72 protein-coding genes, 4 tRNA genes and 1 pseudogene (1 of these 77 only partly in view) are annotated in these 55,362 nt (G+C 52.3%); 74 read left to right on the top strand and 3 right to left on the bottom strand.

Annotated elements, in window-relative coordinates; genetic code table 11:
* The 43 genes and pseudogenes from C7459_RS20735 to C7459_RS20540 all read left to right on the top strand — a co-directional run.
* On the top strand, positions 1–306 hold the 3' portion of the coding sequence (locus tag C7459_RS20735; RefSeq protein WP_109691191.1) for a hypothetical protein. It extends 207 nt beyond the left edge of the window; the window shows 306 of its 513 coding nt (coding positions 208–513); its start codon lies off the left edge, out of view; its stop codon occupies positions 304–306.
* 30 nt (positions 307–336) lie between these two features.
* Positions 337–789, top strand: coding sequence for a hypothetical protein (locus tag C7459_RS20730; protein WP_245884668.1), 453 nt, complete (start codon positions 337–339; stop codon positions 787–789).
* A gap of 19 nt (positions 790–808) precedes the next feature.
* Positions 809–1,168 (top strand): hypothetical protein, encoded by a 360-nt coding sequence (locus C7459_RS20725; RefSeq protein ID WP_109691190.1) that lies wholly within the window; start codon positions 809–811, stop codon positions 1,166–1,168.
* A gap of 78 nt (positions 1,169–1,246) precedes the next feature.
* Positions 1,247–1,912: a hypothetical protein gene (locus C7459_RS20720; RefSeq protein ID WP_109691189.1), complete on the top strand. Its 666-nt coding sequence runs from the start codon at positions 1,247–1,249 to the stop codon at positions 1,910–1,912.
* A gap of 179 nt (positions 1,913–2,091) precedes the next feature.
* Positions 2,092–2,166: transfer RNA gene (locus C7459_RS20715), tRNA-Gly, on the top strand.
* A gap of 1 nt (position 2,167) precedes the next feature.
* Positions 2,168–2,244 (top strand) — tRNA-Arg (locus tag C7459_RS20710).
* Positions 2,245–2,410: 166 nt separating this feature from the next.
* Positions 2,411–2,487, top strand: a tRNA-Ile gene (locus C7459_RS23540).
* A gap of 144 nt (positions 2,488–2,631) precedes the next feature.
* Entirely contained in the window at positions 2,632–3,159 is a 528-nt protein-coding gene (locus C7459_RS20705; RefSeq protein WP_109691188.1) for a hypothetical protein, read from the top strand.
* A gap of 135 nt (positions 3,160–3,294) precedes the next feature.
* Positions 3,295–3,525, top strand: a complete 231-nt coding sequence (locus C7459_RS20700) for a hypothetical protein (RefSeq protein WP_109691187.1) — start codon at positions 3,295–3,297, stop codon at positions 3,523–3,525.
* A 47-nt stretch (positions 3,526–3,572) separates the two neighbouring features.
* The gene (locus C7459_RS20695; protein WP_109691186.1) at positions 3,573–4,019 is read left to right on the top strand and encodes a hypothetical protein; all 447 of its coding nucleotides are present in this window, start codon (positions 3,573–3,575) and stop codon (positions 4,017–4,019) included.
* Between the two features lie 418 nt (positions 4,020–4,437).
* Positions 4,438–4,590, top strand: a complete 153-nt coding sequence (locus C7459_RS23535) for a hypothetical protein (protein ID WP_170119592.1) — start codon at positions 4,438–4,440, stop codon at positions 4,588–4,590.
* A 613-nt stretch (positions 4,591–5,203) separates the two neighbouring features.
* Complete coding sequence (locus tag C7459_RS20690) at positions 5,204–5,593, top strand: hypothetical protein (RefSeq protein ID WP_109691185.1); 390 nt, start codon at positions 5,204–5,206, stop codon at positions 5,591–5,593.
* Positions 5,590–5,952: a hypothetical protein gene (locus C7459_RS20685; protein WP_109691184.1), complete on the top strand. Its 363-nt coding sequence runs from the start codon at positions 5,590–5,592 to the stop codon at positions 5,950–5,952. The genes C7459_RS20690 and C7459_RS20685 overlap by 4 nt, the downstream gene beginning before the upstream one ends.
* Positions 5,936–6,319 carry an HNH endonuclease gene (locus C7459_RS20680; protein ID WP_109691183.1) on the top strand — a complete coding sequence of 128 codons (384 nt, stop codon included), beginning with the start codon at positions 5,936–5,938 and terminating at the stop codon, positions 6,317–6,319. Before C7459_RS20685 ends, C7459_RS20680 begins: the two co-directional genes overlap by 17 nt.
* A complete protein-coding gene (locus C7459_RS20675; protein WP_109691182.1) occupies positions 6,320–6,844 on the top strand; it encodes a Holliday junction resolvase RecU in 525 nt (174 codons plus the stop codon). It begins immediately after the preceding gene.
* 16 nt (positions 6,845–6,860) lie between these two features.
* Positions 6,861–7,400, top strand: coding sequence for a hypothetical protein (locus C7459_RS20670; RefSeq protein ID WP_109691181.1), 540 nt, complete (start codon positions 6,861–6,863; stop codon positions 7,398–7,400).
* A gap of 174 nt (positions 7,401–7,574) precedes the next feature.
* Complete coding sequence (locus C7459_RS23530; protein ID WP_170119591.1) at positions 7,575–7,739, top strand: hypothetical protein; 165 nt, start codon at positions 7,575–7,577, stop codon at positions 7,737–7,739.
* 377 nt (positions 7,740–8,116) lie between these two features.
* Positions 8,117–8,617, top strand: coding sequence for a phage terminase small subunit P27 family (locus C7459_RS20665; protein ID WP_109691180.1), 501 nt, complete (start codon positions 8,117–8,119; stop codon positions 8,615–8,617).
* Positions 8,614–10,290: a terminase large subunit gene (locus C7459_RS20660; protein ID WP_109691179.1), complete on the top strand. Its 1,677-nt coding sequence runs from the start codon at positions 8,614–8,616 to the stop codon at positions 10,288–10,290. The genes C7459_RS20665 and C7459_RS20660 overlap by 4 nt, the downstream gene beginning before the upstream one ends.
* 18 nt (positions 10,291–10,308) lie before the next feature.
* A complete protein-coding gene (locus tag C7459_RS20655; protein WP_109691178.1) occupies positions 10,309–11,538 on the top strand; it encodes a phage portal protein in 1,230 nt (409 codons plus the stop codon).
* Positions 11,510–12,163, top strand: coding sequence for an HK97 family phage prohead protease (locus C7459_RS20650; protein WP_109691177.1), 654 nt, complete (start codon positions 11,510–11,512; stop codon positions 12,161–12,163). Before C7459_RS20655 ends, C7459_RS20650 begins: the two co-directional genes overlap by 29 nt.
* Positions 12,164–12,166: 3 nt before the next feature.
* Positions 12,167–13,321 carry a phage major capsid protein gene (locus C7459_RS20645; protein ID WP_109691176.1) on the top strand — a complete coding sequence of 385 codons (1,155 nt, stop codon included), beginning with the start codon at positions 12,167–12,169 and terminating at the stop codon, positions 13,319–13,321.
* A 182-nt stretch (positions 13,322–13,503) separates the two neighbouring features.
* Positions 13,504–13,791 (top strand): head-tail connector protein, encoded by a 288-nt coding sequence (locus C7459_RS20640; protein WP_109691175.1) that lies wholly within the window; start codon positions 13,504–13,506, stop codon positions 13,789–13,791.
* Positions 13,788–14,354: a phage head closure protein gene (locus C7459_RS20635; RefSeq protein ID WP_109691174.1), complete on the top strand. Its 567-nt coding sequence runs from the start codon at positions 13,788–13,790 to the stop codon at positions 14,352–14,354. The genes C7459_RS20640 and C7459_RS20635 overlap by 4 nt, the downstream gene beginning before the upstream one ends.
* Complete coding sequence (locus tag C7459_RS20630; RefSeq protein ID WP_109691173.1) at positions 14,338–14,694, top strand: HK97 gp10 family phage protein; 357 nt, start codon at positions 14,338–14,340, stop codon at positions 14,692–14,694. The genes C7459_RS20635 and C7459_RS20630 overlap by 17 nt, the downstream gene beginning before the upstream one ends.
* On the top strand, positions 14,681–15,031 hold the full coding sequence (locus C7459_RS20625) for a minor capsid protein (protein WP_109691172.1): 351 nt from the start codon (positions 14,681–14,683) through the stop codon (positions 15,029–15,031). Before C7459_RS20630 ends, C7459_RS20625 begins: the two co-directional genes overlap by 14 nt.
* A gap of 12 nt (positions 15,032–15,043) precedes the next feature.
* Positions 15,044–15,328 (top strand): hypothetical protein, encoded by a 285-nt coding sequence (locus tag C7459_RS20620; RefSeq protein ID WP_109691171.1) that lies wholly within the window; start codon positions 15,044–15,046, stop codon positions 15,326–15,328.
* Between the two features lie 12 nt (positions 15,329–15,340).
* Complete coding sequence (locus C7459_RS20615) at positions 15,341–15,895, top strand: hypothetical protein (protein WP_109691170.1); 555 nt, start codon at positions 15,341–15,343, stop codon at positions 15,893–15,895.
* 54 nt (positions 15,896–15,949) lie between these two features.
* A complete protein-coding gene (locus tag C7459_RS20610; protein ID WP_109691169.1) occupies positions 15,950–16,426 on the top strand; it encodes a hypothetical protein in 477 nt (158 codons plus the stop codon).
* Between the two features lie 65 nt (positions 16,427–16,491).
* Complete coding sequence (locus tag C7459_RS23525; protein WP_211320433.1) at positions 16,492–16,683, top strand: hypothetical protein; 192 nt, start codon at positions 16,492–16,494, stop codon at positions 16,681–16,683.
* 14 nt (positions 16,684–16,697) lie between these two features.
* The gene (locus C7459_RS20600) at positions 16,698–21,266 is read left to right on the top strand and encodes a phage tail tape measure protein (RefSeq protein WP_109691167.1); all 4,569 of its coding nucleotides are present in this window, start codon (positions 16,698–16,700) and stop codon (positions 21,264–21,266) included.
* Between the two features lie 50 nt (positions 21,267–21,316).
* Positions 21,317–21,622 (top strand): hypothetical protein, encoded by a 306-nt coding sequence (locus tag C7459_RS20595; protein ID WP_109691166.1) that lies wholly within the window; start codon positions 21,317–21,319, stop codon positions 21,620–21,622.
* Between the two features lie 17 nt (positions 21,623–21,639).
* On the top strand, positions 21,640–25,155 hold the full coding sequence (locus C7459_RS20590; RefSeq protein WP_109691165.1) for a sialidase family protein: 3,516 nt from the start codon (positions 21,640–21,642) through the stop codon (positions 25,153–25,155).
* Positions 25,148–26,302, top strand: a complete 1,155-nt coding sequence (locus tag C7459_RS20585; protein WP_109691164.1) for a hypothetical protein — start codon at positions 25,148–25,150, stop codon at positions 26,300–26,302. Before C7459_RS20590 ends, C7459_RS20585 begins: the two co-directional genes overlap by 8 nt.
* A 1-nt stretch (position 26,303) precedes the next feature.
* Positions 26,304–26,591, top strand: a complete 288-nt coding sequence (locus tag C7459_RS20580; protein ID WP_109691163.1) for a hypothetical protein — start codon at positions 26,304–26,306, stop codon at positions 26,589–26,591.
* Between the two features lie 15 nt (positions 26,592–26,606).
* A complete protein-coding gene (locus C7459_RS20575) occupies positions 26,607–26,870 on the top strand; it encodes a hypothetical protein (RefSeq protein ID WP_109691162.1) in 264 nt (87 codons plus the stop codon).
* 44 nt (positions 26,871–26,914) lie between these two features.
* Entirely contained in the window at positions 26,915–27,094 is a 180-nt protein-coding gene (locus tag C7459_RS20570) for a hypothetical protein (protein WP_109691161.1), read from the top strand.
* Complete coding sequence (locus tag C7459_RS20565; RefSeq protein ID WP_109691160.1) at positions 27,094–27,954, top strand: N-acetylmuramoyl-L-alanine amidase family protein; 861 nt, start codon at positions 27,094–27,096, stop codon at positions 27,952–27,954. Before C7459_RS20570 ends, C7459_RS20565 begins: the two co-directional genes overlap by 1 nt.
* Positions 27,955–28,278: 324 nt before the next feature.
* Positions 28,279–29,193 (top strand): DUF4352 domain-containing protein, encoded by a 915-nt coding sequence (locus C7459_RS20560; RefSeq protein WP_170119589.1) that lies wholly within the window; start codon positions 28,279–28,281, stop codon positions 29,191–29,193.
* A gap of 463 nt (positions 29,194–29,656) precedes the next feature.
* Positions 29,657–31,288 (top strand): recombinase family protein, encoded by a 1,632-nt coding sequence (locus tag C7459_RS20555; protein WP_109691158.1) that lies wholly within the window; start codon positions 29,657–29,659, stop codon positions 31,286–31,288.
* 1 nt (position 31,289) lies between these two features.
* Positions 31,290–31,583, top strand: a pseudogene (locus C7459_RS20550) (sigma-70 family RNA polymerase sigma factor); the annotation flags it as partial.
* Between the two features lie 141 nt (positions 31,584–31,724).
* Positions 31,725–32,453, top strand: coding sequence for a thioesterase II family protein (locus C7459_RS20545; RefSeq protein ID WP_170119588.1), 729 nt, complete (start codon positions 31,725–31,727; stop codon positions 32,451–32,453).
* Between the two features lie 4 nt (positions 32,454–32,457).
* On the top strand, positions 32,458–33,222 hold the full coding sequence (locus C7459_RS20540; protein WP_109691155.1) for a 4'-phosphopantetheinyl transferase family protein: 765 nt from the start codon (positions 32,458–32,460) through the stop codon (positions 33,220–33,222).
* 53 nt (positions 33,223–33,275) lie between these two features.
* Here the strand turns inward: C7459_RS20540 and pdxR are convergent, their stop codons facing one another.
* On the bottom strand, positions 33,276–34,724 hold the full coding sequence (gene pdxR, locus C7459_RS20535; protein WP_109691154.1) for a MocR-like pyridoxine biosynthesis transcription factor PdxR: 1,449 nt from the start codon (positions 34,722–34,724) through the stop codon (positions 33,276–33,278).
* The gene (locus C7459_RS20530) at positions 34,717–36,255 is read right to left on the bottom strand and encodes a recombinase family protein (RefSeq protein ID WP_170119587.1); all 1,539 of its coding nucleotides are present in this window, start codon (positions 36,253–36,255) and stop codon (positions 34,717–34,719) included. The genes pdxR and C7459_RS20530 overlap by 8 nt, the downstream gene beginning before the upstream one ends.
* Positions 36,256–36,370: 115 nt before the next feature.
* Here C7459_RS20530 and C7459_RS20525 point away from each other — a divergent pair, with 115 nt between their 5' ends.
* Together C7459_RS20525 and C7459_RS23520 are read left to right on the top strand one after the other, a co-directional pair.
* Complete coding sequence (locus C7459_RS20525) at positions 36,371–37,582, top strand: helix-turn-helix domain-containing protein (protein WP_170119586.1); 1,212 nt, start codon at positions 36,371–36,373, stop codon at positions 37,580–37,582.
* Positions 37,583–37,957: 375 nt separating this feature from the next.
* Entirely contained in the window at positions 37,958–38,098 is a 141-nt protein-coding gene (locus tag C7459_RS23520) for a hypothetical protein (RefSeq protein ID WP_170119585.1), read from the top strand.
* Between the two features lie 43 nt (positions 38,099–38,141).
* Here C7459_RS23520 and C7459_RS20520 read toward each other — a convergent pair whose 3' ends face one another.
* Entirely contained in the window at positions 38,142–38,537 is a 396-nt protein-coding gene (locus C7459_RS20520) for a helix-turn-helix domain-containing protein (protein WP_109691151.1), read from the bottom strand.
* 151 nt (positions 38,538–38,688) lie between these two features.
* Between C7459_RS20520 and C7459_RS20515 the strand changes: the two genes are divergently transcribed.
* From C7459_RS20515 to C7459_RS20370, 29 genes are all read left to right on the top strand, one after another.
* Positions 38,689–38,892, top strand: a complete 204-nt coding sequence (locus C7459_RS20515) for a helix-turn-helix transcriptional regulator (RefSeq protein WP_109691150.1) — start codon at positions 38,689–38,691, stop codon at positions 38,890–38,892.
* 62 nt (positions 38,893–38,954) lie between these two features.
* A complete protein-coding gene (locus tag C7459_RS20510) occupies positions 38,955–39,155 on the top strand; it encodes a hypothetical protein (RefSeq protein WP_109691149.1) in 201 nt (66 codons plus the stop codon).
* A gap of 22 nt (positions 39,156–39,177) precedes the next feature.
* A complete protein-coding gene (locus C7459_RS20505; RefSeq protein WP_109691148.1) occupies positions 39,178–39,912 on the top strand; it encodes a helix-turn-helix domain-containing protein in 735 nt (244 codons plus the stop codon).
* Positions 39,913–40,151: 239 nt separating this feature from the next.
* Positions 40,152–40,469: a hypothetical protein gene (locus tag C7459_RS20500; RefSeq protein WP_109691147.1), complete on the top strand. Its 318-nt coding sequence runs from the start codon at positions 40,152–40,154 to the stop codon at positions 40,467–40,469.
* Between the two features lie 26 nt (positions 40,470–40,495).
* Positions 40,496–41,314: a conserved phage C-terminal domain-containing protein gene (locus C7459_RS20495; RefSeq protein ID WP_245884666.1), complete on the top strand. Its 819-nt coding sequence runs from the start codon at positions 40,496–40,498 to the stop codon at positions 41,312–41,314.
* Positions 41,307–41,663 (top strand): hypothetical protein, encoded by a 357-nt coding sequence (locus tag C7459_RS20490; RefSeq protein WP_109691146.1) that lies wholly within the window; start codon positions 41,307–41,309, stop codon positions 41,661–41,663. Before C7459_RS20495 ends, C7459_RS20490 begins: the two co-directional genes overlap by 8 nt.
* Entirely contained in the window at positions 41,641–43,014 is a 1,374-nt protein-coding gene (gene dnaB / locus C7459_RS20485) for a replicative DNA helicase (protein ID WP_109691145.1), read from the top strand. Before C7459_RS20490 ends, dnaB begins: the two co-directional genes overlap by 23 nt.
* A gap of 5 nt (positions 43,015–43,019) precedes the next feature.
* Positions 43,020–43,712 carry a hypothetical protein gene (locus C7459_RS20480; protein WP_109691144.1) on the top strand — a complete coding sequence of 231 codons (693 nt, stop codon included), beginning with the start codon at positions 43,020–43,022 and terminating at the stop codon, positions 43,710–43,712.
* A complete protein-coding gene (locus C7459_RS20475; RefSeq protein WP_109691143.1) occupies positions 43,709–44,197 on the top strand; it encodes a hypothetical protein in 489 nt (162 codons plus the stop codon). Before C7459_RS20480 ends, C7459_RS20475 begins: the two co-directional genes overlap by 4 nt.
* Positions 44,184–44,411, top strand: coding sequence for a hypothetical protein (locus C7459_RS20470; RefSeq protein ID WP_109691142.1), 228 nt, complete (start codon positions 44,184–44,186; stop codon positions 44,409–44,411). Before C7459_RS20475 ends, C7459_RS20470 begins: the two co-directional genes overlap by 14 nt.
* Positions 44,398–44,964 carry a Holliday junction resolvase RecU gene (locus C7459_RS20465; protein ID WP_109691141.1) on the top strand — a complete coding sequence of 189 codons (567 nt, stop codon included), beginning with the start codon at positions 44,398–44,400 and terminating at the stop codon, positions 44,962–44,964. The genes C7459_RS20470 and C7459_RS20465 overlap by 14 nt, the downstream gene beginning before the upstream one ends.
* 34 nt (positions 44,965–44,998) lie before the next feature.
* Entirely contained in the window at positions 44,999–45,454 is a 456-nt protein-coding gene (locus C7459_RS20460; protein WP_109691140.1) for a hypothetical protein, read from the top strand.
* 61 nt (positions 45,455–45,515) lie between these two features.
* Positions 45,516–45,770: a hypothetical protein gene (locus C7459_RS20455; RefSeq protein ID WP_109691139.1), complete on the top strand. Its 255-nt coding sequence runs from the start codon at positions 45,516–45,518 to the stop codon at positions 45,768–45,770.
* Between the two features lie 4 nt (positions 45,771–45,774).
* A complete protein-coding gene (locus tag C7459_RS20450; protein ID WP_109691138.1) occupies positions 45,775–46,047 on the top strand; it encodes a hypothetical protein in 273 nt (90 codons plus the stop codon).
* Entirely contained in the window at positions 46,044–46,424 is a 381-nt protein-coding gene (locus C7459_RS20445; RefSeq protein ID WP_109691137.1) for a hypothetical protein, read from the top strand. Before C7459_RS20450 ends, C7459_RS20445 begins: the two co-directional genes overlap by 4 nt.
* 6 nt (positions 46,425–46,430) lie before the next feature.
* Positions 46,431–46,694: a hypothetical protein gene (locus C7459_RS20440; RefSeq protein ID WP_109691136.1), complete on the top strand. Its 264-nt coding sequence runs from the start codon at positions 46,431–46,433 to the stop codon at positions 46,692–46,694.
* A 124-nt stretch (positions 46,695–46,818) separates the two neighbouring features.
* Positions 46,819–47,202 (top strand): hypothetical protein, encoded by a 384-nt coding sequence (locus C7459_RS20435; RefSeq protein WP_146201061.1) that lies wholly within the window; start codon positions 46,819–46,821, stop codon positions 47,200–47,202.
* Between the two features lie 20 nt (positions 47,203–47,222).
* Positions 47,223–48,008: an HNH endonuclease gene (locus C7459_RS20430; RefSeq protein WP_109691134.1), complete on the top strand. Its 786-nt coding sequence runs from the start codon at positions 47,223–47,225 to the stop codon at positions 48,006–48,008.
* 16 nt (positions 48,009–48,024) lie between these two features.
* On the top strand, positions 48,025–49,611 hold the full coding sequence (locus C7459_RS20425) for a PcfJ domain-containing protein (protein WP_109691133.1): 1,587 nt from the start codon (positions 48,025–48,027) through the stop codon (positions 49,609–49,611).
* Positions 49,608–50,618 (top strand): DUF3102 domain-containing protein, encoded by a 1,011-nt coding sequence (locus C7459_RS20420; RefSeq protein WP_109691132.1) that lies wholly within the window; start codon positions 49,608–49,610, stop codon positions 50,616–50,618. The genes C7459_RS20425 and C7459_RS20420 overlap by 4 nt, the downstream gene beginning before the upstream one ends.
* A 527-nt stretch (positions 50,619–51,145) precedes the next feature.
* Positions 51,146–51,622 (top strand): VUT family protein, encoded by a 477-nt coding sequence (locus tag C7459_RS20410; protein WP_109691130.1) that lies wholly within the window; start codon positions 51,146–51,148, stop codon positions 51,620–51,622.
* A 33-nt stretch (positions 51,623–51,655) separates the two neighbouring features.
* Positions 51,656–52,240 (top strand): MmcB family DNA repair protein, encoded by a 585-nt coding sequence (locus C7459_RS20405; protein WP_109691129.1) that lies wholly within the window; start codon positions 51,656–51,658, stop codon positions 52,238–52,240.
* A 28-nt stretch (positions 52,241–52,268) separates the two neighbouring features.
* Positions 52,269–52,535 carry a hypothetical protein gene (locus C7459_RS20400; protein ID WP_109691128.1) on the top strand — a complete coding sequence of 89 codons (267 nt, stop codon included), beginning with the start codon at positions 52,269–52,271 and terminating at the stop codon, positions 52,533–52,535.
* A gap of 10 nt (positions 52,536–52,545) precedes the next feature.
* On the top strand, positions 52,546–52,809 hold the full coding sequence (locus C7459_RS20395) for a hypothetical protein (protein WP_109691127.1): 264 nt from the start codon (positions 52,546–52,548) through the stop codon (positions 52,807–52,809).
* Positions 52,806–53,057: an ASCH/PUA domain-containing protein gene (locus tag C7459_RS20390; RefSeq protein WP_109691126.1), complete on the top strand. Its 252-nt coding sequence runs from the start codon at positions 52,806–52,808 to the stop codon at positions 53,055–53,057. Before C7459_RS20395 ends, C7459_RS20390 begins: the two co-directional genes overlap by 4 nt.
* A 17-nt stretch (positions 53,058–53,074) precedes the next feature.
* Entirely contained in the window at positions 53,075–53,689 is a 615-nt protein-coding gene (locus tag C7459_RS20385) for a hypothetical protein (protein WP_109691125.1), read from the top strand.
* Between the two features lie 108 nt (positions 53,690–53,797).
* Entirely contained in the window at positions 53,798–54,250 is a 453-nt protein-coding gene (locus C7459_RS20380; RefSeq protein WP_146201060.1) for a hypothetical protein, read from the top strand.
* 14 nt (positions 54,251–54,264) lie between these two features.
* The gene (locus C7459_RS20375) at positions 54,265–54,957 is read left to right on the top strand and encodes an ECF-type sigma factor (protein WP_170119584.1); all 693 of its coding nucleotides are present in this window, start codon (positions 54,265–54,267) and stop codon (positions 54,955–54,957) included.
* A gap of 157 nt (positions 54,958–55,114) precedes the next feature.
* Positions 55,115–55,191, top strand: a tRNA-Arg gene (locus tag C7459_RS20370).
* Positions 55,192–55,362 lie beyond the last annotated feature (171 nt).

The following is a 55,362-nucleotide window of genomic DNA, read 5'->3' as shown; positions in this document are numbered from 1 at the left end:
GAGAAAGGAGTCTACAAAGAAGTCCGAACCTACACTCCGATCATTAACGGATCTCTGGGACCGACTTGCATCAACCCTGCTGATGCCGCACGAGAGCTTATCGAAGACATCGCAATGGGATATCCGGAGTTCGTAGAGCCGGAGACATTAGTCGAGGATTGGGCGCAACGAGTAGCCGATGTTGACCTTGGATGGCTGCATATGAGAACTGTTAATTGGTCGCCGAAGGAGTACCCCAAGAACACGATCATCGTCAAAAACAGAAACCTGCTTGAGCTTGAGTGCATGCCAGAGTACAACGCATAAGCCCTCAAGCGGGCAGAGGAGGGGAAAAGTATGAAGGGCAAGTGCGAACACTGCGCACATTGGAGCAAGCGCAAGGGGTGCAAGAAGTCGGAGAAAGTCCAAGCGCAAGCGGGCTATAACTCCGACTGGGGCTGGTACGAAGAGTGCCCGTTGTGGAAGGGGATGACGTTGAAGGCGTACCTCGTAACCGAAGACGATGGAGACAACAGCGAAATCGTATTTGCTCACACAAACGGTCAAGCGAAGCTGATCGGACTAGGGCGGGATTGGAGCTACGGAGAGTTTACGGAAATGAGAGCTCTGCGTAGACCCGAATATGACCGTTACGCAGAGCAAGGTTGGGTACCGAAAGAGGAGCTGCTTAAAGACGGTTGGTGGTTCGATTGCCACTGCGGATACGCACGACGAGATTTCAACGCGATCGTGATCCGAGAAGACGTGTATTGCGAGAAGTGCCAGCACAAGGCGCAGGTTGGGGCATAGCCCAGAGGAGGGGAAGAGAGTGGCAAAGCAAACGAAAGTCTCCTGCGAGACGTGCAACAAATACAGAGGCGGTGGCTACTGCAGTCTCAAGGCTGACCAACTGGACGGCACGCGGAGAGAGTGCAGCACCTACACTCCGACCGCAAAGAGCATCAAACTGAGCCCCGCGCAGGACACGCTCATCAAGGCGCTCGCTGAACGCTGGGAGCAAGGTGGCTACCTCTACCAGTGGGGACATGAAGCCCGTACATGGGATGTGCTTCAGAAGCGTGGACTGATCGCCTACGATTCAAAGATTGAAGAACAGAGTCAGCGGCACTACATAACCAAACTGGGTTATGAGTACGTGAATCTCGCCAAGCAAGCCGAAACAGCATAGCACCAAGCCGAAATTTCGAGAGCCCATAGGCTCTCTTTCGGCGTTTCACCAGCACGAAATTCGAGGAGGACGATGAAGATGGCACAAACGGCAATCCAGTTCGCATTCGCAGGGATGGAGCAAACGAACGGCTACGAGGAGATCAAGAGGAGCGTGGTCGAAATGTTGAAGGCGTACCCGAAGCTCAACGCCAAGATCAACAGCGCCAAACGCCGATCCGAGGGCAAAGGTCTTGTGATCCGTCCGTTCCAACTCGACCCGGAAGTCTTCCAAGCGTTGAAGACCGTAGGGCGCGCCTATACCGCCGACAGCGCGGATCTCATGCATAGCGAGAAAGCGGAGCGCGTGTTCCAGAGCCTGTCTGAAAAATCGGGTATCGACAGCGCAGTACTCGACCAAATCGCGGGTTTGCTGGCGGGTACGACTCCGTTCGGTGGCGAGGGATACTCTTATGGGGGAAAGGTGTTCGCAACACGTGAGGCGGCACAGGAGCGGGCGCAGGGGGATGCATTGCAAGAGGTGGAGGACTTGACCGCGCAGAAGGGCTTGATCGAGGAAGCCCTGAACGACCTCAAGAGCTTCGCACCGCACCTAGAGAAACTGCTGCGCGTTCGGTACATCGATGGGGAGAAGATCACGGCCGCCTGCACGAAGTTGGGCATCCAACCGCGCACGCAAGATGACTGGCACCGCGAAGCCGTCGGGGAGATCGCACCGCTTCTGGGGATTGGACGCGGGTGGTAGAGTCGATGCGCATTTTCTGCGTACTTTCTGCGCATAGTCTGCGCGAATCTACGAATTTACCGTGCTACTATGATAGCGTGGAAGACAAAGCAACAAGGCGAGAAACACCAGACGATGGATAGACCACACGGATGAGTTGCGGGGGAGCCCGCCGTCCGTGTGGTCTTTCTATCCTATGTGCGGTCATAGCCAAGAGGTAAGGCGCCTGCCTTCCAAGCAGGTAAGCGCGGGTTCGATCCCCGCTGACCGCTCCACGTCGCCGTAGCTCAGAAGGATAGAGCACCCGCCTCCTAAGCGGAAGGTCGCAGGTTCGAAGCCTGCCGGCGACGCCACAAACCTCGACGAAAGGATGGTAACCATGACTTGGACCTAGATTCAGCTCGCGGGAGTAGTTGAGCCTGCGCCCGCGAGCGAACCGCAAGACCACAATCGATGCATAGCCACTTCACAGGCATAGGTGTTCACCCGCCGCGCTTAACAGGACGCGGCGGTTCCTACGGGCCTATAGCTCAGAAGAGTAGAGCCGCCAGCTCATAACCGGTTGGTCGCAGGTTCGAGTCCGGCTGGGCCCACCACTTGAAAAGACCACCTGCTACGCGATCGGCGTCGGGTGGTCTTTTCGTTACACAAAATCAGCAGGTCGACTCACAAACCGAGATGCTGAACCTGACACCACCGCCTGGTTAAAGGGTGGTACATATCCCGAAAGGACTGATCCCATGAGCACCACCGAAACCGTAACCATCCATCCGACAAAAGGTCGCAATGTCTACTTTAATTCGCCCGACGGCGAGTACGGCAATACCGAATGCGCATCGATCATCACAGCTGTAAAGAGTGAGGACGTTGTGAGTCTGGTTGTGTTCACAACCACTGGATTTTACCATGTGATCGATTGTGTTCGTGGCCAAGGAGCCAACCAATGGGACTGGATGCCGTACCAGAAGGAACAGGCAGCGCGGCAATTCGAGGCAGCACGACTCGTCGGCACCGTCGCGCATCAGACCGAACCGTTGCCGGCAGTCGGTGAGAACGTTCTCTATGTCGATGCGAGCGGCGTTGACTATGACGCGGTGGTTGATCACGTTTGGCCGTCCGTGGTGAACCTGACCTACTACATGCAATGTGGTGGCACCAACGGTGCAACGTCCGTACCGCCGTATTCTCCGGGCATGACCGGCAACTACTTCAAGCGCGTTGACAAAGCGGCCGAGCGCACCGACATCCCGGTAGAGCACATCTGCTAGTCGACCGATGACCACGCCCACCACCTTCTCCAAAATCCCAATCGCTTGGGAAAATCAGAGTCGGTGGTGGGCGTTGCTGATCCGTTGACCAATTTGTAAGCTAGCGCTTATGCTTGTAGTCGAGGTGATACGCATATGGAGAACGATCGATACGTATTAGATTGCGGCGGTGAATGGATTCTCGAATTCGACCCCAAACCACACTACGAACGCGTCATACCAGAAATGCTACATGCAATCATGACGCAGATGGAGAGAGGTACTTACGTGATCAGGACGAACGCCAAGCATGAAGTTAAAAAGGACGTGACCTACACCTTTGAGGTCTTCGGAATCGAATACACCATTTTGAGAGAGCGGAGATAAATCCTCGCTCTCTTTTCTTTTGACCAAACAAGAGGAGGGAACCCCTTATGGCGCAAGTGTATTTGACCCAACAGGGCATCTATCAACACAAGGCAGAATTGCTCGACATCCAAGAACACCACCTGCCGGAAGCTAAGGCGTGTGGCAATGAACAAAATGTTCAGTTCTATGAAGCGCGGATCAAGAAACTGCGCACGCAGCTCGCCAACTGCATCCGCATTGAGACGAGGACCCCGATCCAATCCCCGATCGCGGATGTCGAACAGGTTTGGAACGAGTTCTGGAAGCCACTCGTCACCGATGCAGAAGGCAACGTCGACATGGATCAGGTGAAGAAGGAACTGTGCGATCTTCACTTCCTGATCAAGAACGTCGGCAAAGTCTACGACCACATCACTGGGTTCAGAATCACCAAAGTCACCGCTGATCCTGCGATCGTCATCCAAGAGGCAGAGGAGCACTACCGAATGATCTACGAGCGAGAAGAGGAATAGAAGGAAGGGATAGACGCATGTTTCGTTTGGACTGGGATGACTTCCCGTGGTACCACCTGTTGTGGCTGGTTCCCTTCTGTCTGTTCATATGGTGCTGTCGCGGAGTGGCGTCTTTGTGTAGCGGGGTGAAGAAGCGATGACCCCGATCCAAGACACCTACCGTCGCCGGATGGTTGGACGAGCACGAGTCTACCGGGCCGTTCGCCGTAAGCGTCGTACAGAGCGAATGGTCAGGACGTATTACCCAACCGCGTTTTTCTGGCTACTCGTACTCTACCTAATTGCAAGGCTGACATAGAGAGGAGGGATACGAGATGACAGGAGCATTGACAGCGATCGCAACGCTCGCACTTGCGGCATTTGTAGTTGCCGGCTGGAGTGCATGGCGAGAAGAACGTATGAAGCGGGAGGTAGCCCGATGAGTAAGTATGAATACCGCCGCGAGAGCCCGCAAGAGCCGCCGAAAGTACCGATCGGTTGCGAAGGTTGCATCTGGCTCCGAGACAACGGAGGGCGGTACTCCTGCCCGTATGCGCGGTGCGTGCGGGACGGGTGGTCGGTGGGGAAATAGAAAAAACCACCCGGTCGTGTGGGTGGTTAAGTGTGCTAATTAAGTAGAGCGTGGATCAACATGTGCCAAGTGGTAGTGTGGATAATAGCAATTACAATAGCTGATTCAACATCAATATAGATCTGAAATTTTCCGAAATAAATACGCATAATATTTTCCTCCTGACCAATTGGTCAATTAATTATGGCCTTGCGTCGTTGCATCTATAGGTTAGCAAATCAATACATTAAAAACCGCACTTTTTGTCCATCGGAAAACATGTTCACAATATTGGGCAACCCCCTCCTTCAACTGTACGACGTGCCCTGCAAGGTAATGATAGCAATGCGAAATGATAGTGTCTGCGCAAATGTCCAAGTGTAAGTAAAGTCTCTAAAAATTGGACAACCGCCAACTCCTTGAAATCAATATAGTACGTAAGAGCTATGAGTGTCTCGAAATCTGTGCAAGAAGTGTGTAGTTATTTTCATGCTGTATTTTGATTGATTGTGCACAACAAACTACACTGAGAAATTCGGATTCACATTGACATTTTTGAAATGAGAACTTGCAAACGTCCATCTAAACAGGTGGGCGTTTTTGATTTCTCTGATTCAAGGAGGTGAACGACCCGATGAGCCTAGACTTTGAAGACAAGATTCTGAGACGCTTCGAACTTGCCGAGCGGCGAAAGGCAATGAAAGAAGAGATGGACCTGCTCGACGAGGAAATAGAAGCGCATTTCAACCTCTCGTCTATTGATGGCGATATGGTGATTCCGCTGCCGAACGGAGAGTTCGCAGTGGTGAGCAAGAAAGCCTATATCAAGGACGTGTTTGATAAAGACTCTTTGGCAAACGAGATGCTGATCGCCAAGGACGAGCTGAAAACTCCGTTCGATTTCTCGATCCTCACCTCGCAAGGCAAACTCACGCCGGACATGATCTCCAAGCACACGACCCCTGAGTCGATCATCAAGATCAGTCTGCGGAAGCGCAAGACAAAACCGAAGAAGAAAGGATGATCGACATGCAAGTAACCGTCAACGTCGACCTGAAGAACGTTGGGTTGTTCCAAGAACTCGTCGGCCTGCTGGGTCGCGCCATCCAGACTCACCCGGAACGTGACAGCCTGATCTTGGAATACAACGCCTTGGTGCATGATAAGAACCCGTACCTGATCACCGCTCCAGACAGCGAAGGTGCGCGCCGCATCGCCGCCAGCAAGGGCCTGACCCCGAACGACTGGGTGTACGTACCGCTCGATGAACGGACCCGCTCGCTCGTGCTGGAAGACCGCACCGGCTACCGTCGAGAGAAGTTGATCGGGTCGTTCACCGAGGAAGAGATCGAGATGTTGACTGGTTATGCCGCCAAAGCCTAAGAAGCCTTGTGCGCAACCTCGCTGCTCAACACTCACCATTGAGAAATACTGTGCGCAACATGCCCACAAGCAAGCGGAGCAGACAGCAGAGAAGGACGCTCACTACGATCGGTTACACCGAGATCCGAAGGCGACGGCTTTCTACAAGTCGATGCCGTGGCGGCACATGCGCATCTATATCAAGCGCCGAGACGTAGGGCTCTGCCAGATCTGCTTGCGAGACAAGCGGATCACGGCGGGCACGCTGGTCCACCACAAAGTACCGCTACTCAACGACTGGGATCGCCGACTCGATCCGACCAATCTTGAACTGGTCTGTAGTCCATGCCACAACCGAATCCACAACATGATGAAAGGAGGAATTTGAATGGGAACCAGATCGAACAGAGGGATGGTCCTCGAACACATGATCGAGGCATCCAACCGCACCTACCGGGACAAGGGAATGGCGCTGGTTACAAAGCGGCCGACGCCGATCCGCATCGAACGAATCACAGCAGGCAAGGTGTATGGCCATCTTGAGAAGGCCAGCACAGTAGACTTCGACGGCGTGTACCAGCGCCGCGCCTTGCAGTTCGAAGCGAAGCAGACAGGAGACACGAGCCTGCCGTTGGCGAACTTCCATGAGCACCAGATCACACACCTACGACAAGCCGTCCAGCACGGCGCTGTAGCGTTCGTAATCGTGGAGTTCACTAGGAAGCGTCAGACGTTCTATCTGCCCGCAGAGCGCCTGTTCACCGCGTGGGACAACCGTATCGGCGGTAGGAAGTCGATCGCATACGACGACATCGCACTCACCTGCTTGGAGATCAAGAGCGGGCGCGGCGTACCGTTGGACTATCTGGCCTGTGTAGATGAAGTGCTCAGGCAAGAGAAGCTGATTGCATAGAGAGGAGGATGTACCGGTGGAGAACCTGATCCGACAGATCCGCGCAGCATACCATCGTTTGCGAACGATTCGCCACACCAAGCAGAAGATCATGCTCGAAGCAATTGGGGAGCGTGACGACCATCCGGCGGATAGCACGACGGCCCGTGTCCACATAGCATTGGAACAGAAGATCGTGCGCAAGATCCGCTACCACCACATGAAGTGGATGATCAACGCGAAGCACACACATCACGTAGAGAATGTGACCAGCATGCACATGACAAGCACAATGAACGAAGGGTTCAAGCGCCGTGTTTCGAGAGACTTAGGAGAAAAGGCAGCATGGAGCTGTCTCTCTGAACCAACCAAAGCGAGACGGGAATTGATGGAACTGCTTGTTTTCTCTGTTTTGGATAGTAACGGAACGCCGAAGACCTGGGACGAGATCGCGGATTCACTCAAAGCAAAGCTGCCGTTGTTCCCGACGAGAGAGCAACAGGTCAGTGTATTGCGTGAACTTGCAGGAGTTACGGGCGGCCAGTGGCTCGCGGAGCAAATGGACAAACGGCCATGAAAGACATCCTCAAGCTCATGGGCCTTAGCAAAGCGCCAGAAGGATACAGCGTACAGCAATGTGAACAGCACGGCGGATACCTGGTAAGAGCAGACGTAAGCCGAGAGTGTCCACACTGCAACCCTGAACTCCATCGACCAGCAGGCATTACGAACAGAGGGGGAGCGTAAGGGAATGGGACAGCTCAGCGAGTTGATGCAACGCCACTGGGAGCAACGCAACCAAGACCTCGACAACTTTCGTGCAAACTGTGCTAAGGCGCGGGAAGAGATACGAGAGATCAACCGACAGATGCAAGAGCAACGAGAACGATTCCTCAGAGAGTCAAGGATGAGATAGAACATTCGTTCTCTATGTTAAATTGTTTATAATTTGCACACAATACACACAACTAAGGTAATTGTACAAGTTGTTCGAACAATTAACACACTTAGATTTATTTATCACAATTGATCGAACAATTGAAACAATTCTGTCATATAGACTAAATTGTGTATATTTTGTGTACAATTGACGCAATTTGAAAGAATTGTGTTAATTGTGTGTACAATTTGAACAATTTGAACAATTTGAGATACCCCCCTACTTTGGAAGCTAGAGGCAACGCCGACGCGACCGCGCGGGCAGCCTTCTTTAACCGAAACTCCTTTTTCGCACGGTGCCTTAGGAAACGCCCTTGCCCTTGTCAGGGCACATCAGGAAGGAGGTGATACCCTGTGCCGCGACAACGTGAATCTGTCGATTCCTTGCTCGTGAAAGGCAAGTCGCATTTGACCAAGGAGGAAATCGAACGTCGCCGTGAAGCGGAAAATTCTTTCCGTCCGCCGACTGACAAGGTCAAGTGCCCTACTTGGCTTGATAAGGAATCTAAGAAAATTTGGAAGTCTCTACAGGAAGACCTCTCAAATCTTGGTCTGTTAACAAACATCGACGTGGTGAAACTCGCCATATTTTGCGATTCCGTTTCCAAGTACCGTGACGCAACCGCCAAGATCAACGAGCAAGGACTTACGATCCAGTACACCAACGCAGCGGGTGCGACTAACCCAATGAAAAACCCGCACATTTCAATTGCCAATATGTACGCTGCAATGATCAAACAGTACGGTGGATTATTTGGCCTGTCCCCGGCGGCACGCTTGAAACTGATGGCTCCGCCGGAGGATAAGAAAAAGGATGCGTTTGCTGAGGACTTCGAAGAGGATGATGACGATTGATAGACGCAGTCACTCGCTATGCTAACGCAGTGCTGTCGGGGGAGATCGTTGCAGGTCTGTATGTGAAGCTCGCATGTGAACGTCATCTTAACGACTTATTGCGCCAAGGCACCGAAGGATTCCCCTATGTGTTCTCTGAGAAGAAGGCCAAACGAATCTTCAAGTTCGCCAAGTATTGTCGGCACGTGAAGGGTGAACTGGCCGGACAGCCGATCAAACTTGATCCGTTCCAGAAGTTTATTTTGGGGAGTATTTTCGGATGGGTACACACTGACACCAAACTTCGTCGTTACAACAAAGCATATGTCCAAGTCGCGAGAAAGCAAGCGAAGTCGACGAAGCTATCTGTTGTCGGGCTCTATATGCTGACCGTTGACGGTGAAGGTGGACCAGAGGTCTATGCGACCGCTACCAAAAAGGACCAGGCGAAGATCGTCTTTGATGACTCAAAAGCTATGGTGAACAAGTCGCCGGATCTCAAGCAACGATTGAAAGTGACGCGAGAAGCGATCAAGAAAAGGGACGACGAGATCGCCAAGTTCGTTCCGCTCTCAAAGGATACCAAAACAGCTGACGGTTACAACCCGCACCTTGGTATTTTGGATGAGTACCACGCACATCCAACGAGCGAGATGTATGATGTCCTTGAATCTGGCATGGGACAAAGGGCGCAACCACTGCTCTTTATCATCACAACCGCCGGTTTCGATTTGAGTGCTCCTTGCTATTCGGAGTACGAGTATTGTTGCAAGATTCTCAAAGGTGACATGGAGAACGACAACTACTTCATCTACATCGCGCAACTGGACGAAGAGGACGACATCAACGATGAAAGTGTCTGGATCAAGGCGAACCCTTTGTCCGCACAAACAGAACGTGGGATGAAGTACCTACGACAGCAACTGTTGGAGTCTAAAGACAAGCCAGAAAAGCAACGATCAGTTCTGACGAAAAACTTCAACAAGTGGATCAACATGCGCCCTGCTGGTTACATGAATATGGACAAATGGAAATTGTGTGCCGCGAAGTTGGGTGAGTTTCCGGATCTGCGAGGCCGTATCTGTTACGTAGGTATCGACTTATCCAAGAGAATCGACTTGAGCAGCGTGGCGTTTATCTTCCCCTTGGAGGATGGGATATTTGCGGTGAAAAGTCATTCCTTCATCCCGTCTGAAACACTCACTCAGAAACAAATGACGGACAAACAGGATTATTCCAAGTGGGTGAGGGATGGTTGGATCACAGCCACTGAAGGCGCGGTCATTGACTATGAATACATCAAGCGTTACATCATTGACACAGCGGTTGAGAACGAGTGGGTTATTCAGGAAATTTGCTATGACCCCTACAACGCTACTCAGTTCGCGCAGGGGATGATGATAGAAGGTTACGAGATGGTCGAGATCCGGCAGGGTATGAAGACGCTATCTGAACCGACGAAATCCTTCCGGGACCTTGTTTACGATTTGAAGGTTATCCATGAAGACAACCCCGTTCTAAACTGGGCAATGACCAATGCAGTTCAGAAAGACGACGCGAACGAGAATATCATGCTCGACAAGAAAAAATCCACTGAGCGAATCGACCCAGCAGCCGCATTGGTTAACGCTCACGTTCGGGCAATGCTACGAGTGGAGAGTAACAACGAGATACAGGTCTGGTCGTTCGACTAATGAGAGAGGAGGAAGGAGATGGGACTTGCACAACGTGTGATTTCATTTTTTAGAAGATCCGAAAAGCGCAGCAGTTTCGGATCATTCTCCAAGTGGTTTGATCCTGTCAATATCTTTAGCAAGTTAAACAACGGAACGCTCGCTAACAACGAGACGATCTTTGCAGCGGTCAACCGATTGTCCAACTCGCTGGCTAGTCTTCCGTTGAAGGTATATAAAGACTATCAGCCAATTGGAACCAAGATCGCGGACATGATGGCGAACGGCCCGAACTCGTATATGACCAGTTTCGTCTTTATTCGAACGATGGAAGCCTTCCGCAACACGAGTGGTAACTCCTATGCCATCAAAGAGTTTGATGATCGGTACCAGGTTGTAGGCTTGCACATCTTGGACCCAGCGAAAGTTGAGCCAGTCATCGAACGTGACTCCAAGGAGCTGTACTATAAAATCCAAGGAGACGATGGGACTTACTACGTCCATAACTTGGATATTGTGCATGTGAGCTACGTGCATACCACAGGTTTTAAGGGTATATCGCCATTAGATGTACTCAGGAATTCCATCGAGTACGACGCAAAGGTAAAAGATTTCAGCCTTACGCAGATGGAGTCAGGACTCAAAGCGTCCTTTATCCTGAAATCTAGCAGTATGCTTGACCCTGCGAAAGCCGAATTAAAGCGAAAACAGTTTCAGGATTTTTATGCAAAGGGCGGTAAAAGCGTCATTGTTCTTGAAGGCGGGGATATGCTTGATGAGCTCAAGCAGAACCTGATCGATACCAAAGTATTCGAAGTTGAGAAGATTACGCGGACACGCGTAGCGACCGTGTACAACATGTCGCCTCACATGCTGAATGATGGACAAGAGTCTTTCTCAAGTATGGAGCAAAAGACGCTTGAGTACGTGCAGTTCACCTTGGCTCCGAATGTTCGAATGTATGAGCAGGAATTCAACAAGAAACTTCTGACTCCTGAAGAACGAGCATCTGGTGCGGCATTCAAATTTAATCTTAACGGTATCCTCCGTGGCGACATCAAGACGCGCGGAGATTTTTATTTTAAGGGAGTTCGGTCTGGGTGGTTCACGCCGAATGAAATTCGGGCGTATGAGGAACTCCCTCCTCTCGCGGGTGGCGAAAAGCTTTACATGAGTCGCGATCTCTCGCCGATTGATAGCCCAGATCGTGAGGGACTTGGAAAGGGGGTGAAACAGAAGAATGGAGCAAAAACCGACCCCGCAGCGTGATGAAAACCAAAATGAAATCCGTACTCTTGCGATTCACGGACTCAACACGCGGGCTAAAGGTGAAGCGGGTACAATGATCACCGGCTACGCTGCCGTATACGATGAGTACACCGAAATCCAAGACTGGTGGGGCGATACGTACTTCGAGCGAATTGCAAAGGATGCGATCGTTGACACGTTGGGAGACGGGCACGACATCTTCGCTCTGAAAAATCACAATTGGAACGCAGTTGTCGGGCGCACTGGTGCGAATTTGGTCCTAGAAAATCAGCAAAGTGGCTTGTACTTCGAGGTGACACCCAATAACTCCACCCTTGGACGTGACATGCTTGAAGACGTCAACAGCGGTTTGATAAAGGGTTGTAGTATCGGCTTCAAGATACGTGAACAGATTTGGGAATCAAAGGATGATCTGTGGTACCGCACCATCACAAAACTTGACCTGTTCGAAATCACACTGACACCGATCCCGGCCTACACGTCGACGACTGCGGAAGTTCGTAGTTTGGTACCCGGAAACAACCAAATTCCACCTGAAACGCGTGGGAATACCGATGAAATGGCCGAAAGACAGGCGATATTGGCGAACTGCAATAGAATTTTAGAAACCATCAAGGGGGAATAACCCATGTCCACTCTCTTCACGATGAAAGAAAACCTCAACATCATCGGTGCCCAACTCACCAGCGTCTCCGCAGAACTCCGCTCTAAGGCGGGTGACCCGGCGGTTAAGATCGATGACATCCGCACCCTGCAAGGTCAGCAAAAAGAAGTAGAGGAGCGTTTCAACATCCTCAAAGCAGAGATTGAAAAGCAAGAATCCGCTGAACGTAGCAAGCTGCGCGCTCAAAATCCGGTAACTTTCGCGGATTCCGACGGTCAACGAATGATAGCCGCCAAGGCTGATATGATCCGCTGCGCCATCCTTGGTCGTGAACCATCGGAAGAGACTCGTAACCTGTTGGGGGCTATCCCAAAGCCGAACGCGTCCGGCGGTGACAAGTTCCTTCCGTCCAACATGTCCAAGGAATTGATCACGGAGCCGCTCACAAAGAATCCGCTTCGTGAACATATCGGCACTACTGTGATTGTCGGACTTGAAATGCCTCGTATTTCCTTTACTTTGGATGATGACGACTTCATCACCGACGCAGATACCGCCAAAGAAATCATGTCAAGCGGGGATAAAGTATCTTTCGGACGGAACAAATTCAAGGTGAAGGCACGTATTTCAGATTCTGTTTTGAACGGTACGGACGTAGACCTTGTCAACACCGTTGAGAATGCTTTGCGCTCTGGTTTGGCTGCCAAAGAAAAGAAAACTGCCCTCGCAACTGCTCCTAAGCCGTCTGAAGATCACATGTCTTTCTATTCCGCTACGGGCGGTGGTATCAAACGCGTTGCTGGGGCTACCTTGTTAATGGCGATCAATGCGGCATTTGCTGACCTGCATGAAGACTATCGTGAGAATGCGAAAGTTTGCATGCGTTACTCTGATTATCGGGCAATGCTGAACGAACTCGCCAACGGTAATGCCTCTTTCTTTACAGCTCCACCTGAACAAGTACTAGGTATCCCGCCTATTTGGTGTGATGGTGCGACTGAACCTATCGTTGGCGATTTCAATTACTATCACCTGAACTACGAAGGTGAGCCCGTTTACGACACCGATAAGGACGTAGATAAAGGTGAGTTCCTTTTCGTTTTGACTGGCTGGTTTGACCAGCAACTCAAACTCAAATCTGCGTTCCGCATTGCTGAGGTGTCGGCCAGTCAACCTTAATGGATTGACCCAACCGTTGATTGCGAAAGTGGAAACCGCACAACCAGAAGGGCTTGCGATACCAACGGAGTCGAAGTCAAGAAAACGGCGTTCAACTCCAGTCCCCAAGCCTGACACCACAACCGAAGAATAAACAAAGAACTCGATGAGACAAGTCGGGTTCTTTGTTGTGAGGTGAGCAAATGCTCGAAGATGTAAAGCAGTACCTGCGCGTCGACGGCGACGAGGATGACGCGCTCGTCACGGAGCTGATCGAAGGTGCGCAACTCTACATTCAAAACGCCTGCGGATACAAAAACTGGTCAACTCCGAACGCCTTAGCACGTCAAGCGCTTCGGGTTCTAGTTGTGCATTGGTACGAAAACCGCGCGGCAACAGATGTAAAGGCCGGTAGTGCTCTTGCTTTTAGCTTAGAGCACATCATATACCAACTGAGGTACTGCGCTGATGAGGAGGTTCCTTCACCATGAAAGTGGGAGAACTAAACCGTCGCGTAACGTTACAAAAAAACACCGTAGAGTGGCAGGATGTTGTAACTGTCTGGGCAGCCGTTGACCCGTTGTCCGTGCAGGCCACAATCGCCGCCCGCCAAGCGGATCAACCGTACACCCACAAGATCACGATCCGATACCGTGATGGCGTGTCTACTGACATGCGGGTGATTTACAAACGCAAGGTCTTCGAGATCTCCGCAGTTATCGACAAAGAGGAGTCTCACCGCTTCCTGCAACTCCTCTGCGTCGAGTTGCAAATTGCAGACGCACAGATGTCTCAGACATGCCAGATCGAGCCGTGTACGGGCTACGGGAGGCATTCACCTGAATACGGCGCGCCTGTTGCCACTCGATGCAGAATCAACCGTCAGGCTGCCTCGAAGGACGCGACTGGTTTTTTCCCTGTCAACACAACGATCAAAAGCGGAGACCGGGTGATTTGCGATGGTCATGTCTACATCGTCCAGCACGTTGCAGAGGATCGTGGCATTGCGAACACGGCGCATAAGGAGGTGGGTCTTCGTGGACTTTCGGATTGAGTGGAACGAGCAGTTGGAGAGAGAACTGGAGCGGGCCGCCAAGGAAGTTGTGAAAGAGGGCGCGGATATCGTTCTTGCCGACTGCAACCCTCCGGTGAAATCGGGAAAATTGAAAGACTCCGGGCATGTCGAGGTGTGGCCTGACAAAGCGCGCGCACCAGCCGGCGCCTCAGTCGTTTACGACGCTCCCCATGCGCACCTTGTCCACGAATTGCCGGGAGGGCATCACTTGGAGAACGGTGAGGACAAGTGGGTGGAGAAAGCGGCGACGCGCAAGCGTAATGAGGTCCTGCGACTCTTCGAAAGCAAGATGATGGGTGTCTTAAATGAAAACGGATGACCTGCTAGATTTCTTGGAGTCGGTTGTTGGTGGCAAAGTCATCTCCTATCTCCCGGAGGAGCTAGACAATGTCGTCATGGCGCGCTTCACCGGAGGAACACGAGACGAAGAACTGCTCACGCTTCACGATCGTTCCTTCCAGGTGTTCATCCGTGACCGCGATGATGAAAAGGCAGAACAACTAGCCTTGGACGTTGAGCGGGAACTGCACGGCGCGAACGTACAGATCGGCTCGTTCATGTGTAGCATCTTTTCAAAGCACGATCCGATCCCGCTTGGCACGGATGCAAAGCAGCGGTACATGTACTCGATGAATTTCGAGTTGCAGTACCAGTAAGGAGTGTGTGGTGTGCAAAAAAATCAAAAAGTGCCAATGAAGCTCTTGGGAGATCCCAAGGGCTCTTTTTATAACCTCGGAACAACGGAAGCGCCGGACTGGCGCGCCGGTGGCGAGGTGATCAAAGTGACGCCTGACGATGCCAAGCGGTACTCCCGTGAACGCATCGCGGTGTATGTGAACCCGGATGATGACGACAGCGAGCCGCTGGAACCCCAAGTGTTCATGCAAGCTGGCGATCAAACCTTCGATCAAACGCAAGACGACAAACAAGAAACGCAAACCAAAAACGAATAGGAGGCAGACCACATGGCTGCTCTTGATATCCTCGCTTCTAGTAAACCCATCCCGCTTGGTACTTGCCGCATCGTATTTGATCCTGACAACGTGGGCGGTGCCGCAATCATTGACCGCACCAAAGGTGGTTGCCACTACAAATACAAACTCAGCACCGAAAACATCACTATGGATCAGACGGGCGATACCCCAGCTGATATCCTGCTTACGGGCGCTGAGATTGTGATTGAAGTGCCTGTGTCGACTGCTGATCTTGAACTGATCAATCGACTCACCCCTGCATCCACCATCTACACCAACGCAACTACATCGACGAAAACTGTAGAATTCACGATCCCAGCAGGGACTTCGCTCTTGCAGTACGCGAAAAAAGTCAGGGTTGAACCGTTGTCCGGAGATCCATCGCAAACAATCACTGTTTTCAAGGCGATTCCGATTCCAGATTGGGACCAAGTCTACGATCCGAAAAGCCCGCACATCAAGATGGTGCGGTTGATCGGCGTTGTTGACCAATCCAAGCGCAATCGGACTTTCTGCTTGGGCCCGGAAGAAAACCTGCCGGCATAACAACCACACTGGAGCTCGCTCACGCGGGCTCCTTTTAATTTGGAGGTATCCGCTATGTTCAGCAAGTTGATGAAATTTTTTAAAAGGCCGCGTTTTCCGCGTGTCTTCCGTGGTGTGCAATCACCCTCGATTCCGAAGGTGAAGACCGTTTGGATGGGCGGTGCAAACGGTCGCGAAGTCGTTGTTCAATCGCTCACTGTTGAACGCTATCTCGAAATCATCCCGGCGCTCGAACAGATTCCGACGCTTCTCATCAAGCAGTTTGAGTACCGAACCTCCCCTGTTGAATTCCTAGCTGCGGCGATGGATCTTGCCAAGGAAGAATTCATCGAAATCTTGGAGATCGCAAGCGGACTCGAATACAGGTTCATCGTTGAAAATGTGACTCTCGCAGAACTCGTAAGGTTCCTCAAGGCAATGTACGAGGTTAACGAGTTTGATTTCATAGCGGGGGAGATCAAGACACTTCTGGGGGGGATGCTGGAGCGGGCCAAGAGTCTGATCGAAACAGAACCTCCGCAGGATCAGTAACGCGGATGGTCGCCGCATTCTCCGCGCACGGGATCAGTAAACGCGTTCTTTTCAAGGAGTACCTGATGGTCGAGGTTCCCGCAATCATGGCGGAATGGGATCGCCGTGACGCGATGCTGGCCTTCGGCTTCTATGGCGTTCCCGGAGCTGGGCAAGCCAGTGGTGGATCGTCCACGGGTTATGACCCGCTCAAAAATCAAGAGTTCGATGCAGGCGAATTTGAACGGCTCCGCATGTTGACTGGCGGAAGTGCTTAGGGAGGAGTTGTGACATGGCAACAGTTGCTCGTATCCGCGCTGACCTGACACTCTCCACCGGTCAGTTCAAGCGATCTGTCGAAGAAGCTCGCGGAGACATGCAGAACCTCGGGGCGGCGATCCGTAACCGCGCCAACGACTTCACACAGGTCGTGCAGGTTGCCCGCCAACAAGCGGAGGTAACGCGTCGAATCGCCAACGAGGCTAAACAGCAAGCGAACGAACAATCCCAAGCTGCCCGTGATGCACGGCAGCGGTACCAGGACGCAAAGAAAGCAGCGCAAGAACTGGCCGAAGCGGCAAGACACGCCTCCCCGGAGGTCAGAGCGGCAGCGGAAGCCGCCGCAGCCGCCGCGAAGCAAGCCGCAAAAGACCTCAAAGATGAGGCGAACCTTCTACAAGAACGAGCCCGTGCAGCCCGTCAAGAAGCGCGAGAACGCCAACAGATCGCGTCGGAAGCAAAGAAGATCGCGGCTGACGCGAGAAAAGCGGCAAAGGAGCAAACAGAAGCAGCCAAAGCGGCGGCGGATGCAGCGCGCAGGCAAGCGGAGGAACAAGAGAAGGCCGCTAAGAAAGCCGCAGATGCCGCCAAGAAGCAGTCCGATGCGCTGGAAGATACCGCAAGAAAAGCAACGATGGCGGCAGCTGTCATCGCGGTTGGCGTCGTCGCAGCTATCGAGCAATACGCAAGGCTTGAGCAGTCGCTTGCAAACCTGAAATCAGTCACCGGAGCGTCAGTGCAAGATTTGGACGCAGTACGAGCGGCGGCACAGAAGGCGGGCCCTGCGTATGGTGTTCTCTCGACTACTGCCGTGGACGCTGTAACTGAGTTCGTCAAAGCAGGCGTTGACCTAAAACGTCTTGCTGGAGGCGAAGTCAAAGATGCGCTCGCATTGATGGTTGCAGGTGAACTCGAAGTCGGCGAGGCCGCGAACTATGCATCTGCCGCGCTGAACACTTACAAAAAAGAACATCTCGCGCTGAAAACTGTTGCGGACATCGCGGCAGGGGCGGCAAATGCGTCGGCAACCTCCGTCAAGGAGATGACCTTTGCTAACTCAATGCTAGGTCCGGTAGGAGCTCAGGTTGGCCAGACGTTCGAGGATGTGAACACAGTTCTCGCACTGTTCGCGAACAACGGACTTCGCGGTTCCGATGCAGGTACCAGTTTGAAGACGACGATCTTACAACTAGTCAATCCGACGGACGAGCAGAAAAAAGTCACAAAGGATCTAGGTTTGGAGTTCTTCACATCGGCTGGTAAAATGAAAACTTTCGCTGAGATTGCAGATATGTTGCATAACAAGCTCGGTCGCTTCAACGATCAGGCAAAATCGATGATTCTCGCAACATTGGCAGGAACCGACGGTGTTCGTGCTCTGTCAATCCTCGCCAACACCGGCGCATCTGGCATTGAAGAAATGAATCGTGCGATGAAGACTGTCACGGCAGATGAAACGGCCAAGATCAAAATCGATTCTCTCAAGGGTTCTTTCAAACAGATGGGAGCAGAGGCGCAGGTCGCGGCTGCAAACTTCGGTCAGTCGTTTGCACCGGCGGCGAGCGTGACGATGTCCTCGATCACCGCCTTGATTCAAAAGTACAACGATCTCAGCACGGAATCGCGTTCCGCAGTCAACAGTACAGTCGCGATGGGCCTTGGTTTTGGGGGTATCGTAACAACGGTGCTACTCCTGGTTGTCGCATTCAAAAAATTAACTACAGCCTCAAAGGAAGCGAACTTGGCGATTGGTGCTTTAGCACGTAATCCAATATTACTTGCAGCAACTGCTGTGATAGGGGTTCTAGCTTATCTAGGTACAACCTATGCTGAAAATGCAGAAGAGGCAAAGAAGTTCGCGGCAGCGCAAGATGACCTGAACAAGACTTTATCGGAAGCGCGCATCTCAAAGGATTTGACAAACTTCAAGGCCATAGGTGATGAAGCGAAAGCCATCGAGGACCTTATGGCTGAATACGAAGAGTTAAAGCGAAAGAAACAGGCGCTTTCTGAATTTGGTAACGGCCATATGTTGAGCAAGGACGATTTCAAATCACTGAAAGAGTGGGATGAAAGACTCAAAAAAATAGATGAAACACTGAAAAGTCACGGTGTAACAACTGATGATGCCATAGCGAAAGCACATGACATTCGTGCTGCGATGGGTTCAAATGTGCAAATGATGCAACTACTTGTCGAAGAGAACATATCGGACGCTGCCGCCAAACAACAGCAGATCGCTAAAATGGAGCAGCTACGCGACCGTTACCAGCAGTTGTCTTCAGCAACTTCGTTGAGCGCATCTGAGACAGCGGAACTACGCACAGTCACGGAACAGTTGAAACAAACAATGCCGCAACTCATCGTAGTTGAGGACGAGCGTGGTCGAGCGATCATTACTAACAATGAGGCGCTTAACGAGCGAGTCGAAGTTGAGAAAGCGGCCGCAGAGTCTGCTAGGATATCTGCAGTAAAACAGATCAACGAACAGATGGCGGTTGCTCAAGCTTACCTCAATAGCGCGCAGGCCGTGATAGAGGCGTATGACGCACTCACCAAAGCGCGTGCGGCCTTTCTTGCTGACTCGGTCGCTGGTATCGACCCCACGCTGTCTGACGAAAAAAGCGGACGCAGACTGTTTGTAATGGCGGACCAAGCGGCAAAGAGCGCAGAGCAAGCACAAAAAACCATTCCTGGACTGAAAGCTAAACTATCTAAGTACAAGGATGATCTTGCCAGTGTTGATAGTGGTGCCTATGCGAAACTGGGACAAGGACCTGTTGGTGAAGGTAAAGATCCTTACTCTATCCCCGATGACAAGAAACCGAAGGAAAAGGACGCTGATAAAGGGATCAGCGACTCGTATCGGCGGGATCTGGATTACTCGAAGCAATTGTTGGAGACTGGAGAGATCAATCAGGAGCAGTACATCCAGCGCCTCAAAGACATCCGGGAATCATACGCCGATTGGCTGAAACGCAACACGTCGGAGCTGTACTCCATTACAAACGAGATCGAGCATGAGGCATACGGTTACTCCAAAGCGTGGATTGAGGACAAGAAGCAATCGCTGCAAGACGCTGGAGAAAGTAGCTTGTCCATCGCGAAGATGGAAATGGACGGTTGGCAACGGGTGCTTCAACGCACCGGACTGCTGGCGGCTGATCGTGCGGAGGCTCAGAAAGAGTACGATCGATCTGCAAAAGAATACCGCGCCGCCTCGTTCGCGGACTCTGAGAAGTGGATTGGCGACAACGAGAAGAAGATGAGTCGTGCCGGCGCATCGGAACTCGACATCGCCAAAGCGACTTACGATGCATGGGCGCGTGTCAACGCCAAGCGCTCTGAGTACAACCCGGAGGATCAGGTCAAGGCAACGGAACAACTTGCAGAAGCGCAGGTGAAATTGACCGATGTCATCGCGTCGAACCTCAAGAAAGCCCGCGAGCTCGATCGTGATCAGGATATGGCCGCGATCGAGGAACGCGCCAAGGCGATGGAGGAAGCGATCCAATCCAAAATCGAAGCACTGGACAAGGAGGCGCAAGCGCAGAAATATCTCCTCGATCTCGAAAACGAACGCAAGAAACTGGCCGATCTGGAGGAACAAAGAAACAGGGTCGCCTCTGACGTTCGCTTTTCAAAGATCGAAATGGAAAACGGTGTTCTCGTCGATCACCGTGTAGCAGACACCACGCGCCTCGCTGAGATCGACAAGCAGATCTCCGAACAGAAGGCACACATCGCGGACATGGAACGCGACGAGGCGACCCGCCAGAAGCGCGAGCAGTACGAGAAGGATCTGAAAGACACGAAGGAGTCGAACGAGCGCTTGAAGGCGGCGCACAAGGAATACTGGGACAAACTCGTATCTGATGAACAAATCAACGCTGATACGCGCTCTGCGATTCAGAAGAACGGGTTAGATACAACCCTCGCTAACGTCCGGACATATCTCGGTGAGATGCAGGCGGAATACGATGCTGCCAAGGCGAAGATCATGTCCGATGGCGGAATCTTCTCTCTTGGCTCTGGCACAATCAAACCTGCGCCAGTTTTCGGACCCCCTGCTCCTCCAAGTGGTAAAACATCCGTTGCGGACATCAAAGCTCGGATGGCTGCGCGGTCGGATCAATATAAGACGGCAACTCCAGAGGAACAACAACGCCTGCACGACGAAAACGTCAAGGATGGGACGGCGGCCGGGGGCAAGTATGACCCGAAAACAGGCCAATGGATATTCCATTCTGGAGTCGACAGGGTTCCTGGTACGACAGGAGCCGACGTACCAGGAGTGACTTTGCAAGCCGGCGAGCGCGTCTTGTCCGTTTCCCAGAATCGCACCTTCGAAGCGTTCATGACTGCGGTTATGAACCGCGAGAGTGCGATGGACAGGGCTATGCGCGCCGTTGCCACCGTTTCGATGCCCGCAGCGCCTCCACAACGCGCAGGGATCGGAAACGTACAAGTCAATGTAACGATTCCAGTCGCGCAAGAGTTCGATGCTGATCGCGTTGCAGATATTGCGCACGGGGAAGTCAAACGCGTGATGAACCGTTTCATGAACGGTGTTCGAAAATAAACGCAGCCGCTCCGTTGTCGGGGCGGCTTTTCAAATTAGGAGGAGATCTCATGATCAACGCAACCAAATGGCAAGCAACAATGATCGACAACGGCAAGCTGACCGGTGGCTCCGGTGATCCGTCCGATGTAAACGTTTCGGCTGTCGCACCGGACCTCATGAAGCAATTCACGATCAGCAGCTCGTCGGAACCGTCCGTCGCCTTGTACCTCATGAACGGTCAAGAATACTGGCGGCGCGGCGGCGTGGCCTTTAAACCTGCGTGGCCGATCGTAGCTTCTTTGGCCGATGGCACCACGTTGACGATCACGCGTAACAGCGACGCTGTCGGTGATCTGTTCTTCGAGCAGCGATAAGAGAGGAGGCGGCGCGCATGTCAGTCGTCGTAGAAAGCACACCGTTGGACCCCGTACCGCTTGTGGAGATTGATGGGACCTTCACCAGCGATAACGGCGAAACGCAGACATCGTTCTTCGGCGGCAAGGTCTCGTACCGCTCTGGCGGTTACGAACTTGCCATCACCGCCCGCGACACCAAATACATCGACTTGGCGAACGGATTGGAAGATGTGCTGTATGACGCTGACAGCGCCTCCTCTCCGGTCGTCTCGCGGGGTCTGAACGTGCAGGTGGGACAAGTATACCCCCTCGTGGAAAGTTACTGGCAATTGGAAGCAGGGCGGCTCAAGCACTACATGAGCATCAAGTCAGACCTCCGCCCGCCGGATGATTTTTTAGAGGCGCCGCTGTTGGCCACGACCGACATCGTAGAGTTCGACCCGACGCTCCGGTTGCGCGCCGACGGCCGCTTCGTAGTGGGGGAATTCACGGCTTCCGTTCTGGAACTCGTAGATAGAAACGGAACGCCGGTCTTCACCCTTCCGACCATCGAGACATGGGATCAGCGCGGGGCGAAGGTGGGGGGCAAGTATGTTTGCTCTCCCCTCAACGCGGGGCGCTTGCAGATCGCCACAGCGGTCGAGTATTCATGGCTTGCCGATCAGGCGCGCATGTACCCGGTTATCATCGACCCGACAGTCCTCCCGGCCCCGGCGCTAGACTTCATGAGCGGCGCTCGTCAGGAGGTCCGACTGAGCAACGGTTGGTTGGTTGCTATGGTGCGGAACTCCAGTTGGAACCCGTACTTCTTCGTGAGCAAGGACGGCGGCACGACGTGGACGCAACTATGCTACTCGACCATGCAGGTCAGCGTGGCGAGCATCGCATCCTATGGTACGAAGGTGTACTTGCTTACGTGCGGTTCCTCCGACCAGGCATCAGACACGGCGGTTCGGACGTTCTCGTTCGATGCAACGACTGTTCTCAACAACGGATCACTATCGCAGCTCACCCCTCCGTCCACAGCTGAGGCTTATGTATTCGGTACATGTATTCTCGTGACAGACCAGAACGGAAAACTATGGGCGTTCTGGTCGGCGCAATGGGGCGGGTACAGTCAATACAACGTGCGGTACACATCCTCGACAGACGGGGGAATCACATGGGCGGCGCTACAATCACTCACGAACGAAACCACCAACGGAATCAATCATACGAATGTGTCGGCGGTGCTTCGCGGCAACGGGAATCCGGTGGTGCTGATGAACACTGCTACGTCCACGACGTACAAAATCGATGCGATCGTGTGGAATGGGACCACATGGACAACCTACCCCGTTTTCAATGGCGGGACCTATGCGCAGTTCAACCCTGTCGCGACGGTGGATGCCTCGTCAGACGCGATTGATGTGTACTGGTACGGCAAAGATGCCGTAGACTCCGCAGCGTTCAACATCCGGCATTCGCGGTCAACGGACTACTCAACGTTTTCCGCACCGACCAAGATCACCACAGGGAACACCTACAACCAGCTATCGCCTGCGCCGTTCTTGGAATCGAGTGGCAAGCGGCGCGTCTTGTGGTCCGGTCGCTCGTCGGGAACCTACGACCAAATCCGCACCGCCGCCAACGACGGGACAGGGTGGGGAGCACCATCGGACATCACGGCAAACACGACAAGCAGCGCAACGAGGCCGTTTGTGGTCTGGTCGCGCCATAACCTGAACAACGACGATGTTTGCCGCTTCGTGTACGTGGACAACAACACGATCAAAAGCGACCAGATCCTGCCGAACACCGCGCCGTTGGCCCCGTCCAATTTGACACGAGCGAACTATGATGCGACGCAGGCAGCAACGCTGACTGCACTTCATAACGACACGCCGGGTGACTACCCTAGTGCCGTCGAAGCGGAGTTCTACGACGCCTCCAACCCCGCTGTCGCCGTCTGGACATTGGCGAAGACAGGCGTACCAGCTACGTTGACGTTCACGATCTCCATACCCGCGAACAAATTCACGAACGGCAAGACCTATCAAGCGCGAGTTCGAACCTACGACTCGCAAGGGGTCGTCTCGCCGTGGTCGCAACTTCTGAGTTTCAAATGTTCTGCAGCTCCGCAGGTTGCGTTGGTGGCGATCCCGGCCAACACCGTAACGGGCGATACCTACACGTTCAGCGGGACATATTCACAGGCAGGCGGGTCTGCAGAATTGTCCTATCGATTTAAGCTCTATGACTCTACCGGTGCGACCTTGCTGCAGGATAGTCAGGACATCCCGAACTCCGTAGCAACCAACAACACGAAAACTTTTACAGGGCTCCAAAACAACACCGCCTACATGATCGAGTTTACGGCAACCTCACAGGACGGAATCGTTGCTTCAACGGGAAAGATTCCTTTCTCCGTCTCCTATACACCGCCTATGACACCGACAGTGACCGCTGTGAACAACTACTCAAACGCTAGTGTTCTGCTTACTTGGACGGCGGTGTACAAGAACCTCCTGAGCATCGCGCAAGCGAAACCTGTTGCTACAACGGATTTCAGCAGTGGATTGCAGTTGACGATAGACGGCTCAAATTCCGTTTCGTCCGGAGGGTCGTTGAAGATGTTCGCCGCAACATCGATGTCAGCTACGGTTCAAACACTGACGACCGCCCGTATCCCTATTGTCGCCGGTGCAACATACTCATTTAGCGCCTACCTGAAAACGTCGGTGGCCAGTCATAATGTGGCTCCGCGCATTTACTGGTACAACGCCGCAGGAGCGTTAATTGGGACATCGTCGGTTGCTTCGCAAGCAATCGGTTCGTCGTGGACGCGTGTGAGTCTTTCAGCGGCCGCGCTACCCGGTGCGGTTTCGTGCTATGTCCTCTTCGTCCTGAACACTCTGGCCGCAGGTCAATCGATCTGGATCGACCAACTACAGCTCGAAGCAGGTAACGCCCCGACGTTATGGCAGGCTGGTAGCATCCCGATATCCGGTTTCGATGTCTATCGCCGCCCGGTTGGAGCCGCAGATAGCGAGTGGAAGCGAATCGCCCAAGGGGCGATCTCACCATACGTTGACTACACCTGTTCGGCAGGGGATTTCGAATATGGAGTGCGTAGCGTTTCCGCTTCGAACTCGATGTCGGACTACGGCAAAGCGCAGGTGGCGCACACGTTCGCAGGTCAGTGGTTAATCGACGAGCAGAACACTTCGAACTCCACCTGCTTCAAGTACAACCAGAAGGGCGCATCTATATCCGCTGGTCAGCAACGTTCCTACACGGAAACATTTGCACGTTTTCCTCGCGAGCGCTTCGGACCGGCTTGCTACAAAAAAGGTACACTGTCCGCTCTGATGATTCCCGGATCACCAGCGCAGACGAAGGTACAGACGGACAAGCTCGACGCGATGGCCGCCTCAACTAACACGTACCTGCTGAAATTCTCCTCGGGCTACACGTATCGTGTGCGCATCGCTCCACCGCACCTAGACGTAACCTTCGGCGGTATGAAAGTGGACGTCTCATTAGACTGGACGGAGGTGGCAAGTGTATAACGCACCAGCGCCATTCATAACTGCCATGATCGGGCCATCATCGAGGTTGTACGCAAGACTTGATTTGCTCGATTGGAACGAAACACTTATCTCTCGTATCGAATCGGAGATCATCAGTGGTTCCGTCTCCGTGGACAAAGAACGGGATGTTCGGCGACAGTTCAATGTCGAGATCGACAACAGTTCAGGGAATTATACCTGGAGCATCGGTGGGTCCATTTGGATAGACAAGCGAATCAAATTCCACATTGGACTCTGGACCCCTACTGGCATCACGTATGTGCCGCTAGGAGTTTTTTTGATTGAGGAGATGGTTGCAACATCAAAACCCGATGGAACGCGGGTGACTACGATCTCAGGCGGCGACAAGTGGAAATTGCTCGACGGACAGAATCTTGGATGCTTTCTGGACACGACTGTGATCAAAGCGAAGAACGATGCCGGAGTAGCCACACCTGTTGCGGACGCAATAAAATTGATCGCCTCTGCCGCCGGAATCCCCGCCGACCAATGCGTCTTTGAATCGTGCAGTACGGTCGTACCATATGACCTAAACTACACAAGCGGCGAGGCGAGAGGAAAGGCCATACGAGAGCTCGCGGACCTTGCCGTGTATGATTGCTACTTTGATGTAGACGGTAAGCTCCGCTTCAAGCCGAAGGCGGCCGACATCACACAGGTAGCGCCGTGCTGGGTATACGACAAGTCTGATGCAACGCTGTATGCAGGATCAGAAAAGGTGCTCGATACCTCGGGGCTTTACAACCGTGTGCTGGTCATCGGAGGATCTGCGCAGACTGCAACCGTAAGCGCCCTCGCATCGATCGACGACCCGAACAGCCCGATCAGCACCACAAAGGGAGTTCGGCTGTTCCGCTACAACGGCGGGTCGCCAAACCCGTTAATCATCACAACACAGGACGCGCAGAATCGCGCTGACTACGAGCTGCAACAGCACTCGTGCATTGTCGAGAAACACCGTTTTTCGTGCTGGCAGAACTACCTTCATGAAGCGGGCGACGTGATCCGCATTCAGGACGACTGGATAGGCACTGACGATGTGTTCGAGTTGGTGCGGTTTAACATCGATCTCTCAACTAGCGGTCTCATGACCGGTGAGGCGCAGCGGATCAGGAAGGTGGTCTAACATGTCGATTCATAGTAATGACCAGTTCTACGAAGCGCTGGACAAGCGTGTTGAGGAGCTGGTAGAGAAGAAAATCGAAGCGTTGGGCTGCAGAAACGCCGATAACTTCGCAGACGGAAAAGTCGTATCAGTCAGCGGGAAGGTGGCGGCTGTCAGGATCAATTTGGACGCAACTGCCGCAACCATCCCTGTTGCTCCTCATGTCGGCGCGTTGGTAGCCGGTGATGAAGTGATTGTCTTGTGTCGGTCGTTAAGGGACAAGATCGTGATTTCGAAGAAAATTATTTGAAAGGGGGTGAAGGTGATGCAAGCAGGTGTAGACGTAGGGGAGAAGGTCGCGGAACTCAACGCGAAGATGGATATGGTTATAAGTCAGCTTAATACGTTTCAGCACACCAACATGCCACGAGCAGAAACCGAAAGTCGTTTCGAGCGACAAGGTGAACGCACAGGGCGCTTAGAGGCTCGTGTACGAGATCTCGAAGCGGCCCCGCATAAGTGGCTATCACTTGTCGTATCGATGACTGGTGTTGGTATCGCACTCATGGCATTCTTGACAAAACATTAAGGCTCCGCAAACGCGGGGCCTTTTATATTGAGGAGGATCGCTCGATGAAAGAAAAACTCAAATCTCGCAAGTTTTGGACGGCGGTAATTACGGCTACAGTTCTCGTAGCAAATGACGGTCTCGGTATGCATCTCAACGGTGAAACAGTTCTGGCGATTGCCGGGATCGCAATGACCTACATCTTTGGTCAAGCACATGTTGACGCGAAAGGGGTGACGAAGTAATGCAAAAAATTATTTGCATCGATCCGGGTCACGGCGGTCCTGATCCGGGCGCTGTAGGCGCTCACCTGCGCGAGTCGGACATCAACCTGCGTGTATCCCTGCTCCTGCGTGACGCTCTCGTTCGCTCCGGGGTGCGCGTGCTGATGACGCGTGAAACTGATGTGCTACCACTCAAGTCCGGCACCATCGGCGAGGATCTCGCGTACCGCGCGCGCCTCGCAAACACCGCGGGCGCTGACCTGTATGTCTCCTGGCACTACGATTCATCGGGCAACCCGTCCACGGATGGCGTATCGGTGTGGGTCCACCCGTCGCAGAAGGGCAAGCGCACTGAGCAGTGGGCCGTAGCGATCTCTACCAGCATCGCTACGGCCGCCAGCCAGAAGGATCGCGGCGTGAACTTTGGGGACTTCCAAGTCCTGCGCGACACCGCGATGGATGCCGTGCTGATCGAAGGTGGTTTCATCTCCTGCCGGGCAGAGGAGGCGCGCATGGCGGACCGTGCATTCCTACTCCAGCAAGCTGAGGGGGCGGCTGCGGCGCTGTGCGGTATCCTTGGCACCGCCTACGTGCCACCGTCCAGTGGAGCGCCGACCTGCGACAAGCAAGCCGCGGAGGATGTGATCGCACTCTACAGCCAGCTCGCGAAGCGCGCAACGCCTGCTATGGTGGTCGCGGCCAACTTCGCCGCAAACGCCGTCCGGCGCGCCGCTGGCATCCCGATCACAACCGACCTTGGCAAGCCTACCGCAGAAGCGGCAGACCGCATGGAAGCCTTCACGCAAGCCGTGTGGCACATGTCAACTCCGCAAGTTCAGGAGTGCCACCACATCGCCGCTGATGCTCTCCGCGCGCTGTAGCGTCTGCCTGTCCATCAATCTACTGAACCGCCGTCGGCGGGCACGCCAAGCTCAGACATCTGTTCTCTGCGCTCTCTGTCCGCTATAATAGCCTGGATGTGCAAGCCACCATCCAAGAGGTTGCGCTACTTATGCGCCGGACATAATGCCAGCGGAATGGTTCGCACTCTTCCGCAGCCGCAGACGAAATGCGTGTATGCTAAAAATAAGACACAAAAAGACCCTCGACCATATTGGTTGAGGGTCTTTTTGTGTTTAAAGGAAACTATTGATTGGTGTAGAATCATAAGTTTTAAAAATCATTCAAAAATTGGGGGGATTATTGTGAAATGCAAAGTATTGCTTGTTGCCTTAATATGTATTCCAATGTTGGTCGGATGTGAATCTACCTCTTCAAAAAACATCATGGAAACATATGCAGACGATCAGAAGCGTGCGCAGGAGGTCGATTACAGAGAAGCAATGGCGATGTGGAAGGATACGGCCAAAAGAAATGATCTCGACTATATCATGCAAGTCGGAAGAAAGATTTCTAACTCTAACAAAGCTGTCCATCCTGATGCCCGTGAGGTTGAAGAACAAGTTAGAGTAACTGTGACTGATCTAGCAGTTAAAAAAATTATAGATGATCTGGATAAAGGTGAAGTACATTCAGCGGACATCACTCTGTTGTCAGCCAAAACATACGGATACAAAGATGATCCACGATTAGTTGAGTTGAAGGCTAAGATTGATCCGATGCTTAAAGAGTTAGAACTGGTTGACAACCAGAAGCGTGCGCAAGAACAAGCAGAAAAGGACTCCGCTGAAAAAGCCAAAGCAGCAACGGCGACCAACTACACCCAATCACCGGCAGACAAAATGAGGCAATATGAAAAAATAACTGGGACGGTTGGTCTAGCTGTCACCGGAGTGCAATTTGAAGAAAAGATGGACGGCTTTAGTTCAAAGGATGGATCACATCATTTTTTACTTATTTCGGTTAGCACAAAAAATGATGGAAGTGGTACAGCAAGCGTTAACCCTTTGTACTTCACTCTTGTTGCAGATGGAACGGCATATCCTCCGAATGAACAAACATACGGAATGAATGGTTACTTTTCATCGGTGGATCTACCAGCTGGGACTGACCACAAGGGGTGGCTCTGTTTTTTCATTCCAAAATCCTCTCGAAATGTGGACATCGTGTACAACAACCTTATTGGAGATCAGGCAACAAAACACATTAACTTACCATGAGTGGTATATTTGGAGTTAATATAAACAACCTTTAAAACTCATGAAAAAAGAGCCAGCCCGCAGGGGACTGGCTCTTTTTCTATATTCAGTTTTGTATAAGATCCCCCAACCGGGGACATGGCTGTTGTTTTCAGGTCAAGCGTTAACACCGGCACGGGCGAATTTTGCCCCCGCACCCTTTCTAGGTCTGGTCCGCGTCTAAAGGTCATTCATAAAAGTTGCCGTCACGAACAGCCCGGAGGGTGCCCCCACAAGGCTCAACTTTGGTCATCTGATGTTCTGCGCAATCCAAAGTTCGCGGGCGCGCCTCGCTCGCTGGTTCGTGTTGCTATGTGCGTTCACCGGTGACGTGATCACATTGCTGTACATGATATGATTTGTTGAATACAAATATTCGTGAGCAGGTGGACGGACATGAGACATAGAATTCCTTGTAGATTATAACTGTGCAAGGAGGAATAACATGGCTTACAAGGGTTTTCCGCAGGACTTGGATGTCGCTTGGTATCTACGCAAGTCACGAGAGGATTTAGAAGCGGAAGAACGAGCACGTCGCGAGGGAAGAGTCGACATTGACACTTTGTCGAAGCATAGAAAACGACTGCTTGAGATATCCAGGCAGAATTGCTGGACCGTTGTTGACATCTTCGAGGAAGTCGTGTCGGGCGAGTTGATCGATGAGCGCCCCGAAGTCATAAAACTCCTTGAGAACGTTGAGGCTAGGAAGTATGACGGCGTAGTCTGTGTTGAGATCGATCGGCTAGGACGTGGTGACTCTGCCGACCAAGGGATTATTCAAAGGGCATTTCGGGACTCCGAAACACTTATTTTGACTCCGGATAAAGCTTATGACATGAACGACGATCTTGACGAAGAGATGGTTGAGTTCAAATCCTTCTTCGCTCGACGCGAGGGTCGTGGCATTTCGAGAAGGATGCAAAATGGTCGTGTGGACAGCGTCAACGAGGGATATTACATCGGAACATACGAGCCATTCGGATACTATCGAGACCGGAACGTTGGACTCAAATTGCTTATTGACGAAAAGAGTGCTGATATTGTCAGGAAGATTTTTGAATGGTACGCAGAGTCTGGCATCGGAACTTCTACTATCGCGGAGAGACTAAATCATATGGGAATTCCGTGTCCGTCAAATACTTTGAGGATACGGAATAACAAGCCCATCAACCCAAGTCGGGTTTGGCAGGCAAATTCGATTTTGCAGATACTTCGAAACGAAGTGTACGTCGGCAAGATTCAGTGGAGGAAAACAAAAACGATGCGCCGGCGCATGGAGAACGGGCGATACAAGAAGATCAAAAGTATTGATAGACCCAGAGACCAATGGATCGAGAAGAAAGGTTTACATGAACCAATAATCACCAACGAATTGTTCAAACGAACTCAGGAGATTTTAGAGTCAAGATCGAACCGCGAACTCGTTAAGGACCGTCAGTTTAAAAATTCGTTGGCCTCTATCGTTATCTGCAAAAAATGCGGTCAAAAAATGCAACGACGGCCATATGCTAATCAACTCCCGCACCTCAAATGCCCCACGAAAGGATGCATGAGAAGTAGCCAGATTGCCTATGTTGAAGAAAAGGTCATCGAGGCTTTACGAGAATGGTATAACAGTTACAAGGTCCAACACGGGCTTATCGACCAGCAACTAAAAAAAACGAAGAAACGAACATCGTTTGCTACTTCCATTTTGAAGGAGCTGGAAGAGGAGATCGCCGCGACTGTACAGCAAAAGGAAAACCTTCACAAGTTTCTGGAGCGCGGGACCTACGACGATGACACTTACCTCGCGAGGAACAAAGTACTCTCCGAACAACACAAAGATTTGCTTTCCAAAAAAGATGCGATCCTAAAAGAGGTGCAGCAAGAGGCGCAATATGAGACGACACAGCAAAACGTGATCCCTCTTGTGCGCCATGTACTTGATGTGTACAACGAAACGGAAGACCTTAAGGAGAAGAATAAACTCCTCAAGTCGGTCATTCATAAGATAGTTTACTCCAAGCGCGACGATGCAAAAGACCGCGAGTTCGAGATCGACCTATATCCCATTAGTCGATCTACACGGATATAATTGCAAGGGCAATGAAATTACACTTATTGATGTTTTGGGAACCGAATCAGATGAAGTGCTCGATGAAGTTCAACTAAAGCTGGAGAAGTTGAAGATCTACAACCGGCTCAACCTGCTCGACGACCGCGAGCAGGAAGTCATCCGCGGGCGGTTTGGATTGCCCGATGGCGAGGAGAAAACCCAGCGCGAGATTGCGGAAGAACTGGGCATCTCCCGCTCCTACGTCTCACGCATCGAGAAACGCGCCCTCACCAAGTTGCTCCACGAACTTCGTCCCAAACGCGAAGAGTATTAACGAGAGGCAATCGACCCGCGCGGTCGATTGCCTCTTTTTTCGCCTCCAACAGAAGAAAAGTAAATACATTCGATAAATAAGTAGGATTTTCGTTTTATATGTCGAAAGTAAAAATAAAACTTATCTCCGGGGTGGATGAAAATGATCAAATCACTACGACAATTAAAACCGAGTTTGAATGGCAAGAACTTGCTCTGCTTCCCGTTCGCTGGTGGCTATTCCGTCTCGTACCGTCCGTTAAGCCTCGCCTTGAAGTCGAACTGGGGAGTGATCTGCACAGAACCGCCGGGTCACGGCACGAACCGCGACCCGTTGCAGGACGACCTCACCAAGTTGATCGATCTATATGAGGAGCAGTTGGATGATTACTTCCACTCTCCGTTCGCCTTGTTTGGGCACAGCATGGGCGGGATCGTTACCTATGAACTGTTAGGTCGACTGGAGAAGCGTGGGATCTTCCCGGAAGTGGCCTTTATCTCGGGCATGGCACCGCCGCATATCCCGCGTGTGAAGCGCCAACATGAGGATGATGAGAAATTCATCGCGCTGCTCCGCTCCTATGGCGGGTTGCCAGATGAAATCTTGCAGGAGCGCGAATTGCTGGAGTTGTTCCTGCCGGTGTTGCGCAACGACTTCGCTTCCATTGATAACTTCACCTATACAGAAATGACACCATTGCGCACGAAGATTCACTTCCTGAGCGGGGAGCAGGATGTGGTCGCAACGCCAGAGGTGATGGCGGAATGGTCGCGCTATGCACAGCGTTCCGAATTCCATCGCTTTCCAGGCGGGCACATGTTCCCGGTGAAGCATGCGGACGAGATTGCCAAGCTGATCCAACGCGTGCTGACTGACGCCTTTGTGCTCTAACGCCATGCATCCGATTCAACAAGCCGAAGTCTATTGGTTGTTCGTCCCCACGGATTGGAAAGTACGAGATCTCGAAGCACACCTCGATCTGCTAGATGCTGAGGAGCGAGCCGTCTACGAACGCTACCGAGTGGATCGGAAGAAAATAGAGTTTTTGCTCGGCCGTGTCCTGCTCAAACGTTTGCTCGCCGAACGGTTGGGCTGTGAGGTGGCAGAGGTTCGCTTTGTGAAAAATGACTATGGCAAGCTATTCCTGAATCGAGAGGCACAGCCGATTCAGTTCAACCTCACGCACTCCGGTCAGTTGATCGCCTGCGCATTCGCCCCGCTGTTGATCGGGGTGGATGTAGAGGAGGCACAAAAAGACTACCTGTCCGTGATGCCGACGGTGTTTACACCAGACGAGCAGGATTACGTGCGCCAAGCAACAACATCGGAGCTCCAGATCAAAGCCTTCTGCCGCATCTGGACGCGCAAGGAAGCCTATGTCAAAGCGGTTGGCAAAGGCCTGTCGATTTCACCAGACTCGTTTGCGGTCCCGATCTTCGACACCTACGGCGGCAATGCTCCCGATATGGTCGAGGAGACCGGGGTACACCGTTGGGCTTATTACACCTGCCAGCCCCACGACGACTACGTGCTGTCCCTCGCCGTCGCCGCCGATCACGTCGAGGCGGCGGTCGAGGACGCAGAGGTGTATCCTATGCTCCGCGAACTCGACCCATACGAACTCTTGCACTTTGGCAACACGAACGCGAAGGCCAGATGAGCCCACAGGACATTCCTGAAAAAAGAGACCCGCAGCTCCGCGGGTCTCTTTTTTCACCTCTGCAACTGCGCCCAGACCTGCGCTATCACTTCGACGCCCTCGACCAATTGCTCCTCCCCAAGCCTTTGAAAGCCAAAGCAGGCTGCACAGACCTGATGTGGCGTCGCATAATAGCGAGTTGCATCCGGGAACCGCACGCCGGCCGCCAAGCAGGCTTCGCGAAATGTTTGGTACTCCTCTAGAGACCGCCGCCACCTGCCGAAGATATGCAGTCCGGCGTCGCTCTCCACCCAGTCGAACAACGCCCCAAACTCCTCGGTCAGCGCCGTCCATAGGATTTTGTGCTTGCGTGCATACACCCGCTTCATCCGCCGCAGATGCCGCTCGTAGTGACCGTTGTTCATGAACGCGGCCAACGCATGTTGCTGGACCAACGCGGTCGGACGGGGTTCGTACAACTGCCGTGCCTTGCAAAACGGCTCCCGCAACCACGAGGGCAGCACGACATAGCCGATCCGCAAGTCCGCGTACATCGTCTTGGAGAACGTGCCGATGTACACGACTCGATCATGGCGGTCCAGCACTTTCAAGGGTTCGATCGGTCGGCCGCGCCACCGGAACTCACTGTCGTAATCGTCCTCTACGATCACCGCATGCCGTGCGGTCGCCCAGCGCAGGATCTCCTGCCGCCGTTCCAAGGAGAGCACCGTTCCCGTCGGGAACTGGCGCCCTGGTGTGACAAACAACAATCGCGCCTCCCAATCGCGGACGACCAGACCTTGTCCATCGACGGGGCTTGGTACGGGTTGACCGCCCACCGCCGTGATCGCTTCGCGAATCCCGCCATACGCGGGGTCTTCCAACACCACTGAATCTCCGGGATCGATCAGCAGTTGCGCCACCAGTGCGATCGCTTGCATCGAGCCGTTGACGATCACGATGTCCTCCGGTTGCACGACCATCCCACGCGCTTTTCTCAGGTAGCGGGCAATCGCTTCCCGGAGTGGACGGTATCCCTGTGGCTCGTACTTGGTTTCGCCCTCCTCCGCTGACACATCGCGGATCGCCGCGTACATCGCCCGGTTCCACTCGGCAAATGGAAAAGCATCCGCCAACGGCTGGCCGATCGTGTAATCGTAGCGGTACGTCTGGGTCGGAATTCCGTCGTACAAGGGGAGGCCGGTGACGCGCTGCCCCCACTTGGACAGCAGGATCGGGGCGCGTTCGGACGCCTCGCCCTCGGCGCTGTCTCGCTGGAACGACACGTGCGTCCCGCGCCCGACCTCCGCGGAGAGATAGCCCTCTGCCATCAGCATCTCGTACACCTGTGAAACCACTCCGCGCGAAATCTCGTAGCCCGCCGCTAACTCGCGGCTGGCGGGCAACTTCGTCCCGTGTGGCAGGCTCCCCGTCACAATTCCCTCGCGCAAGGCGTGGTAAAGTGCGAGATACTTGTAGCGATACTTTTCCAGATCCAAGTCTCGAAGATGTATATTAAACATCCAAAAAAACCTCCAGTGAGAACTCGTCCAGCCTTGTTCCTTCGGCTCTGAAGTATACCATTTTTTGAACAATTGTTTTTAGAAGTTTGTTTCTGTCTTCGGGGGACAAAGTGTGGTATGTGTTAAGTACATTGATCAGGCGAGGTAATGCCTCTTTTTTGTGATAATCCATTTCAATCATTCTTTCCACGTCCTTTCTACAGGACTCCAACTCTTCTTTTACCTTATTTGCTTTCACTTGTAAATCTGTAGTACGTTCTAAAAACTTCTCAACTGTATAGACACCTTGTTCAAGTAGATCATGGATGTTATCCGATTGCTTTTTCAAGTCTATTTCCTGTTTTTCAAGTGTAACGATTCGCGCGTTTAGGAGTTCTTTCGTGGGTTGAATTTTTACTTGGTTTTGGCCTAACTCCAACTCAAAGCCAGAGAGAAACTTCTGCAACGTTCGAATTAGCCTGTCCTCTACTAAAATAAAATTTGTAGACCTGTTTTTGCATTTGTAATGTGAGCATATTAATCGATCTGCATTATTTTGCTTGTGTATTTGTCGCCTCAAACTGTAGCCGCAAACGCCGCATTTTATGAGACTTGCGAACGGGTTTGATATCGGACTTCCACTTTTAATTGGTGGGATTCTTCGCTTAACGGCATCACCAGCCCGATCGAAGAGTTCTACCGATATTAAAGGCTCGTGGGCATTTTCCTTCCTTATCCATTTGGAACTATCATGGACTTTTTCTACATGATAGCCTCCTAAATCTTTTTTAGAGTACTTACTCTTACCGAATTCTACTTCTCCCAAATACACCCGATTGGCTAGTATCTTCTTGATTGTCGTTTGTTGCCAAACGTCTATTTTGCCACTCGGCGTAGGAACTCCCAAATCAGTGAGCTTATTAGCGATCACCTTTCGGCCCATTCCTTCTACCGCCCAATCAAAGATTATTTTCACAATTCGAGACTCCTCTGGGTGAGGGCGAAGCACCAAATCTTTCCCTTTTATGTAGCCGTATGGTAACTTCCCTACACATTTTCCTTCCGCAGCACTTTGTCTTCGACCTCGTTGCAACCTTCGATTAATCATCTTGAATTCGCGTCTGGCCATAAAAGACTCGAACTCAAACCACTCTTCGTCCAACTCGCTCTCTGGATCGTAAACTTTCCGTGGGGTAACTAGGATCATCTTGTTTGTTTTAAAGGTGTCTTGAATGATTCCTTGGTCGATCATGTTCCCTCGACCAAGTCGGTACTCGTCTATACAAATGACGCCGTCGATTTTCTTGCCGTTGTACTTGCCCTCATTCAGTGCATGCAACATCTTCTGCATCTCTGGACGGTCTACAATCCTCTCGCCGGAAACGACCTCTTCAAACACTCCTATGATACTATGGCCGTGTTGATCGACATAGGCAGCAAGAGCTCGTCTATGTTTTGCCAAGGTATCACCCTCACCCCGAGCCTCTGCAGCTAGGTCTTCGCGTGACTTCCGCAAGTACTCCAAAAGGTTAAGGTGTAATTTCAAACTCATCGTTGAAAACCCCCATTTGTACGTGTATGATGAACATAGAGTATCACAAAACGTGATGTATTGAAAGTGATACAGAATACTTGTAAAATTCATACATACAAAAGGGGGCTTCGTGGTGGATACAAAGATTTTCAATCTCACAGTAGCCAGAAATCTCAGATTTCTAAGGGAAGAGAGAGGGCTAACAGATCGCGAATTAGCAAACAAAATAAATAAAATCGTTAGTAAATCATTGATTGGTAAAATAGAGAACTGCGAGCACAAATTCAAGGTAGCAGAAGAAAATATTCGGCATCTGGCAAATGGACTTTGCGTAGACATTGATGTGCTTTTAGAGAGTAACGAGAAAATAAATTCCGCACTTGCTACATTAGAAAGTAGTCTTACCTCCACTATAGATGACAAATTCGAAATCATGAAAAAGTTAGACGCCCTTGTTTTTCATACAAGCGCACGTTCCCCCCGAGAGTTTGCCCTAAGTTTAGTGCTAAGAGGGAGGCTGGAGTATCATCTGACTAGGTATCAAAGTGCAATATCTTATTTTTTAATGGCGATGAACATCGCGCAGAAAGCAGGGGATCAGGAGACGTTAATCAAAGCCAATCATGACTTGCTTTCCTCTCGGTTAATGCTTGGGCAATACGAAGCTGTTTCTGAATTGGTGTTAAAACAACTCGATGATATGGATATCATTGAAAAGTCAGGAGCATTTTCGTTCTGGAGCAACATTGGGGAAATTGATAAGTGGAAAGCTAAATTTCTATATCTCGTTGCAAGGGTACATTCCCGGCACAGAAATTGGACTGATGCAGAAAAGTGCTTGCAAGAAGCAATTAATATTTTACCGAAAACTTCTGAGAATAAGATTTTAGAAGGGAGTTTCTATCAAGGTTTAGGAGAAGTGTATAGAAACACCAAGGAGAAGTATAACGATTGCATTTCCGTATCGAAAGTGGCAATCAACATAGCGAAAGAGATCAATGATCCACTAAGGGAAATCTATGCTTTGATTACTATTGGTGAGATGTATTACAAAACCGATGATACTGAGCTTTCGTGCGCTACCTTTGAACAGGCAGCAAATCGTGTTGAAATGTTTTCACAACATAATCATGGCGAGAAATTGAGAATTGATTTATGGATTTCCCTATGTAAATCGAACTTGCAACGCACTCTTGGTTGCTTGGACCAACTCAAACAAACACAAATTTCTCCCCGTCAGCTAGGTGAATTTTACAGAGAGGCTGCTTTGCTTGCAAAGAAATTAGGTTCGATCGAGACTGCCTTCGAGCTATATGAAACGGCTTCACAAATATTGCTCGAATAGATGTATAATTGTACTTGAAAAACTTTTTTGGGGGTGTTGGGTATATGAATAAGGTCCTTAAGCTGTCAGTAGCTGTATCCATGTTGGTTGGAATGTTGTTTGGTATCTCGCATAGACAAATAGCAGAATTTGCACCTCCAGTGCTGAATTCGGTTAAAGTCGCGGAGTTCGCGCCGCCAGTTCTTAACGGCTTGGTAAATCCGCGAGAGTTCGCACCACCGGCAGTATAAAGAAACACACGGTAGACATTACCCATTAATAAAAACGTGGACAAAATTACTTTGTCCTTGTTTTTCTGAAAACTATTCAAAACCTTCGCGACTTGTATTAAGATCGAGTTAAACGATCAACAAACAAGTCACGGAGGTTTTTCTTATGTCGGGCAATGAAAGTTTGTTTTCTGTTTTTGATTTAGTAACAGATGAGCGTTTGTGCGAAACTGACAAGATAGCACTTTGTGAAGCATTAAGTAAAGCAGGCATCGTCACTCAGGAATTTGAAAGGAAATGCGGGTAAAGAAAAAACACCGATGGACTTCAATTATCCCCGGTGTTTAGCCTTATTTTTTGGTATCGATTGTATTGTCACTATCTGGTATCGATTCTATGTGAAGGTCTAGAGCACGTACAACCTGTTCGATCCGATTAGCAGGGATATCAGAAACTTTTCCTTCTGCGATTAAATTGCGAATCTCAACAAGAGCTGATCTGCTCTGTTTCAACTCTTCTGCAAGTGTCTTGTCGGGATTTTCAGAGCGGCCCATTAGATAATCCACGGTAACGCCTAAGGTGTTCGCCAAAGCGAGAGTTAGTTTATGACTGGGTCTTCGAGATCCATTCTCATAATTTGCAATAGAACTCTGACTGCTCAAACCTATCTTACGGGCAAGCTCATCTTGAGAGTAACCCTTGGCTATTCTGGCTTTCGTAAGTCTTTCCTCAAAAGGAGTAGACATTTAAAATCACCTCAAAATAAATTATAGCATACGGTAGTCGATTGGACTATCACAAAGTGTGATAAATTGATAGTTGCAAGAATCTCCAGCGCTGTGTTTAAATGAGGATAACAAACATCACAAAACGTGATGGTGGGGATGTGAATAGAGGATGAGTAAGTCTGTAGAAAAGAACAAAAAACTGATCGAGTTGCGTGGGACACGCACTCAGCAGGATGTTGCTGAGTGCTTGGGTATCCGTCAAAACCATTACTCGATGATCGAAACGGGCCAACGCCTCCCTCGTCGAGAATTGGCTTTAAAGATCGCAACTTATTTCCGCTCTACTGTTGACGAAATTTTTTTTGGACAATAACATCACATTTCGTGATGGGGTTGTTCGCTCTCCACTTTAAAAGTAAGGAGGAGGCAAACGAAATGGTCACTTTGACCCACGAAATCGAAGGATCAAGGATAACAGTTCACTCAAGATCTGACGTCCTGAAAATGACCTCGATAGAGCAGAAGGAACACTTCAAAGAACTTCAGAAAAGTTCCGATGGTGCCATAAACCGATTGGCTGAGTTGTTGACTGGCGCGCTGGCAAACAGTTCAAGTGAGCAAAAACTTGGTGCTTGAATTTATAGGAAGGGTGATCTTCATGAAATTCAACGTTAGCAATTTGAAATTCGAACGCAAGCAAGCGGGATTGACGCAGGCCGCACTAGCCGAGGGCATCTGTTCCGTTGGTTTGATCTCCCGGATCGAGAACGGTAACTCTGACGGATCGGGCAAGCCGGGATTAATCGAAGCACTCGCGAAACGGTTGGGTGTAACAGCCGAAGCCCTTCAACAAAAAGAGTCGGCACCGACGAACATCGCGGGCCAGCTCGAAGTGGAAGGGTCTGCGCCGAACGCAACCCCTGAAAATGAAAAACACCCGCTCGATGTTGACGCATCGGCAGGTGCAGGGCGGTTGACTGTTGTTGACGCAACAGAACAGCCAGATCAATCCGTTAAAAAAACACTTACGGAAAATGTACCACAGGATGCGACTATCCGCAAGCGCGACGGGGTATCTATGCCTGAAAGAAAGATTCTCGCAACCTGGCTGGACAACTCGACCTTTCGCATCAGCAAGAAGGTAATCGAGATGTATTCAGCGGATGAGCTTCGCCAAATTCTCCTCTTAATCGAGCAGCGAAGCCGGATGAAGCCTGTTCCTCGACCCGGAGATACCGTGGAAATAAGTGGGATGCACGTGTTCGCTGGCCGCACCGTTGAACGCGACCGGATTTCACGGATTGTCGATAGAGGAGATCCGCAAGCCGCCGAACCGGAGATCACGACGATCGGATTCGTGGAAGTGCCGGTGAGATGCGATGCCGCGGGTTAAGAGAACCGAGCCGGACGTCATCGCACGTTGCAGCATTTGCGGAGTTCGCGAGTATGTTGACCCGCAGGTATTGCGGAATCGGAAGCGATGCGAGGATTGTCAGGTAATGGGGTACACCAAGCGATCGAATCCCTACAGGCCAGAAGGACTACCAATCCTGACGGATCAAAAAGTCCGCCTTTTAGAAAAGTATGCGCGTCATCGTGCAAAGAAGAATTCCGAAAAGGACGTGACCATTAGTGCAACCAACTAAAGATTTCTCTCGTTCGCTCGAAGAAGCATTGAAGTTCGGCGAAGCTCTTAGCTATGCCATCGATCGTCTCGAAGCGCGCGGCCGCCTGGTCGCCGTGACGATCCAACCGACCCCCCCGGTACACGCCGGGATGACGGTCGAGGAACTGACCAAGGTCAATCTGACCTGCGCGTTCTCGATGGCCTCGACGTTGTTCCAGCTCTACCCGATGCTCACCGACCACGACCTGCGCACAGTCGCCTCTATCCTTGGCATAGGTGGTGCGGGGGAGTCAGGGCAGGGAAGTAGTGCCGCCGCAGCCTAGAAGCGACGGCAGGAGGTGTTGACGACGTGCAAGGTTGGCTCAAACTGCACCGGAAAGTGGTCGGGAGTCCGCTGTTTCAAGATCCGTTTGTACTCAAACTCTGGCTCCTGTGCCTGACCAAAGCAACCTTCGTTGAAACGTCTGTTTTGATGGACAAGCAGTTGGTCACGCTCCAACCCGGACAGTTTGTCACCGGCAGGAATTCGCTAGCCGAAGAGTACAACAGAGGGATGAAGCCGAGTCATGCTGTCCCGGCAAAAACGTTGTGGAATTGGATTGTGAAGTTCAAAGAATGGGGAAAGTTGGACATCAACTCTACGAACAAATATTCAATCATATCAGTGGTAAATTGGTCTTTTTACCAAGGGCACGATGGGGATTTGGACAACAACTTTCCAACAGATGGACAACAACTTTCCAACAAACAGACAGCAAGTGGACAGCAAGTGGACAGCAAGTTTCCAACGGATGGACAACAGATGGACACAAACAAGAATGTAAAGAATGAAAAGAATGCAGAGAAGGGAGAGAAGCTAGGAGCCGTATGCTCCGAATCTATCAAACTTCTAAACGAACTGCTAGGAACGTCATACAAGCCCACGTCAAAAGCCACCCAAGAGAAAATCCGGGCTCGCTTGAACGAAGGGTTCACGTCCGACGATATCCTAGCTGTCATCCGCAAAAAGCATGCTGAATGGCACGGTGATTCGAAAATGGCAAACTACCTGCGTCCCGAGACATTGTTCGGGACAAAGTTTGAATCGTATCTCAACCAAGTCAACGCCTCATCAGGCTCCGGTGACGGATCTGGCGGGCGGAGTTTGGAGGAAGAGTTCGATGACTAAAAAAGAATTGGCTCGCCTCGTTGAGCGGATCGCGCAATACTACGAGTTTTTCGAGGCCACGAAGGAGAAGGTCGAGGACTGGCACCCGTTCTTCGTGTCAATCGCTTACGAGACAGCTGACGCTCTCCTGACGGAATATATCAAGTCGGAGAAGCGAGCCCCAGCAATTGCGGACCTACTCCCGAAGAAAACCACGTTAAACACAGCGGTACTCGCCGGAGACAAAGCGATTCGTGATTTTGATCAGTGGCGAGTGGAAGTCTGTCCGCCGGAAGTGGCGCGAGAGAAACACGCCAAGGGACGGGCGTTACTGGAGGCGAGACGAGATGCTGCAAAGCGTAACGACTAACACGAATCTCGAAGCCGAACAAGCGGTGCTTGGCGCGATCATCATCGATGGCGACATAATCAAAGACTGCACCCTCAAGCACGGCCAGTTCGGGCCAGAGGAGCACCGTTACATTTTCAAAGCAATGCGCGAGCTCGACGAACGCGGGGAGCCCGTGGACATCGTTACACTCTCCGAACGATTATCGATCGGAGGAGTCCTCAGACGGATCGGCGGCGTTGAGTATCTCAAGGCACTGACTGAAACGGTCGTCACGACCGGGAACTTCGATCACTGGCAACAGATCGTCGTTGACTACTGGAAGGTCCGCAAATCCAAGGAAGTACTCCGGCAGAGTTCAGTCGAGCTTTCATCGCCTGACGAACTCGTTGAACTCCAACGACGATTGGCGCAAATTGAAGAGTTCGGTCACACAACGGAGTATGACCACAAACAAACGATCCTAAACCTCTACGACCAGTTCGAGACACCGCGAGAGATCGGTGTACATGCGATAACAACGGGCTATTCCGATCTCGACAAGATGGTGTTTGGACTTGAGGGCGGCCAGGTAATCATCATCGCCGCTCGCCCTGCAATGGGAAAGACGGCGTTCATGCTCAACGTCGCCAGAAACACCGCGCGCAAGGGCACCATTCCGCACATCTACTCACTGGAGATGCAGAAGGCAGCTTTACTTAAACGGATGATCGCGGCTGAGGGTCGGATCGCCGGGGGGAAGATGCGGAGTCACCAGTTTTCCGAAGATGACTGGGAACGCTTGATACCTGCCACGGCTGCCATCGCTGAATTGCCGCTCAAAATCTTCGACAAGGCGCACTTGTATTCCGAAGTTGCAGAGATCCGCGCGCAATCCCGCAAGATGATCCGTGACGAACCTGATCGCAAGCACCTGATCATCATCGACTATCTACAACTCTTGCGAGGCACCGGGAAAAGTCGGGTTGAGGAAGTCAGCAACATTACTCGCGACCTCAAACTCATGGCTATAGAACTGAACGTGCCGGTGATCGCGCTGTCACAACTCAATCGCTCCGTTGAAAGCCGCAATGACAAGCGCCCGACGATGGCCGACCTACGAGATTCCGGATCGATTGAGCAGGACGCCGACATGATTTGGTTCCTGTACCGCGACGAATATTACAATCCGGACACCGACGCAAAGCGAATCCTAGAGACAATCATCGCGAAGCAAAGGGAAGGCGAAACCGGCGTTGTGCAATTGGGCTACGTTGGCCAGTGGAGCCTTGTGACCGATATGCCAAAGGACATCAAGACAATCAAGGATGAGCAGAAACAAGCGACGGTTGAGGGCGATTTGAAATCTGGCATTAGAACGGATGAGGAGTGACATGTATGAATAATTTCAGGGATACGATCGGCAACATCCTCGCATTGAACGAACCGATTGCACAAATCTTGCGTGACGCACAGACGGCCGGAAAAGAAAGCTGGAACCTGCCACTTATGCTGATCGATGATTCGCTTGGCCTGTACCTGGGGATCGCTGAGAAAGATTCCGGTAAATCCATGTTTCACGATGGCCGCCCGCGCCTCATCCCGACAACGTTGGTGCAAAACGGCAGGGTCATCAGTTTCACCCGCGTATCGGTCGATGTGATCGGGGATCTTGTTTCCGACTACGAGAAGGGCGGCGAGTGCGGGCACTGCGGAAGTGCGGAGTGCATCCTCGCGCAGGTTCCCGAACGGTTTCGCACAAACGAAGACCCGAACGAGATGCCAAGAGTTTGCTTCACCTGCTGGACGGACGAGCGAATGGACATCGTCGCGGATTGGGGTGAGGACGCAATGGGTCCGTTCCCTGGAATCCCGAAGCACCAGCAGGACGTGTTCAACGAGATCGCGACAGCCGCGGGCATGCACTACGACACCGTGATCCCGCCAACGCACTGGTGTCCTCCGGGGATCGAGATGGTCGCGCCCGAAATGAATCCGACACTCGACGCCAAGGCTCTCGAGAAGCTACTAGGGGAATCATCGTCGCAATCTTCGGTGAATGTCGAGTGTGAAGGTGGCGACGAGACTTGAGAAGACCAAGTTTGGAAACCATCGCCCGTGGGCTTGGGGTCATGCCGCCGAAACCCGGCACTGTCGCGGATTTGAAATCGCGGTTCAGTGACCCTGCGGAAACAACGGCAGCGCCAGCGGTTGGAAAGTACCCCGCCATCGAGATCGGTGACACCGTGAGTTGGAAGCGGCAGAAAAATTTCATGCTGGGCAAAGTGATCTCCATCGTGGAAGAGCTTGAATCATGCCTCGCTCACAAGCCCACAGGCGTCCTCAAGACCCGTTGGAAGTACACGGTCATCAACGGAAAGAGCGGGCCGATTGAATCCTTCATCGGGTCGCGGCGGGCCGTCATCGAGGTCCCGCAATCTAACGGCAGGCCGATCTACTACGTCGTACCACTGTTGTTGTCAATGAATTGGCGGTTCCATGTGAAGGTCATCCGAGGTGGCGGCGTAGACGTTGCGGACTGCCCTGTTACAGGTGAATCGGATGGCGGGAGCTAGAGACATCAAGTCGACGTTGTCACCTGCCGAGCAAGCCCGCCAACGGGTATTGTTGGCAGTCACCACCCGTGGACTCGTCGGGATTCACGATGAAATTGAAGCCACTCTTGGGACGCGCAAGCGACTAGGGGAGCTGACGAAGGAAGAGGCGGACCGGGTGTTCGAGGACATCTGCAAGGGTCGCCAAAGGGAGGCACCGCATGAAATCTCGTAAACTACCGGGGACAACGCAAGCCAACCGTGGCATGGGGCTGGAACGCCTCTTGGACATGACGAACAACGCCTACCGCAATCGCGGACAAGCTGACGTCAATAAGCGCCCCACGCCAGTCAAGATCCAAAAGCGCCTCCCTACGGGTGGAGTGGTCGGATTCTTGGAGAAGGCCAGCACCGTCGACTATGACGGCACCTATCGCCGCCGCTCGCTTCAATTCGAGGCGAAGTCCACGAAGATCGCGACCAGCTTCGCCTTCGACAACCTACACAAGCACCAAGTCGAGCACCTGCGGCGCTCGCTGCGCTACGGGGCCATCGCCTTCCTCATCATCGAGTTCGCCACTCGCCACGAGACCTACTTCGTGCCTGCACCGGTCATCATCACCGCTTGGGACGAGATGGAACGCGGCGGTCGCAAGTCGATCACATACGACCACATCCGTGAAGCTGGCGAGTTGATCAAACCGACCAACGGGGTGCCGCTTGATTACCTTGTCGCTGTCGACAAGTGGATCGAGATCGAGACGCAACTCGCATCGGCATCCGTATAGAAGTCCGAATATTTTCCATTGGGAGGAAACATAGATGAACGCCGAACACCTTCATCTGCAAGAAAGCGAAACCCCTGCAGCCGTTAATTTTTCGGAAGAGGAGCTGTTGAACAAGTTCCTCCGGTACTTCCAGCTCAAAGAGACGGTCAAGGACCTCAACGAGCAAGCTAAAATGACGCTCGAAGAAATCGAAGCCGCCTTCGAAAGCATGCAGCTTGAAGACGACTACGTAAGACAGCTTCCGAACGGGGAGTGGGCAGTGGTCGCGAAAAAAGCAACTGTCAAAGACGTTTTCGACGTTGATGGCTTGTCAAATGAATTGTTGATCGCGAAGGACGAATTGAAAACCCCGTTTGACTACTCGATCCTCACGTCCCAAGGTAAGCTCAAGCCTGACCAAATCAGTAAGCACACACAGACGGAAATCATCGTCAAGTTGACGCTTGCTAAGCGGAAGCGGATGCCGAAGAAGCGCAGTAAGAAAGAGTAATCACCAATAATACACCGTTGGTACACGGTGTATACACGGCGACAGTGTGGAGGTGGTGAGAATGTCTAAAAAAGATGCCACGAGCGCGCCGCAACAGACGGAGCATGAACCAAAAACCGCTCGATTCACGTGCGAGATGCCAGAAGGATTACGGGATGATCTCGACAAGATGGGCGGGGAACTCCGCTACTCCCGCGCCACCCTGATCAACATGGCCTGCGCATCTTTGGTCGCTAACTACGAAGCGAAGGGCTCGTTCATCTTCGTGGATCTGCTCAATCCCGAGCATCGCACGACCAAGAAGGGGGGGCGGTGACCACATGACCATCACAGGGGTATGCACTTGTGGGTGGGCCGGGCCGTTCAAACTACGCATGACTTCCGCCGCGATCCGCACATGTCCGAAGTGCGGCGAGATGGTCGACTGTGACCGGTTGGCGATCATCACCGCTGGTACGGCAGAGGTCGCGGCGGCATTCGACCCGTCGTCGGAACCTAGTCGGACGATGGAGTTCGGCAAGGATGACAAAACAGTGGTCTACGAAAAGGCGGCCGCCAAGCGAAAAAGAGCAACGAGAGGGGCAATCGGATGATGATAGATCTGAAACGCTGCGACGAGATCACTTGCCGGTTCAACGCTGGGCAAGTGACCAAACAAGACCTCGATTATGTCCGAGAAATCTGGGGGGAGATCAAAGTGGTAGCAGTAGCTGTTGTAGCTACGTTTCGCGAGGCCTGCCGTATATTCGCGGAAACATTGAGTCTTTGCCTTTCGGTAGAAATACCGGAACCCGCGGAAGCCTGTCTGCCGCTAATCTGCGACCCGGACCCTGCGCCTCAATGGGGCACCTTCCAACTGTGGGAAGTGTTCCGATACCGACCTCCGACGAATCCGGTACTGATCGATAATAAGGAATTCGCCATCGCAAGCACCGTGTTCGATGAGTGGGTATGCAAGCGTGCGAGGTGATGGACCTTGGCTGGCTACATCGCCAACTCCGAGGATCTTGGTTACGCGCACGATTACACTGGGATTCATTTTCACCGCATCAGATTCAACAAGCGCGTCAGGAAGGATCACGTCTGCCTGATCTGCCAACGCACGATCACGACCGGCAGTCCTTCCGTCCGGCATGCAGGTTTGGAGATGGGGCGGTTCTACAACTATCACGAATGCGTGGCCTGCTACGAGGTTCCGCCAGAAGCAGTGCCGTGCGTGAATGGCTTCACAGGCACTTAGTAAAGTTAGGAAACGAAAACAATGCACGGTCGGAGAGGAGGTGTAGAGGCTGATCAATCAGACAAGAGCCAGAGAAGTCGAAGCGGCCATCCGCAACGCGCTGTGCATGGAAACCACCGAGCAGATGTCGGCACTTTATGACATCGTGCATAACCTCGACGAGCAAGTCCCATACGAGTTGTCAAAACAGATCGAGGTACTTTCAATGGTCCTCTTCTGCATCTCCAAACTCCAAAGGCAGGCTCAGTACGCCTACGGACAAGCTGAGGCGAACCGGAAGCGGGCGTTCGCGCATGCGTTTCGAAGTGCAGAGGGCAGCGCCGCCGTTCGCGAGGCGATCGCCGAGACAGCGACGACAGACTTCCGCTACATCGAATCCGCCTCAGAAGCCGAGTTGATCGAGTGGAAGTCGGCATTCTACGCCATGCAAGAGTTGATCAATGCGAAGAAACAAACTCTTCACGTCCTGAACCGGGAACTTGGGTTTGGGAACGGTGTAGGGCGATAGGAAGGAGGTCGACCGCACCGATGGCGCTGTCACCGCCGATCCCTCAACCGAAACCTAAGCACAACCGTGGCAAGCCAAAGGCGAAGGATCGAGGAGAGATCACACCCGAGGTCGCCGCCGAAGTCAAACGGCGTTCGGGCGGTTGTTGCGAGATGTGCGGCTTAGATCGGCCAACGGACCGAGCCTGGCATCTAGAACTCGCACATCTCGTGGGGAAGGGGCAGTGCGGGCGAGGTGACCAACCTTGGAACGTCGCCCACCTATGCTCCCCATCAACGAACACAGGGACCTGCCACAACTTGATCGATCACAACCGCAAGACCTACCGCGAATGGGTGGAGCAGAAAATTGCCGAACTTCGCGAGTTATACAACCCGGCAGACTGGCCGGGATATGAGGAGGAAGAATCGATGCAAGCGGAAGCAATCGCAAAGCTCAAAGCTGAAATGGAAGCCGATACTCAAAATTCCTACGTGCAAGTGATCGGTGAGTTCCTGATCGGTCACATCGGTCAGCACCCGGAAGTAGCCGAGAAGATCCTCGATAACAAGAAATCGATCGGTAAGAGCCTGTCGGCGATGGAGGCTGCAGCTAAAAAGAAGAAGCAACCGAACGGTACGGCAATGCTCACGCCCGCTGAGGGATACGGAGTCGTTCTGAATTACTTCGGCATTAAAGGTGTACCGAACGTTGTAGTGGCTCCGGTGGTTCCTGTTGAACCTGTGACATCGCCCCCTCCTTCGGCACCAGCTGCAAGCGAGTCGTCGACTGCAGTCGACTTCGACGTCTCGTTCGACGACTTCTAAGGGAGGGTTTGCGGGCATGGGGAAATCTGAAAACCAAGTTATCGCTGATGTGCGGGTGCATTTTTCTGAATCGATAAGTCAGGCATTTTGTGAATATGTCGAGAATGTCGCCCTGATCTACAGCCGATACATTTTCACTTGGCGTAAGGGTAAAAAGCAATTCGGATACTGCACCCATTGCAAGCACGAGTATGAAACGGATGGCTTACTCCGTGACGGAAAGTTTGCAACATGTGGTTGGTGCGGTTCTGAATGTGTTCTGAAAGCAAGCGGACGTAGCCGCAAGCATCTGATCGATGAGGCTTACATCGTGTGGTATGAGCGGTCGGTTGTGAACCCGAAAGCGATTACCGCACGAGGGGTACACGTCACCCGTGACTACCGTGAGAATTTTCGAGGAGTCAGTACGCAGTTTAGAACGAAGGCTTTGTACCTTTTCGAACCTGGAAAAGGCGGAACAATGATTGATCATGCGAACTACATTAGCGAGGGTAAGTGGTTCGTCAACGAAACTATTCACTCCTTTACCCAATCGTTCGCGTGGTCTGATATAGCAGGAGTAAAAAGGTTTTGTCCGGTTGAACCCATCGTCGCAGCAGTTGAAGGTACGCCGTTCCAATTCTCCACTTGGGAGAGTTGGGTGGGTTGGGGAATTGGCGACATGGTAAAATTTTTCGATTTGTTTGCAAAATATCCATGTATCGAATATTTATGCAAACTAGGCTTTCGGGAGGTCGTCGAGGCAAAGTTGTACGGTTTAACTACTTACAGCGCTGTCAATTGGCGCGGTGGTAGCCTTCCGGAAGTCTTGAGATTAACAAAACAAGATTTGAACCAATTACGGGAGTCGAAACTTGTAGTCGATCCTTGGGTGCTGTTCCTTTGTCAGCAATCCAAAAAAGAGGGTTGGAATTTTTCGACTGAGGAACTTAAAAAACTCTCGATCGAAATCTCAAACACCAGATCCTCTGACTTAAAGAAAGTGCTAAAACGAACAACGCTCCGAAAAATGACGGCGTATCTTGTAAAACAGCAAAGAAATCCCGAAGTCTATAAACACTATCGCACCAAAGGGGAAGTGCTACAAATTTGGGGCGATTACATCGATGACTGCGTGAAGTTGAATTTTGATCTTACTCACGAAAGAGTGCTTTTCCCGGTAAATCTCTATCAAGCACACCAAAACACGATCCAACAAGTCGAAGTGAAAGAAAACGAATTGCTTCGTGCAAAAATCGAGTCCCGCCGAAAGGCATTGTCAAAGTTCCAATTCGAGGCGTTTGGCTTCATCATACGCCCTACAAAAGACCAAAAGGAACTGATCGAAGAAGGGAAGGCGCTTCACCATTGCGTAGGTGGCTATGCTGACAAATACGCAAAAGGTGAATCTGACATTTTCGTCATTCGAAAAGTAGAAAAGCCCGACGAACCGTTTTTCACGATGGAAATCAAAAATGGAACCATCACACAGTGCTACGGCCTAAAACACTGTCGGCCGCCTCACGATGTAGAGGCTTTTATCAAAGCTTTCACCCGTGAGAAATTAGCTAAAAGGAAGAGCGGAGCGAAGCTCGCTGAACAAAGAATGGAGGTTGCAGTATGAGTGCTGAACTGACCGTCACAAGAACCCCGGAGGCAATCGCTTCCGAGATCAATGGTATCAAAAACGTCGCGAAAGCCGTTTTCTTGGCAAGTAGCGTCGAGATCGGACGCTGCCTCGTTGAAGCGAAGAGCCAACTGGCACACGGTGAGTGGGGCAAATGGTTGGAGAAATCGGTGGATTATTCGCAATCGACCGCAAACAACCTCATGAAACTCTACAACGAGTACGGCGACAGCGCCAAAATCCAAGAATCCCAAGCGTTTGGGAATTTGAGCTACACCAAAGCGATGACACTCCTTGGTGTCCCCGCTGAGGATCGCGAACAGTTCGTTGCGGACCACGACGTCGAAGGCATGTCTAGTCGAGAATTGCAGAAAGCCGTCTCAGATCTGAAAGAAGCGGAGGAACGCGTCAAGGCCGCTGAGGAGACCGCCGAACGCGAGCGCGAGGCACGTTCTAAAGTGGAGGCGGAAGCTGAAAAAGAACGCCAAGCACGTGAAGCGTTAGAACGGAAGCATCAGCAAGAACGTGATGCCCGCAAGCAACTGGAGGAGCAAAGCCAGGAGCGGGCTACCGAAGTCGAGCAGTTGAAAGAACAGCTTTCAGCGGCCGTAGATTCTGGCGATACGGAAGCAGTCCAGCAACTCGAAACGGCATTGGGCGAGAAGGAAACCAAGTTGACGGAATTTGCCGAGCAGTTGGACGCTTCTAAGGCCGAGATCAAGCGCCTTGAGAAGGAGTTGAAGAAAAAGCCGATCGAGACCACGGTGGTCGAAGTGGAAAAAATCCCATCCGTTGTTGAGACCGAACTTGCGGAGCTGCGCGCTAAAGTTGCGAAGCACAGCGAGGACGAGACCATCATTAAGTTCAAAGTGTGTTTCAACGGGGTTACGGATAAATTCAAGGACCTCCTGAGCGCACTCAATGCGGTCCCCGAAGCCGAGCGCGCGAACTTAAAACGTAAAATTTTCGGGATGATCGGCAAGATGAATGAGGCGCTTAAATAGCGATGTGGTTCTTCTTTTTCAAAGATGATTCAGGAAAAGAACATGCTTTAGGCCGACTGATAAATGCCCTGAGAAAAAGAGAGAGTGAGTTGCAGGCAAACGTTCAGCCTACAACCTGGGACGTTCGTATCGCAAACGAACTCGCTCGTCGCGTCGATTGGTCCTGCGAACCAAAGAAGGAGATAAAGAGGGACGGCACATACCGCAAACATTCGCGACAATGCGGCATCGTGAAATTCCACGGAAGACGCTTCAAAGTAGTTGGCTATTACTTATACATGAGAATGCGAGATCACGATTGGTATCAAGTGCTACTTCGATTCGAGGATGGTATCTTTCAAACCTGTTCCGTGAACTTGTATCACCGGAGAGACGTTGACCGAGAGTCTAACGTGGCGTTCTACGGTGCCTACTACAGTGATGTGATTGAATCGCGGTACCACTTCATCCATGAGGATGTAAGGCGGGAATACAGACGTTTGCCCACGATCAACTAGGCTGGCGACTATTTTAGGAGGGATGCACACATGTTGATCGCCATCTACCTCGCGGCCATCGTCGCCGCCAACCTGAGCGTTACGTACTTCGGTGCTACCTCGACCATCGTGAACGCCTTCCTGTTCATCGGGCTGGACATCACCACACGGGACAAGCTGCACGAGAAGTGGAGAGGCAAAGGACTCTGGTGGAAGATGGCCGCTCTGATTGCCATCGGCTCCGCTCTGAGCTTCATCCTGAACCGAGACGCTGGACCTGTTGCCCTTGCATCGCTCACTGCCATTGCTGCCTCTGGTGCGGTGGACACAGCGATGTATCACCTGCTCCGCAAGAAGGACACACAGACCCGCGTGAATGGCTCCAACATCGTCAGCGCGGCGGTGGACTCGATCCTGTTCCCGACCATCGCCTTTGGAGCTCTGATGCCGGGCGTAGTGCTGGGGCAGTTCATGTCCAAGGTAGTCGGCGGGTACGTCTGGTCGCTGGTGCTGAAAAAACTTAACTAGATCACCCGCCACCGATCGGTTAGGAGGATACCCATGAAAGCCGAGCAGATCGTCGAAGCGCTTCGAAACCGCCACAAGCCCCAAAGCACTATGTCAGCGGAGTGGGCGGTCTTGTCCGAACTCCGCGTCTCGACTGGGATCAACATTAAGAAATTGAAGCAGAATCTTCAACAACGAATCGACGTGTGGGCGATCAACTGTTTCCCGTCCAAGGGATTCCACCGTATCGCCTACGAGATCAAGGTGAGCCGGGCCGACTTCCTGCACGAGATCAAGCACCCGGAGAAGCGGCAGCGGGCGTTGGAATTGTCTCACCAGTTCTACTTCGTGGTGCCGAAGGGCCTCGTTAAGCCTGAAGAGATACCCGAGGAATGCGGCCTGATGTATGTCGACGACAAGCTGCGGACGCGGATCGTGAAAGAAGCTCCGATCCGTGAGAACACCGCACCGCCTGACTGGGGATTCCTCGCCTCAGTAGCACGGATGGGGAACGAGGCTGAAGTGCAGAAACTCCGAGCTGAGAAGCGGGATCTCAACGAATATCAACTCAAGCTGCAAGAAAAAATCGATGAATTGCATCGCGAGATCTTCGATCTGCGTCGCCAGTTGCAAGCATAAGCCCCCAAGCGGGCAGAGGAGGGAAACCATGACTCAAACAGCAAACCAAGCCACCTATCCCATCGAATTGAAATGGGTGAACGGCATCGAGTGGGGCGAGATTGAACACCCGGATTATGGTCGGAGTTACATGACCTACTGGGACGGAGGGCCTTGCTACGACACCTACAGCGCCCCGTTGCTCCATGAAGATGGTAGCGTAACCGTTCTGCGATATTGTCACGACGAAGGAAATTGGGTCGATGAAATCAGCATGGAAGATTACGTCGAAGGCACCACCTACAAATTCGAATAGGAGGGAAACCATGAAGAACAAACTGAACCTCGCCGCCGTGATCGCACTGGTGGCGATGATGGTGGCAGTCGGGTGTGGTGCGCAGGCCAGCGCGGAGCAGAAGACGGTCTCGCGTTTCGTGTATGACGATGGGAGCGCCGCCTCCCTGAGAGTCGTCACAGACTCTTGGAGCGGCTGCAAGTACGCCCAGTCTACGATGACCAACAGCAGTAGCCTGTCGCCGCTCTACGGCACCGACAGCAAGCCGTTGGGGTGCGGGGAGGTGGCGAAATGATCCACGTACTCAAGCTCGTGCAACCGTACTTCGATGCGGTTGCCAGCGGACGGAAGACGGTGGAGTTGCGGAAGGATGACCGGGACTATCAAGTGGGCGACACGCTGGTCCTTCGAGAGTACGACCCGACGACAAATTCCTTCAGCGGCCAAGAGCTGGAACGGCACGTAACACACATCCTGTGCGGTGAGGGGTGGGGTGTGATGCACGGGTATTGCGCGCTGTCGATACGAGAAATTGGGGCATAGCCCAGAGGAGGGACAACATGTCCACTAAAGAGAAAATCTTCAAAAACTTCGGGCCTGACGTGCTCTGCGCTGTTGCTGATTGGCAGCAGCGCGGGTACGCGGTCTCGCACCCGCAATCCCGTCTCATCATCACCGCCGAGAAAACCGAACTTGTCGTCGAGAGCTGGCCCGGCACCACCGTCTGCGAACTTCGCCAACCGGTCGCAATCCGTCGCGAGGTATCCGCCCTACTGTTCGGCGAGTACGAGTCCGGCGCATCGGTCAAGACGGTAACGGCCATCAACGACCTGCTTGCGGAGGCGGAACGGCACCATCGGAAGTTGCCGGAGGAGATCCGCAAGACCTTCTCCCGTGAGTGGCGCGCGCTGATCGATCTCTTAGAAGGCGCGGGGTATGCGACACGGTGGATTTCCATTCCCGACGCGCCGCTTATCGCAGGTACGATTCGATTCGATAAAGAGCACACTTGCATCACGGCAGGCTGCTACCGTGGCGCTTGGCGAATCGGCATTGTCGGCGACTACCCGACCCTCCTGTATCGCCACCTCAGCACCGACCATGACAGCGAGGCGATCGCGGCAATCCGGAAGTGGATGGCCGAAGTGTCTGGACAGAAGGAGGGGGTGGCGTGAACCTGAACCCAGCAGATTGTTTTGGTGCCGGGCTTCTCGTCGGGTGGATATCGATCATCATATGCATGAAAGCGGCGACCCGATCTAAATCGAGGGGAGGTGTTGAGCGTGGCAAGGATGGGAGTTGAGCGAAACGAGGTCAAGATTTGCCCGATCACCGCGCGCCCCGTCGTCACCACACCGAAACCGCCTGACCTATACGGCCGGGTCGGTATCCAAGTGTCAGACGAAGTTGTGCTGTCGCGTGACTCACAGCCGCTGATCGATGCGTATGCAACGGCGATGGGGCGGGTTGAGTGGATCGGCAAGGACCTGCGGTGGATTGAGGTCAACGCGGGAATGCGGTTGACCTTCCATATCATCGAGTTCGACGACCCGGACAAGGACCCAGCAACGAAACTCCGGCGCAAGCTAGAAGGAGAGTCACGCGTCACGCTGCTCGCCTACGGCATGGACAAGCTGAGTGAGTTTTGCAGGGAGGCGCGAATTGCCTATTCGGGCACGAAGGCAGAAATGACGAACCGCTTGCTCGAATGGCGAGCGGGCGGGAAAGAGGCTTAGGAGGTGCGTGGCACATGTCGGTCGATTCGCAATACGAGGAGATAAAACGTCAGGTAGTCGCGGTGCTCACGGAGTACCCGAAGTTAAACGCGTACATCGCCGCGCAAGAGAGTATGGCAACAGGAGAGATCGTGAGAGCACCGGCGCATCTGTTCGGGTCGCACATCGAACACCTCGCTACCGTGGGGCGGGTCTACACGATCGGGATGGCCGAACGTAACGGCAGGCTGCAACACTCCAGCCGAGTGACGAAGACCGGCACACAAATCAAACGCTCGCCTCGCCGTCCTAGTGGCGTGACGAAATCTCAAGCCGAAAATTACTTCGCCGCTCAAAAGGCGGACGACAAAGAAGACCAAGATGCCCTGAACGAGATTGTCGAAATCTTCATCGGATTGGAGCCTCGCGGTAAGGATGGGGTCCTCGACCCGTTGACCGGTCGCACAGTCGTAACCAAAGAGCGAGCGATGTTAATGGCGACTGAGGAGGCCGCACGTCTGCGGTCGTTGAAAACAGGGATCGAGGATGCGTTAGAAAGGCTGAAGACGTATGCTCCGAGGTTGGTACTTCTGTTGCAGCTTCGATATTTCGTTGGGAAGACGACCGAGGAAGTGGCTGCAGAACTCGAAGTATCCCGCCGCCAGCAGGACATTCTCCACCGGAAGGCGATCACCGAAATGGGGCGTTTGTTGGGGATCGCATATTAAATAGAAGGAAGTGCGCGGAAGTTGCGCTAAAGTTGCGCAGGAATTTCGCCAATTTCTGAAAACACCGTGATATTATGTTAACGTGAACCACCTGTTTGGCACCCAGTGTCAGCGGGTGGTCTTTTGCGGGCACGACCCCTGCAGGCTACCAATCCTTGTCGCCGTAGCTCAGAAGGATAGAGCGCCCGCCTCCTAAGCGGAAGGTCGCAGGTTCGAAGCCTGTCGGCGACGCCACAAACCCAGACGAAAGGATGGATACCATGACTTGGACCTAGATGAAGCTCGCGGGAGTAGTTGAGCCTGCGCCCGTGAGCGACCTGCAAGAACACAAACGATGCATAGCCACTTCACAGGCATAGGTGTTTACCCGCCGCGCTTAACAGGACGCGGCGGTTCCTACGGGCC

The organism is Tumebacillus permanentifrigoris, assembly GCF_003148565.1.
GTDB classification, from domain to species: Bacteria; Bacillota; Bacilli; order Tumebacillales; family Tumebacillaceae; genus Tumebacillus; species Tumebacillus permanentifrigoris.
The sequence above is the reverse complement of the archived record's forward strand: the minus strand, read 5'-3'. Positions and strand labels throughout refer to the sequence as shown.

Coding starts and splice junctions, on each gene's coding strand:
- C7459_RS20425 (WP_109691133.1), top strand. CDS start 48,025: ATGGGGAAATCTGAAAACCAAGTTATCGCTGATGTGCGGGTGCATTTT.
- C7459_RS20410 (WP_109691130.1), top strand. CDS start 51,146: ATGTTGATCGCCATCTACCTCGCGGCCATCGTCGCCGCCAACCTGAGC.
- C7459_RS20375 (WP_170119584.1), top strand. CDS start 54,265: ATGTCGGTCGATTCGCAATACGAGGAGATAAAACGTCAGGTAGTCGCG.
- C7459_RS23520 (WP_170119585.1), top strand. CDS start 37,958: ATGTCGGGCAATGAAAGTTTGTTTTCTGTTTTTGATTTAGTAACAGAT.
- C7459_RS20385 (WP_109691125.1), top strand. CDS start 53,075: ATGTCCACTAAAGAGAAAATCTTCAAAAACTTCGGGCCTGACGTGCTC.
- C7459_RS20455 (WP_109691139.1), top strand. CDS start 45,516: ATGTCTAAAAAAGATGCCACGAGCGCGCCGCAACAGACGGAGCATGAA.
- C7459_RS23530 (WP_170119591.1), top strand. CDS start 7,575: ATGGGACAGCTCAGCGAGTTGATGCAACGCCACTGGGAGCAACGCAAC.
- C7459_RS20580 (WP_109691163.1), top strand. CDS start 26,304: ATGTCGATTCATAGTAATGACCAGTTCTACGAAGCGCTGGACAAGCGT.
- C7459_RS20405 (WP_109691129.1), top strand. CDS start 51,656: ATGAAAGCCGAGCAGATCGTCGAAGCGCTTCGAAACCGCCACAAGCCC.
- C7459_RS20690 (WP_109691185.1), top strand. CDS start 5,204: ATGAGCCTAGACTTTGAAGACAAGATTCTGAGACGCTTCGAACTTGCC.
- C7459_RS20685 (WP_109691184.1), top strand. CDS start 5,590: ATGATCGACATGCAAGTAACCGTCAACGTCGACCTGAAGAACGTTGGG.
- C7459_RS20705 (WP_109691188.1), top strand. CDS start 2,632: ATGAGCACCACCGAAACCGTAACCATCCATCCGACAAAAGGTCGCAAT.
- C7459_RS20590 (WP_109691165.1), top strand. CDS start 21,640: ATGTCAGTCGTCGTAGAAAGCACACCGTTGGACCCCGTACCGCTTGTG.
- C7459_RS20575 (WP_109691162.1), top strand. CDS start 26,607: ATGCAAGCAGGTGTAGACGTAGGGGAGAAGGTCGCGGAACTCAACGCG.
- C7459_RS20420 (WP_109691132.1), top strand. CDS start 49,608: ATGAGTGCTGAACTGACCGTCACAAGAACCCCGGAGGCAATCGCTTCC.
- C7459_RS20720 (WP_109691189.1), top strand. CDS start 1,247: ATGGCACAAACGGCAATCCAGTTCGCATTCGCAGGGATGGAGCAAACG.
- C7459_RS20730 (WP_245884668.1), top strand. CDS start 337: ATGAAGGGCAAGTGCGAACACTGCGCACATTGGAGCAAGCGCAAGGGG.
- C7459_RS20465 (WP_109691141.1), top strand. CDS start 44,398: ATGAAATCTCGTAAACTACCGGGGACAACGCAAGCCAACCGTGGCATG.
- C7459_RS20700 (WP_109691187.1), top strand. CDS start 3,295: ATGGAGAACGATCGATACGTATTAGATTGCGGCGGTGAATGGATTCTC.
- C7459_RS20515 (WP_109691150.1), top strand. CDS start 38,689: ATGAGTAAGTCTGTAGAAAAGAACAAAAAACTGATCGAGTTGCGTGGG.
- C7459_RS20460 (WP_109691140.1), top strand. CDS start 44,999: ATGAACGCCGAACACCTTCATCTGCAAGAAAGCGAAACCCCTGCAGCC.
- C7459_RS20595 (WP_109691166.1), top strand. CDS start 21,317: ATGATCAACGCAACCAAATGGCAAGCAACAATGATCGACAACGGCAAG.
- pdxR (WP_109691154.1), bottom strand. CDS start 34,724: ATGTTTAATATACATCTTCGAGACTTGGATCTGGAAAAGTATCGCTAC.
- C7459_RS20570 (WP_109691161.1), top strand. CDS start 26,915: ATGAAAGAAAAACTCAAATCTCGCAAGTTTTGGACGGCGGTAATTACG.
- C7459_RS20675 (WP_109691182.1), top strand. CDS start 6,320: ATGGGAACCAGATCGAACAGAGGGATGGTCCTCGAACACATGATCGAG.
- C7459_RS20430 (WP_109691134.1), top strand. CDS start 47,223: ATGGCGCTGTCACCGCCGATCCCTCAACCGAAACCTAAGCACAACCGT.
- C7459_RS20565 (WP_109691160.1), top strand. CDS start 27,094: ATGCAAAAAATTATTTGCATCGATCCGGGTCACGGCGGTCCTGATCCG.
- C7459_RS20655 (WP_109691178.1), top strand. CDS start 10,309: ATGGGACTTGCACAACGTGTGATTTCATTTTTTAGAAGATCCGAAAAG.
- C7459_RS20450 (WP_109691138.1), top strand. CDS start 45,775: ATGACCATCACAGGGGTATGCACTTGTGGGTGGGCCGGGCCGTTCAAA.
- C7459_RS20395 (WP_109691127.1), top strand. CDS start 52,546: ATGAAGAACAAACTGAACCTCGCCGCCGTGATCGCACTGGTGGCGATG.
- C7459_RS20650 (WP_109691177.1), top strand. CDS start 11,510: ATGGAGCAAAAACCGACCCCGCAGCGTGATGAAAACCAAAATGAAATC.
- C7459_RS23525 (WP_211320433.1), top strand. CDS start 16,492: ATGGTCGAGGTTCCCGCAATCATGGCGGAATGGGATCGCCGTGACGCG.
- C7459_RS20530 (WP_170119587.1), bottom strand. CDS start 36,255: ATGAGTTTGAAATTACACCTTAACCTTTTGGAGTACTTGCGGAAGTCA.
- C7459_RS20400 (WP_109691128.1), top strand. CDS start 52,269: ATGACTCAAACAGCAAACCAAGCCACCTATCCCATCGAATTGAAATGG.
- C7459_RS20625 (WP_109691172.1), top strand. CDS start 14,681: ATGAAAACGGATGACCTGCTAGATTTCTTGGAGTCGGTTGTTGGTGGC.
- C7459_RS20555 (WP_109691158.1), top strand. CDS start 29,657: ATGGCTTACAAGGGTTTTCCGCAGGACTTGGATGTCGCTTGGTATCTA.
- C7459_RS20520 (WP_109691151.1), bottom strand. CDS start 38,537: ATGTCTACTCCTTTTGAGGAAAGACTTACGAAAGCCAGAATAGCCAAG.
- C7459_RS20640 (WP_109691175.1), top strand. CDS start 13,504: ATGCTCGAAGATGTAAAGCAGTACCTGCGCGTCGACGGCGACGAGGAT.
- C7459_RS20470 (WP_109691142.1), top strand. CDS start 44,184: ATGGCGGGAGCTAGAGACATCAAGTCGACGTTGTCACCTGCCGAGCAA.
- C7459_RS20510 (WP_109691149.1), top strand. CDS start 38,955: ATGGTCACTTTGACCCACGAAATCGAAGGATCAAGGATAACAGTTCAC.
- C7459_RS20480 (WP_109691144.1), top strand. CDS start 43,020: ATGAATAATTTCAGGGATACGATCGGCAACATCCTCGCATTGAACGAA.
- C7459_RS20610 (WP_109691169.1), top strand. CDS start 15,950: ATGTTCAGCAAGTTGATGAAATTTTTTAAAAGGCCGCGTTTTCCGCGT.
- C7459_RS20635 (WP_109691174.1), top strand. CDS start 13,788: ATGAAAGTGGGAGAACTAAACCGTCGCGTAACGTTACAAAAAAACACC.
- C7459_RS20680 (WP_109691183.1), top strand. CDS start 5,936: ATGCCGCCAAAGCCTAAGAAGCCTTGTGCGCAACCTCGCTGCTCAACA.
- C7459_RS20615 (WP_109691170.1), top strand. CDS start 15,341: ATGGCTGCTCTTGATATCCTCGCTTCTAGTAAACCCATCCCGCTTGGT.
- C7459_RS20540 (WP_109691155.1), top strand. CDS start 32,458: ATGCATCCGATTCAACAAGCCGAAGTCTATTGGTTGTTCGTCCCCACG.
- C7459_RS20545 (WP_170119588.1), top strand. CDS start 31,725: ATGATCAAATCACTACGACAATTAAAACCGAGTTTGAATGGCAAGAAC.
- C7459_RS20490 (WP_109691146.1), top strand. CDS start 41,307: ATGACTAAAAAAGAATTGGCTCGCCTCGTTGAGCGGATCGCGCAATAC.
- C7459_RS20600 (WP_109691167.1), top strand. CDS start 16,698: ATGGCAACAGTTGCTCGTATCCGCGCTGACCTGACACTCTCCACCGGT.
- C7459_RS20435 (WP_146201061.1), top strand. CDS start 46,819: ATGTCGGCACTTTATGACATCGTGCATAACCTCGACGAGCAAGTCCCA.
- C7459_RS20645 (WP_109691176.1), top strand. CDS start 12,167: ATGTCCACTCTCTTCACGATGAAAGAAAACCTCAACATCATCGGTGCC.
- C7459_RS20445 (WP_109691137.1), top strand. CDS start 46,044: ATGATGATAGATCTGAAACGCTGCGACGAGATCACTTGCCGGTTCAAC.
- C7459_RS20505 (WP_109691148.1), top strand. CDS start 39,178: ATGAAATTCAACGTTAGCAATTTGAAATTCGAACGCAAGCAAGCGGGA.
- C7459_RS20695 (WP_109691186.1), top strand. CDS start 3,573: ATGGCGCAAGTGTATTTGACCCAACAGGGCATCTATCAACACAAGGCA.
- dnaB (WP_109691145.1), top strand. CDS start 41,641: ATGCTGCAAAGCGTAACGACTAACACGAATCTCGAAGCCGAACAAGCG.
- C7459_RS23535 (WP_170119592.1), top strand. CDS start 4,438: ATGAGTAAGTATGAATACCGCCGCGAGAGCCCGCAAGAGCCGCCGAAA.
- C7459_RS20390 (WP_109691126.1), top strand. CDS start 52,806: ATGATCCACGTACTCAAGCTCGTGCAACCGTACTTCGATGCGGTTGCC.